Source organism: Holophagaceae bacterium (assembly GCA_016720465.1).
Taxonomy (GTDB): domain Bacteria; phylum Acidobacteriota; class Holophagae; order Holophagales; family Holophagaceae; genus JANXPB01.
On the sequence record JADKKO010000004.1, the window covers coordinates 1,145,744 to 1,201,477 of the forward strand.

Annotated in this window: 55 protein-coding genes and 2 tRNA genes (2 of these 57 only partly in view); 37 read left to right on the forward strand and 20 right to left on the reverse strand. The window is 64.4% G+C overall.

Annotated elements, in window-relative coordinates; translation table 11 throughout:
- The 9 genes from IPQ13_12435 to IPQ13_12475 form a co-directional block, all read left to right on the forward strand.
- Positions 1-511, forward strand: partial view of a response regulator gene (locus tag IPQ13_12435; GenBank protein ID MBL0211698.1) — the 3' portion only. It extends 239 nt beyond the left edge of the window; the window shows 511 of its 750 coding nt (coding positions 240-750); the start codon falls outside the window, past its left edge; its stop codon occupies positions 509-511.
- Positions 512-698: 187 nt separating this feature from the next.
- Positions 699-1,937 carry a DUF1015 domain-containing protein gene (locus IPQ13_12440; protein ID MBL0211699.1) on the forward strand — a complete coding sequence of 413 codons (1,239 nt, stop codon included), beginning with the start codon at positions 699-701 and terminating at the stop codon, positions 1,935-1,937.
- Between the two features lie 79 nt (positions 1,938-2,016).
- Positions 2,017-2,895, forward strand: a complete 879-nt coding sequence (locus IPQ13_12445) for a hydroxyacid dehydrogenase (GenBank protein ID MBL0211700.1) — start codon at positions 2,017-2,019, stop codon at positions 2,893-2,895.
- Positions 2,896-2,904: 9 nt separating this feature from the next.
- Positions 2,905-4,002, forward strand: a complete 1,098-nt coding sequence (gene serC / locus IPQ13_12450; GenBank protein ID MBL0211701.1) for a 3-phosphoserine/phosphohydroxythreonine transaminase — start codon at positions 2,905-2,907, stop codon at positions 4,000-4,002.
- 62 nt (positions 4,003-4,064) lie between these two features.
- On the forward strand, positions 4,065-4,745 hold the full coding sequence (locus IPQ13_12455) for a class I SAM-dependent methyltransferase (GenBank protein ID MBL0211702.1): 681 nt from the start codon (positions 4,065-4,067) through the stop codon (positions 4,743-4,745).
- A gap of 232 nt (positions 4,746-4,977) precedes the next feature.
- On the forward strand, positions 4,978-5,376 hold the full coding sequence (locus tag IPQ13_12460) for a helix-hairpin-helix domain-containing protein (GenBank protein MBL0211703.1): 399 nt from the start codon (positions 4,978-4,980) through the stop codon (positions 5,374-5,376).
- A gap of 8 nt (positions 5,377-5,384) precedes the next feature.
- On the forward strand, positions 5,385-5,924 hold the full coding sequence (locus tag IPQ13_12465) for a hypothetical protein (protein MBL0211704.1): 540 nt from the start codon (positions 5,385-5,387) through the stop codon (positions 5,922-5,924).
- Positions 5,924-6,601 carry a DNA repair protein RadC gene (gene radC / locus IPQ13_12470; GenBank protein ID MBL0211705.1) on the forward strand — a complete coding sequence of 226 codons (678 nt, stop codon included), beginning with the start codon at positions 5,924-5,926 and terminating at the stop codon, positions 6,599-6,601. The genes IPQ13_12465 and radC overlap by 1 nt, the downstream gene beginning before the upstream one ends.
- A 2-nt stretch (positions 6,602-6,603) precedes the next feature.
- On the forward strand, positions 6,604-7,005 hold the full coding sequence (locus IPQ13_12475; GenBank protein ID MBL0211706.1) for a four helix bundle protein: 402 nt from the start codon (positions 6,604-6,606) through the stop codon (positions 7,003-7,005).
- Between the two features lie 633 nt (positions 7,006-7,638).
- Here the strand turns inward: IPQ13_12475 and IPQ13_12480 are convergent.
- Positions 7,639-7,731 (reverse strand) — tRNA-Ser (locus tag IPQ13_12480).
- A gap of 83 nt (positions 7,732-7,814) precedes the next feature.
- Here IPQ13_12480 and IPQ13_12485 point away from each other — a divergent pair.
- From IPQ13_12485 to IPQ13_12505, 5 genes are all read left to right on the forward strand, one after another.
- Positions 7,815-7,902, forward strand: a tRNA-Ser gene (locus IPQ13_12485).
- 454 nt (positions 7,903-8,356) lie between these two features.
- Positions 8,357-10,630 carry a bifunctional (p)ppGpp synthetase/guanosine-3',5'-bis(diphosphate) 3'-pyrophosphohydrolase gene (locus tag IPQ13_12490; protein MBL0211707.1) on the forward strand — a complete coding sequence of 758 codons (2,274 nt, stop codon included), beginning with the start codon at positions 8,357-8,359 and terminating at the stop codon, positions 10,628-10,630.
- Complete coding sequence (locus tag IPQ13_12495) at positions 10,614-11,273, forward strand: NUDIX domain-containing protein (GenBank protein MBL0211708.1); 660 nt, start codon at positions 10,614-10,616, stop codon at positions 11,271-11,273. Before IPQ13_12490 ends, IPQ13_12495 begins: the two co-directional genes overlap by 17 nt.
- A gap of 72 nt (positions 11,274-11,345) precedes the next feature.
- Positions 11,346-14,471 carry a protein kinase gene (locus IPQ13_12500; GenBank protein ID MBL0211709.1) on the forward strand — a complete coding sequence of 1,042 codons (3,126 nt, stop codon included), beginning with the start codon at positions 11,346-11,348 and terminating at the stop codon, positions 14,469-14,471.
- A 19-nt stretch (positions 14,472-14,490) separates the two neighbouring features.
- Positions 14,491-14,904, forward strand: coding sequence for a hypothetical protein (locus IPQ13_12505; GenBank protein MBL0211710.1), 414 nt, complete (start codon positions 14,491-14,493; stop codon positions 14,902-14,904).
- 616 nt (positions 14,905-15,520) lie between these two features.
- On the opposite strand, the gene IPQ13_12510 is transcribed toward IPQ13_12505, so the two are convergent.
- The 3 genes from IPQ13_12510 to IPQ13_12520 are packed head-to-tail and all read right to left on the reverse strand — an operon-like array spanning position 15,521 to position 17,671.
- Positions 15,521-16,126 (reverse strand): DUF1211 domain-containing protein, encoded by a 606-nt coding sequence (locus tag IPQ13_12510; protein ID MBL0211711.1) that lies wholly within the window; start codon positions 16,124-16,126, stop codon positions 15,521-15,523.
- Positions 16,123-16,911, reverse strand: coding sequence for an enoyl-CoA hydratase/isomerase family protein (locus IPQ13_12515; protein ID MBL0211712.1), 789 nt, complete (start codon positions 16,909-16,911; stop codon positions 16,123-16,125). Before IPQ13_12515 ends, IPQ13_12510 begins: the two co-directional genes overlap by 4 nt.
- A gap of 19 nt (positions 16,912-16,930) precedes the next feature.
- Positions 16,931-17,671 carry a gamma-glutamyl-gamma-aminobutyrate hydrolase family protein gene (locus IPQ13_12520; GenBank protein ID MBL0211713.1) on the reverse strand — a complete coding sequence of 247 codons (741 nt, stop codon included), beginning with the start codon at positions 17,669-17,671 and terminating at the stop codon, positions 16,931-16,933.
- Between the two features lie 93 nt (positions 17,672-17,764).
- On the opposite strand from IPQ13_12520, the gene IPQ13_12525 reads away from it, so the two are divergent.
- The gene (locus IPQ13_12525) at positions 17,765-18,244 is read left to right on the forward strand and encodes a single-stranded DNA-binding protein (GenBank protein ID MBL0211714.1); all 480 of its coding nucleotides are present in this window, start codon (positions 17,765-17,767) and stop codon (positions 18,242-18,244) included.
- A gap of 105 nt (positions 18,245-18,349) precedes the next feature.
- Here the strand turns inward: IPQ13_12525 and IPQ13_12530 are convergent, their stop codons facing one another.
- From IPQ13_12530 to IPQ13_12565, 8 genes are read right to left on the reverse strand one after another with little or no spacing between them, the layout of a single operon-like run.
- On the reverse strand, positions 18,350-18,958 hold the full coding sequence (locus IPQ13_12530; protein ID MBL0211715.1) for a hypothetical protein: 609 nt from the start codon (positions 18,956-18,958) through the stop codon (positions 18,350-18,352).
- Positions 18,921-19,736: a ParA family protein gene (locus IPQ13_12535; GenBank protein MBL0211716.1), complete on the reverse strand. Its 816-nt coding sequence runs from the start codon at positions 19,734-19,736 to the stop codon at positions 18,921-18,923. Before IPQ13_12535 ends, IPQ13_12530 begins: the two co-directional genes overlap by 38 nt.
- A gap of 6 nt (positions 19,737-19,742) precedes the next feature.
- Entirely contained in the window at positions 19,743-20,678 is a 936-nt protein-coding gene (locus IPQ13_12540) for a response regulator (protein ID MBL0211717.1), read from the reverse strand.
- Positions 20,678-21,439 carry an FprA family A-type flavoprotein gene (locus tag IPQ13_12545; GenBank protein ID MBL0211718.1) on the reverse strand — a complete coding sequence of 254 codons (762 nt, stop codon included), beginning with the start codon at positions 21,437-21,439 and terminating at the stop codon, positions 20,678-20,680. Before IPQ13_12545 ends, IPQ13_12540 begins: the two co-directional genes overlap by 1 nt.
- Positions 21,440-21,476: 37 nt before the next feature.
- Positions 21,477-21,842, reverse strand: coding sequence for a roadblock/LC7 domain-containing protein (locus IPQ13_12550; GenBank protein MBL0211719.1), 366 nt, complete (start codon positions 21,840-21,842; stop codon positions 21,477-21,479).
- A 29-nt stretch (positions 21,843-21,871) separates the two neighbouring features.
- The gene (locus IPQ13_12555) at positions 21,872-22,633 is read right to left on the reverse strand and encodes an FprA family A-type flavoprotein (protein MBL0211720.1); all 762 of its coding nucleotides are present in this window, start codon (positions 22,631-22,633) and stop codon (positions 21,872-21,874) included.
- 40 nt (positions 22,634-22,673) lie between these two features.
- Positions 22,674-23,039, reverse strand: a complete 366-nt coding sequence (locus tag IPQ13_12560; GenBank protein MBL0211721.1) for a roadblock/LC7 domain-containing protein — start codon at positions 23,037-23,039, stop codon at positions 22,674-22,676.
- A 16-nt stretch (positions 23,040-23,055) separates the two neighbouring features.
- Positions 23,056-24,195: a PAS domain-containing protein gene (locus IPQ13_12565; GenBank protein MBL0211722.1), complete on the reverse strand. Its 1,140-nt coding sequence runs from the start codon at positions 24,193-24,195 to the stop codon at positions 23,056-23,058.
- Between the two features lie 280 nt (positions 24,196-24,475).
- Between IPQ13_12565 and IPQ13_12570 the strand changes: the two genes are divergently transcribed.
- Both IPQ13_12570 and asnS read left to right on the forward strand, forming a co-directional pair.
- Positions 24,476-27,256 (forward strand): PAS domain S-box protein, encoded by a 2,781-nt coding sequence (locus tag IPQ13_12570; GenBank protein MBL0211723.1) that lies wholly within the window; start codon positions 24,476-24,478, stop codon positions 27,254-27,256.
- Between the two features lie 46 nt (positions 27,257-27,302).
- Complete coding sequence (gene asnS / locus IPQ13_12575; protein ID MBL0211724.1) at positions 27,303-28,601, forward strand: asparagine--tRNA ligase; 1,299 nt, start codon at positions 27,303-27,305, stop codon at positions 28,599-28,601.
- A gap of 24 nt (positions 28,602-28,625) precedes the next feature.
- Here asnS and IPQ13_12580 read toward each other — a convergent pair whose 3' ends face one another.
- Positions 28,626-28,880 carry a DUF493 family protein gene (locus IPQ13_12580; protein ID MBL0211725.1) on the reverse strand — a complete coding sequence of 85 codons (255 nt, stop codon included), beginning with the start codon at positions 28,878-28,880 and terminating at the stop codon, positions 28,626-28,628.
- 26 nt (positions 28,881-28,906) lie between these two features.
- Positions 28,907-29,326, reverse strand: a complete 420-nt coding sequence (locus IPQ13_12585; protein ID MBL0211726.1) for a hypothetical protein — start codon at positions 29,324-29,326, stop codon at positions 28,907-28,909.
- 309 nt (positions 29,327-29,635) lie between these two features.
- Between IPQ13_12585 and IPQ13_12590 the strand changes: the two genes are divergently transcribed.
- The 14 genes from IPQ13_12590 to speB all read left to right on the forward strand — a co-directional run bounded on the left by IPQ13_12590 (position 29,636) and on the right by speB (position 43,903).
- On the forward strand, positions 29,636-31,453 hold the full coding sequence (locus tag IPQ13_12590; protein MBL0211727.1) for a hypothetical protein: 1,818 nt from the start codon (positions 29,636-29,638) through the stop codon (positions 31,451-31,453).
- Positions 31,419-32,180, forward strand: a complete 762-nt coding sequence (locus IPQ13_12595) for a YwiC-like family protein (protein ID MBL0211728.1) — start codon at positions 31,419-31,421, stop codon at positions 32,178-32,180. The genes IPQ13_12590 and IPQ13_12595 overlap by 35 nt, the downstream gene beginning before the upstream one ends.
- A 76-nt stretch (positions 32,181-32,256) precedes the next feature.
- Complete coding sequence (locus tag IPQ13_12600; GenBank protein MBL0211729.1) at positions 32,257-32,706, forward strand: Rrf2 family transcriptional regulator; 450 nt, start codon at positions 32,257-32,259, stop codon at positions 32,704-32,706.
- Between the two features lie 71 nt (positions 32,707-32,777).
- Positions 32,778-33,896, forward strand: a complete 1,119-nt coding sequence (locus IPQ13_12605) for an MFS transporter (GenBank protein MBL0211730.1) — start codon at positions 32,778-32,780, stop codon at positions 33,894-33,896.
- A complete protein-coding gene (locus IPQ13_12610; protein MBL0211731.1) occupies positions 33,893-36,154 on the forward strand; it encodes a molybdopterin oxidoreductase family protein in 2,262 nt (753 codons plus the stop codon). Before IPQ13_12605 ends, IPQ13_12610 begins: the two co-directional genes overlap by 4 nt.
- Positions 36,154-36,735 carry a 4Fe-4S binding protein gene (locus tag IPQ13_12615; GenBank protein ID MBL0211732.1) on the forward strand — a complete coding sequence of 194 codons (582 nt, stop codon included), beginning with the start codon at positions 36,154-36,156 and terminating at the stop codon, positions 36,733-36,735. Before IPQ13_12610 ends, IPQ13_12615 begins: the two co-directional genes overlap by 1 nt.
- On the forward strand, positions 36,735-37,289 hold the full coding sequence (locus tag IPQ13_12620; protein MBL0211733.1) for a Rieske (2Fe-2S) protein: 555 nt from the start codon (positions 36,735-36,737) through the stop codon (positions 37,287-37,289). Before IPQ13_12615 ends, IPQ13_12620 begins: the two co-directional genes overlap by 1 nt.
- Positions 37,286-37,495 carry a hypothetical protein gene (locus tag IPQ13_12625; protein MBL0211734.1) on the forward strand — a complete coding sequence of 70 codons (210 nt, stop codon included), beginning with the start codon at positions 37,286-37,288 and terminating at the stop codon, positions 37,493-37,495. The genes IPQ13_12620 and IPQ13_12625 overlap by 4 nt, the downstream gene beginning before the upstream one ends.
- Before the next feature lie 184 nt (positions 37,496-37,679).
- Positions 37,680-39,170, forward strand: a complete 1,491-nt coding sequence (locus IPQ13_12630) for an MFS transporter (protein ID MBL0211735.1) — start codon at positions 37,680-37,682, stop codon at positions 39,168-39,170.
- A gap of 15 nt (positions 39,171-39,185) precedes the next feature.
- Entirely contained in the window at positions 39,186-40,718 is a 1,533-nt protein-coding gene (locus IPQ13_12635) for a NarK/NasA family nitrate transporter (GenBank protein ID MBL0211736.1), read from the forward strand.
- Positions 40,719-40,818: 100 nt separating this feature from the next.
- Complete coding sequence (locus IPQ13_12640) at positions 40,819-42,039, forward strand: alginate export family protein (GenBank protein MBL0211737.1); 1,221 nt, start codon at positions 40,819-40,821, stop codon at positions 42,037-42,039.
- A gap of 40 nt (positions 42,040-42,079) precedes the next feature.
- A complete protein-coding gene (locus IPQ13_12645) occupies positions 42,080-42,424 on the forward strand; it encodes a carboxymuconolactone decarboxylase family protein (GenBank protein ID MBL0211738.1) in 345 nt (114 codons plus the stop codon).
- Entirely contained in the window at positions 42,414-43,007 is a 594-nt protein-coding gene (locus IPQ13_12650) for a nucleotidyltransferase family protein (GenBank protein ID MBL0211739.1), read from the forward strand. Before IPQ13_12645 ends, IPQ13_12650 begins: the two co-directional genes overlap by 11 nt.
- Positions 42,989-43,903: an agmatinase gene (gene speB, locus IPQ13_12655; protein MBL0211740.1), complete on the forward strand. Its 915-nt coding sequence runs from the start codon at positions 42,989-42,991 to the stop codon at positions 43,901-43,903. Before IPQ13_12650 ends, speB begins: the two co-directional genes overlap by 19 nt.
- Before the next feature lie 9 nt (positions 43,904-43,912).
- Here speB and IPQ13_12660 read toward each other — a convergent pair whose 3' ends face one another.
- Complete coding sequence (locus IPQ13_12660; GenBank protein ID MBL0211741.1) at positions 43,913-44,188, reverse strand: integration host factor subunit beta; 276 nt, start codon at positions 44,186-44,188, stop codon at positions 43,913-43,915.
- A gap of 111 nt (positions 44,189-44,299) precedes the next feature.
- On the reverse strand, positions 44,300-45,550 hold the full coding sequence (locus tag IPQ13_12665) for a type IV pilus twitching motility protein PilT (protein MBL0211742.1): 1,251 nt from the start codon (positions 45,548-45,550) through the stop codon (positions 44,300-44,302).
- Positions 45,551-45,815: 265 nt separating this feature from the next.
- On the opposite strand from IPQ13_12665, the gene typA reads away from it, so the two are divergent.
- The 6 genes from typA (at position 45,816) to mtnA (ending at position 51,939) form a co-directional block, all read left to right on the forward strand.
- Entirely contained in the window at positions 45,816-47,639 is a 1,824-nt protein-coding gene (typA, locus tag IPQ13_12670) for a translational GTPase TypA (protein ID MBL0211743.1), read from the forward strand.
- Between the two features lie 303 nt (positions 47,640-47,942).
- Entirely contained in the window at positions 47,943-48,653 is a 711-nt protein-coding gene (locus IPQ13_12675) for a YdcF family protein (protein ID MBL0211744.1), read from the forward strand.
- Positions 48,654-48,689: 36 nt separating this feature from the next.
- Entirely contained in the window at positions 48,690-49,541 is an 852-nt protein-coding gene (gene rsmI, locus IPQ13_12680) for a 16S rRNA (cytidine(1402)-2'-O)-methyltransferase (GenBank protein ID MBL0211745.1), read from the forward strand.
- A 127-nt stretch (positions 49,542-49,668) separates the two neighbouring features.
- Positions 49,669-50,271, forward strand: coding sequence for a hypothetical protein (locus IPQ13_12685; GenBank protein MBL0211746.1), 603 nt, complete (start codon positions 49,669-49,671; stop codon positions 50,269-50,271).
- Between the two features lie 4 nt (positions 50,272-50,275).
- A complete protein-coding gene (locus tag IPQ13_12690) occupies positions 50,276-50,926 on the forward strand; it encodes a class II aldolase/adducin family protein (protein MBL0211747.1) in 651 nt (216 codons plus the stop codon).
- Positions 50,923-51,939, forward strand: a complete 1,017-nt coding sequence (mtnA, locus tag IPQ13_12695) for an S-methyl-5-thioribose-1-phosphate isomerase (GenBank protein MBL0211748.1) — start codon at positions 50,923-50,925, stop codon at positions 51,937-51,939. The genes IPQ13_12690 and mtnA overlap by 4 nt, the downstream gene beginning before the upstream one ends.
- Here mtnA and IPQ13_12700 read toward each other — a convergent pair.
- The 4 genes in view from IPQ13_12700 to IPQ13_12715 are tightly spaced (at most 23 nt apart) and all read right to left on the reverse strand, a layout consistent with a single transcriptional unit that may run on beyond the window.
- On the reverse strand, positions 51,936-53,057 hold the full coding sequence (locus IPQ13_12700) for a molybdopterin molybdotransferase MoeA (GenBank protein ID MBL0211749.1): 1,122 nt from the start codon (positions 53,055-53,057) through the stop codon (positions 51,936-51,938). The two genes, mtnA and IPQ13_12700, sit on opposite strands and share 4 nt — an antisense overlap.
- Positions 53,058-53,066: 9 nt before the next feature.
- A complete protein-coding gene (locus IPQ13_12705) occupies positions 53,067-53,882 on the reverse strand; it encodes a cupin domain-containing protein (protein MBL0211750.1) in 816 nt (271 codons plus the stop codon).
- Complete coding sequence (locus tag IPQ13_12710) at positions 53,879-54,535, reverse strand: RNA polymerase sigma factor (protein MBL0211751.1); 657 nt, start codon at positions 54,533-54,535, stop codon at positions 53,879-53,881. Before IPQ13_12710 ends, IPQ13_12705 begins: the two co-directional genes overlap by 4 nt.
- A gap of 23 nt (positions 54,536-54,558) precedes the next feature.
- Positions 54,559-55,734 carry the 3' portion of a HAMP domain-containing histidine kinase gene (locus tag IPQ13_12715; protein MBL0211752.1) on the reverse strand. Its footprint extends 66 nt past the window's final position, so 1,176 of the gene's 1,242 nt are visible here — the last part of the coding sequence; its start codon lies beyond the right edge, outside the window — the gene reads right to left on this strand; the stop codon is at positions 54,559-54,561.

A 55,734-nucleotide genomic window follows, 5' to 3' on the forward strand; every position in this document is an offset into this window, starting at 1 on the left:
CACGCGCCTGACGGCCAAGTACCCCTCCATCCCGGTGCTGGTGGTATCGGGGCTGCCGGAACCCAAGGCGGGCCAGGAGGCCTTGAATCTGGGCGCCATCCGCATCCTGTCCAAACCCCCGCGCCTTTCGGTGTTGATGGAAGAGATCCGGGCCGCGGCGCAGCGCAAGGCCGAGGGCCTGGTCAAGGGCATCAGCCTCGGCAGCCTCCTGCAATTGCTCAACTGGGAACAGAAGACCTGCACCCTCACGGTCCGCAGCAATGGGCGGGTCGGTATGGTGTACCTGCGCCAGGGCGAGGTGGTGAGCGCCGCCTACCGCGAACACGAGGGCATCGTCGCCGCCTACGAAATCCTCTCCTGGGACCGCCCGGAAATCGAATTCGTCGAGGCCTGCCGCATGGACCGGATCATCGACCTGCCGGTGGCGGAACTGCTCATGAACGTGGCGATGATCACCGACCAGGCCGCCCGCACGCAGACCGGCGCGGAGCACGAGGAAGGCCGCCCATGAAGGCCTAGGACCGGATCCAGGTCCGGCCCATCCGCCCAGTCCGGCCGGAAGCAATCCGCTCCATCGTGATTGCCCGGGGAAAAGACTTTCGTCACAGAAGGTATTTCAGGGAGCCGGAAGGGCGGCCCCCAGGGAATAATGACGGATGTGCGGCCCTGTCCCGGGCCCCCTCCCCAGGCAGGTGTCCATGTCGCAGTTGAAGCCCTTTCGAGCCCACCGCCCCCGGCCCGACCTCGCCGCCCAGGTGGCGGCGGTGCCTTACGATGTGGTGAACACCCAGGAGGCGCGCGCGCTGGCGGAGGGCAATCCCCACTCCTTCCTCCATGTGGGCCGCCCGGAGATCGACCTGCCGGACCAGACGGACATCCACGCGGACGAGGTCTATGCCAAGGGCGTGTCCAATCTGAAGCAGCTCATCGAGAATGGCACCCTCGTCCAGGAGGACGCGCCTTGCCTTTACGTCTACCAGCAGCGCATGGGCGGCCACGTCCAGGCCGGGCTCGTGGGATTGTGCTCGGTATCCGAGTACGAGACGGGCGCCATCAAGCGCCATGAGTTCACGCGCCAGGACAAGGAGGACGACCGCACCCGCCACGTCACCGAACAGGCCGCCAATGCCGAGCCCGTGTTCCTGGCCTACCGCGCCGTTCCCTACATCGACCATATCGTGGACGATGTGCGGAAGGGCCCGCCGGTCTATGACGTGGTCACGCCCGACGGCATCGGCCATACCGTGTGGGTCATCCACGATGAAACCGTGGTCCGGGAACTGGTGAACCTGTTCAATGGCGTTCCCGCGCTCTACATCGCCGACGGCCACCACCGCACCGCGGCCGCCATCCGCTACGGCCAGGCCCGCCGAAAGGCTGCGGCTGGCGCCTCCGGCGACGAACCCTTCGAGAGCTTCATGGCCGTGGTCTTCCCCCACGACCAGCTCAAGATCATGGACTACAACCGCGTGGTGAAGGATCTGAACGGACTCGACCCGGACGCCTTCATCGCCAAAGTGAAGGAGAAGTTCGAGGTGGCCATCTCCGCCCACCGCAGCCCCCAAGAACCCAACACCTTCGGCATGTACCTGGGCGGCACCTGGTACGGATTGAGGGCCAAGCCGGGCAGCTTTCCCGCGTCCGACCCGGTGCGCGGCCTCGACGTCAGCATCCTGCAGGAGAACCTGCTGGCGCCGATCCTCGGCATCCAGGATCCCCGGACCGACACCCGCATCGATTTCGTGGGGGGCATCCGCGGCATGGATGAATTGGAGCGCCGGGTGAAGGAAGGCTATGCCGTCGCCTTCTCGCTCTATCCAACGTCGCTCACCCAGCTCATGTCCGTGGCCGACGCCGGTGAAGTCATGCCGCCGAAATCCACCTGGTTCGAACCCAAGCTGCGCTCGGGCCTGCTGGTGCGGATGTACGAAGGCTGAGAAGTCAAAAAGTCGAAAAGTTAAAAAGTTGAAAAGTCGAAAAGTTGAATGGATTGACAAAGACAACACAGGAGTCCCCATGCTGATCCTCATCGCAGATGCCTTCGATCCCAGCCTTCCGGGACGGTTGGCCCAGTTCGGAGAAGTCACCCAGGACATGGCCCGCCTCAAGGAGGCCAACGTGCTGCTCATCCGCTCCAAGACCAAGGTCACCAAAGAGGTGGTGGACCAGGCCCCGGCCCTCAAGCTCGTGATCCGGGGCGGGGTGGGCCTGGACAACGTGGACCGGGAAGCCTGCAAGGCCCGCGACATCGTGGTGAAGAACACCCCCCAGGCTTCCAGTGTGTCCGTGGCCGAGCTCACCATGGCGCTGATGCTGGCGGTGCCGAACTGCCTCGTCGAAGCCCACAACAGCATGAAGGACGGCAAGTGGCTTAAAAAGGAGCTGAAGCGCACGGAACTGAAGGACAAGACCCTCGTGATCGTCGGCATGGGACTCATCGGGCAGGAAGTGGCCAAGCGGGCCCACGCCTTCAGCATGAACGTCATCGGCGTGGATCCCTTCATCCTGGGCTCCGCCCTGGCCAGCGAGGTGGCCGCGCGGCTCGATGAGGTGCTCGAAAGGGCCGACTACATCTCCTTGCACACGCCGTTGACCGATGTGACCAAGGGTCTGATCAACAAGCAGCACCTCGACCTGATGAAGGACGGCGTCGTCATCATCAACACCTGCCGGGGCAAGGTGGTGGTGGAGGAGGATCTCGCGAACGCCCTGAAATCCGGAAAGGTGGGGGCCTACGCCACCGACGTGTACTACAACGATCCGCCCGATGCCGCCTCGCCTCTGCTGAGCGCCCCGAACGTGCTGATGACGCCCCACATCGGCGGCAGCACCAAGGAGAACCTGCTCCGCATCGGCAACATCGTCGTGGACATCCTCACCAGGTTTGGAAAATAGGAGCGAGCCATGACCCATCGCGTGATCAACTTCTACGCCGGCCCCGCCGGGTTGCCCCTGCCCGCCCTGGAGCGCGCCCAGGAGGAACTGCTCGACTTCGCCGGAACGGGCATGTCCGTCATGGAAGTCAGCCACCGTTCCAAGGAGTACGAGGCGGTGCACAACGAGGCCATCGCCCTCACCAAAGAACTGATGAACATCCCCAGAAACTACAAGGTGCTGCTGCTCCAGGGCGGAGCGCATCTCTCCTTCGGCATGATCCCGCTGAACCTCCTGCGGGGCGGCCGCAAGGCCGACTACATCGTCACGGGCAACTGGGCGGAGAAGGCCTACAAGGAAGCCAAGCTCGTGGGCGGGGAAAATGTTCGATTGGCGGGTTCAAGCAAGGATTTGAAATTCGCCCGCCTGCCCAAGGCCGAGGAGCTGAACATAGGCCAGGACAGCGGTTTCGTGCACTTCACGTCCAACAACACCGTGGAAGGCACGCAGTGGAAGGAGTTCCCGAAGACCGACAAGCCTTATGTCTGCGACATGAGCTCGGACATCATGTGGCGGCCCTTTGATGTGTCGAACTTCGGCCTGATCTACGCCGGGGCCCAGAAGAACCTCGGTCCTTCTGGCGTCACCGTGACGATCATCCGTGAGGATTTCCTGGAGCTGTGCGAGGCCCAGGACCTGCCCAGCTACCTGCGCTACAAGATCCACGCGGAGAAGGACAGCCTCTACAACACGCCCCCGACCTTCGGCATCTACCTTCTGCGGAACGTGCTGGCCTACAACAAGTCCATCGGCGGACTTTCGGCCATCGAGGCCAACAACCAGCAGAAGGCCAGCCTGCTCTACGGCTGCATCGACAAGCACCCGGGCTTCTACAAGGGCTTCGTCACCGAAAAGGCCGACCGCTCCGTCATGAACGTGGACTTCTTCATGCCCACCGAAGACCTCACCGCCACCTTCGTCAGCGAAACCAAGAAGGCCGGCATGGTGGGCCTCAAGGGCTACCGCGACATCGGTGGCATCCGCGTAAGCACCTACAACGCCGTGAGCGTGAAGGACGTGGAAACCCTCGTGGACTTCATGGAAGAGTTCGTGAGGAAGAACGGATAGGCAGTAGAATCCTGGGGGTGCCTACATCCGCGCCCCGGAACCGAATCCAGTCTGAAACGGACATGCTCCCTCCTTCGCTGTCCATCCCAGAGGCCATCGCCTCCGCCCAGGCGCGTGTCATGCGGACTTCCCACCGGGGAGCGCGCTGGATGGGCGGCTACGCCAGGATGAAGGTCGAGCGGGACTGGATCTACGCCCAATTGTGCGAGCGGATCCCCCCTGGGGCACGGGTGCTGGATCTGGGTGCTGGAATGGGCCTGTTGGGGCTGGTGCTCGAGGAGCGCAAGCAAGGCCACGCGGTGCACGGCATCGAATGGGATGGCCGGAAAGTGGCCTTCGCGCGACGGTTGGCCCTGTCCGGATCAGCCTGCCTGGTTCACCAGGGCGACATTCTCAAGGATCCATGGCCACCGTCGGATATCGTGGTGCTCGTCGATGTGTTGCATTATTTTCCAGAACAGATCCAGAAGGAGCTGCTCCATCGGATCGCGCATCACCTGGAATCCGGCGGAATGCTGCTCATGAGGGTCATGGACCGCGAAGCCAAGGGCAGGGCATGGCTCACCCGCCTGATGGAACGGCTCGCTGTGTCGCTGAAATGGAACCGTGCGCCGGACCTGCATTGGCGTGGCATCCGCGAGATCCTGGCGGATCTTTCGGCTGCAGGTTTACAACCCGCCCTCGGTGCATCGGATTCCCGGCTGCTGGACGGCAATTGCCTGGTCATCGCTTCGAAGCCTTGAGCCGGGATTTTCAAGAAGGTTGAACTTAAGAAATTGTAATAATTTAATATATATTAAAATTATTAATACACTATTTAAATATTATAATTATTAATCATGGCGAATAATATCATTATAGTGTAATTAATAAATTACAAAATATTAATATTATTAATTTTTAAATATTGTATTTATTATATTTATAAAATGGCACAAATCTCGATGTTACTTGTTTGCCTGAAAGGAGGCATTCATGAACATCACACTCTCCACCCTCACCCGCGCCCTCGTCGTTGCGATGGCCCTTCCCTTGGCGGCTGCCGGGGTCCGAACGGCCAAGGCCAAGACGTCGGCTCCTCAGCACCCCATCAACCTCAACAGCGCGACGGTCACGGAGCTGATGCAGCTGCCCAAGGTCGGCGCGAAGACCGCCGAACTCATCGTCAAATTCCGCAAAGAGCACGGCGGGTTCCGCCGCTCCGAGGAACTGATGAATGTGAAGGGCATCGGCGAGAAGTCCTTCGTCAAGCTCAAGCCCTACCTCAACGTGGGCGCCGGCGGTGCCAATGCGCTGGAAGCGGCTCCAACCCCGGCCAAGGCGGCTGCCCCCGCCAAGGCTTCCCGCCCCAACTCCGCCTCGGCGCAGAAGTAGGTGCGGCCATGACCAAGAGCATCGGCGAGGTTCCGTGTCCCGTTCTTCCGGCTCCGGCTTCCCGCCGCTGCTCAAGGGGTTTCTCTCTCACTGAAGTCTGCATGTGCTTCGGCATCGTCGGCATCCTGGGCGGCTTCGGCGCATCGGCGCTGTCCCTGTCGAGCGCCGGTCTGGCCTCGGTCCAGCAGGATCTGGACGGGGCCTTGTACCAGGCTTTCCACCAGGCCAGGGCTCAAGGGCGGAATGTGCAGGTGGCCCTGGGCGCCAAGTCCGCTTCATCGGATGTGCTGCCCGTGGCCCTGCCCAGGAACGTGCGCTGGGGCAAGCCCGCGAGCGTGCCGCTGCCCCCGGGCATGGCCAAGCCGGTGCTGGCCGATAAGTCCGGCGAAGCCCATGGGCGGATCACCGTGACGCCGCGCCACACGGCCACGGCCACGGTCTGGTTCCTCACCGATGGCAAGGACGTGCTCTGCCTGCGCATGGCCGGCCATGGGGAGCGCCAACTGCTCCGCTGGCGCGCTGCCAAACGGACCTGGGGGCGGGCCTGATGCGCATCGTGGATCTTTCCGCCGATCAAAGACCCCGTGAACGCCTCCTGGCAGGCCACGGCGAAGGCCTGAGCGAGGCCGAAGTCCTGGCTCTTTTGTGGGGCACGGGCCAGAAGGGAAAAAATGCGGTGGAGCTGGCCCAGGAACTGCTCACCCGCACGGGCGGACTCTCGGGCTTGCTCCAGCAAGGGCTCCAGGATTGGATTTCCCAGCAAGGAGTCGGTCCGGCCAAAGCCTGCCAGCTCTGGGCCGCCCAGGAACTCTGCCGCCGCTCACAACGCGCCACGGTGCGCCCCCGGATCAATTCGCCCAAGGCCGCCGGGGCCTATTTGATGCCCCGCTGCCAGGGCTACGCGGAAGAACGGTTCGGCCTGCTGGCCTTGAACGCGAAAGGCGACCTGCTCGCCGAGCGCATCCTCAGCCAGGGCACCAGCACCGCGACCCTCATCAGTCCCCGGGAGTTCTTCCGCGAAGCTCTGCGTTTCGGCGCCACCTCCGCGCTTGCATTCCACAACCATCCCAGCGGCGATCCCTCACCCAGCCGCGAGGACATCCAATTGACGCGCCGGTTGAGGACCGCGGGCGAAAGCCTGGGCGTGGCGCTGGCAGACCATCTGATCCTCGGGTGCGAGAGCTTCCACAGCTTCCGCGCCGCCGAGGGCTGGGACCGGGAGTAGACATGATCCGTGAACCTGAAAGCCTTAAAGTCCATGCCCTGGCGGATGCGCTGGCTCTGGACATCCACCGCGCCACCACTTCCCTTCCTGAACTGGAGCGGCTGATCTTCGGCGCCCAGTTGCGGGGAGCCTCCCTCGCCGCGCTCCTGCATATCCGCGCCGGGTGCGCCAAGCCAGCCGCGGAAGCCTTCCTGTCGGAGCTGGAGGAGTCCGCCTCGGCCGCCGCCCAATGCCACTACCTGCTCACCCTGGCGCGCCGGGTCGGGATGCTGCCCGAAGCGGAGTGCGGGAAGCTGGAAGAACAGGCTCTCCACCTGGTGCGTTCCCTTCTGATGCTCATGAAGGCTGAACGCAGCCGGCAAAGGAACCGGGCCCTGAAGGCGGAACCAGTGGTGGTGGCCTGATCAGGACGGTCCTGCGCTGCGCAAAAAAAGCCGCGGTGGACACGAGGATGATGTCGGCCCGCCCGATCCGTGGGGATTCACTCCGCGCTTGCGCGCTCCGTTCCGCGGCACTGGCTGCGGGCGGGCATCCGCCTGCGGCGGACCGGTCTCGACGCTCTCGCGTCTCGACCTTGCCCTACCCCCGCGCCATTGCCGTTCGAATCCCCCACTCTCCGCCAAAAAAGCCGCGGTGGACACGAGGGCGATGTCGACCCACCCGATCGGTGGGGATTCACTCCGCGCTACGCGCTCCGTTCCGCGGCACTGGCTGCGGGCGGGCATCCGCCTTCGGCGGACCGGCTGCGAACGCTCTCGCGTCCTCCGCCTTGCCCTATTCCCCGCGCCATTGCCGTTCGAATCCCCCACTCTCCGCCAAAAAAGCCGCGGTGGACACGAGGGCGATGTCGACCCACCCGATCGGTGGGGATTCACTCCGCGCTACGCGCTCCGTTCCGCGGCACTGGCTGCGGGCGGGCATCCGCCTGCGGCGGACCGGTCTCGACGCTCTCGCGTCTCGACCTTGCCCTACCCCCGCGCCATTGCCGTTCGAATCCCCCACTCTCCGCCAAAAAAGCCGCCTTTCGGCGGCTTTTTTGGCGGAGAGTGGGGGATTCGAACCCCCGGTCCCGGTTTACCCGAGACTTTCGCTTAGCAGGCGAACCCATTCGGCCACTCTGGCAACTCTCCTGGACCTTCAACCTTACCTTTGGAGGCTTGGCTCGGCAAGGATTCTTGCGTGGTGGGGGGGCGGGCCTGCATGATGGAGGAAGGGTGGGATGGCCGAGCGGTTTAAGGCACCGGTCTTGAAAACCGACGACGGGCAACCGTCCGCGAGTTCGAATCTCGCTCCCACCGCCAAATTTAATCGGGCGGAGCCCGCTCCAAATCGGTGGGAGCGGGATTCGAATCGGCAATGGCGGGGCGGTAGCGATAGGTTTTGACAGGACTAGATGTCCTGTCAAAAACGTGATCGCGGCCCCAGCCATGCCGCGTCGGGTACCGGAATCTCGCTCCCACCGCCAAAATTAATCGGGCGGAGCCCGCTCCAAATCGGTGGGAGCGGGATTCGAATCGGCAATGGCGGGGCGGTAGGCCCCCCGGAACGCGCATGCGCGTGCAGGGAAAAGGGCCGGCCCCAGCCATGCCGCGTCAGGCACCGGAATCTCGCTCCCACCGCCAAATGAAACCGGGCGGAGCCCGCGCCAGATCAGTGGCAGCGGGATCCGGATCGGCGATGGTCTATTCCCTGCAAGATCTGGAGATCTACGCCCTAGCCGCTGGCGTTTCGGGACGGACTAACTGAAACTGGGGCATGGCCGACGGCGCGGTTCCTCAGGATCTTGCCCTCCGGGAGGGGGAGGGAACGGCTGCGGATGAGCTCAACGACACGAATGAGCTGAACAACCTGAGCATCGCCTGCGGACCCGATTCCTGCCTGACACTGGAAGGGGCCTACGCAAAGGTGAAGGAGGCCTTCCGGACGCACCACCCGGATGGCGACATGGCCCTGCTGGACAAGGCCTTCAAGGTGGGGCGGGAGAGCCATCGGACCCAGGTGCGCAAGAGCGGCGAGCCTTACTTCTTCCATCCGCTGGCGGTCTCCCTGAGCCTGGCGGAATGGCGCCTGGACGCCGTGAGCGTGGCCTGCGGAATGCTCCACGACACCGTGGAAGACACGCTGATGACCCTGAACCAGGTCAAGGCGCAGTTCGGGGAGGAAGTCGCCGAAATCGTCGATGGCCTCACCAAGATGAGCAAGCTGGACTTCACGGACCGGCACCTGCTGAACGCCGAGAACGTCCGCAAATTGCTCGTGGCCATGGGCAAGGACGTCCGCGTCCTGCTGGTCAAGCTGGCGGACCGCCTGCATAATATGCAGACCCTGGGTGTGATGAGGGAGGAGAAGCGCCGCCGCATCGCCCGGGAGACCCTGGAACTCTATGCGCCGCTGGCGAACCGGCTCGGCATGTGGAACGTGCGCAGCCAGCTGGAGGATCTCGCTTTCGCCAACCTGGAGCCCGAGCGCCACGCGGAATTGAACGCGGCGATCGAATCCAAGCGGCTCAAGAGCGCCGCGCTCACCACGGAAATCCAGAACACCCTCGAATCCGCGCTGAAGGAACAGGGCATCGCGGCCACGGTCTACGGCCGGTCCAAACATCTCTTCGGGGTCTGGAAGAAGATGGGCGCCCAGGAGAAGGGCCTGGAGGAGATCCACGATTGGCTGGCCTACCGCATCATTTGCCCTGACCGCGCCTCCTGCTACACCGCCATGGGGCTCGTCCACGCGCTGTACAAGCCGATCCCCGGGCGCTTCAAGGACTACATCAGCCTGCCGAAGGACAACGGGTACCAGAGCATCCACACCTCGGTGGTGATGCCCTCGGGCGATGCCTTCGAGGTGCAGATCCGCACGCCGGAAATGCATGTCCACGCCGAATCGGGCATCGCCTCCCATTGGACCTACAAGGAAGGCCGCATCGCCAACCGCATGGAGATCAACCAGGTCGCCTTCCTGCGCCGCATGGTGCAGTTGCACCAGGACTCCAGCGACAGCCGGGAGCTGGTGGCCAGCCTGAAGGGCGAGCTGAGCTTCCGGCGCATCCAGGTGTTCACCCCGAAAGGGGACGTGAAGAGCCTGCCGGAGGGCGTGACTCCCATCGATTTCGCGTATGCCATCCACACCCAGGTCGGCCACCATTGCGTCGGCGCCAAGGTGAACGGGCGGATGGTGCCGCTGAAGCACATCCTGTTGAACGGCGACCGGGTGGAGATCCTGACCCGCCCGGACCACAGGCCCTCGAGGGACTGGCTCGCCATCGTCAAAAGCCCCAGCGCCAAGAGCCGCATCCAGGGCTTCATCCGCGAAGAGGAACGGAACCACGCGGTCCAGATGGGGAAGGACCGGCTGGAGCGCGATGCCCATGCGGCGGGCATCCATCTGGACCACCCCGATGTGAAGGCCGTTCTGGAAAAGCGGCTGGAGGAACTGAAACAGCCGAATTGGGATGCATTTTATGCGCTGGTGGGTTTCGGCCGGCTCACGTCCCATCGCCTGTTGGAGCCGCTCCTGCCCGCGCCGCAGCGGGTGCGCGCGCCCAAGCCGCCCAAAGCGGGGGTGGAAGAAATCTTGGTGGACGACACCGCGGGCGTGCTCTACCACCTGGCCCAATGCTGCAAGCCCATCTGGGGCGATGAGGTACTGGGCTACGTGACCCGGGGGCGGGGCGTGGCCATCCACCATGTCAATTGCCCGCAGTTCAACGCCTCGACCCTGCACACCGCGCGCCGGGTGAACGTGGGCTGGGGCAAGCAGGGGAATTCGGAATTCGATACGGAAATCGCGCTCACCACCGAGGACCGGCCGGGCATGGTGCTCGCCATCAGCGAGGCCATCCAGCGCTTGAACATCAACATCCAGAAGTTCCAGGGCAACACCACGGAGCTGGGCGGCGGCCTGTTCCATATCGCGCTGCGGGTGAAGGACCGGGTGCATCTGGTGGAGCTCCTATCCGTGCTGCGCCGGGTCCGGGGCGTCTATACCGCCGAGCGCGTGCGAGGGAGCGTGTTTGGAAAGGTCGTCTGAAGCCGGGGTTCCGAGCCGGGTGTGGACGCCGCCGCAGGACGCGCCGGCGATACCCTGGCGGACCATCGAGCGGAGCCTGGTGCTGCCGCAATCCTGGCCGGATCCGCACAAGATCAGTTTCCGGATTCCCGAAGGCCCCCGTCGGGCGGCGGTGGCGGTGGTGCTCTGGGGGGATGAGGCTGGCGCCCGGAAGATCCTGCTGGTCCAGAGAGGGTTCAGCGCGCCGCAACATCCCGGCGAGATCGCTTTTCCCGGGGGCATGGCGGAGTCCGAGGACAGGGATTTGAGGTGGACGGCACGCCGGGAGCTGGCCGAGGAACTGGGCGTGCAGGAAGACCTTTGGGAGCTGGGCTGCTTCCCGGATGGCGTGGCCAAGGCGCACACCCGCTTCACGCCGGTCCTCTTCCGTTGGGAAGCGCCCAGGCCATCCTGGCAGCTGGGCAGCGAGATTTTCGACGCGCTGCTGCTGCCATTGCGCTCCTTGCTGGATGCGCCCTGGTCCACGGAGATACTGGACCGCCAAGGCCTCGCCCTGGAAATTCCCCGGCTGGAATTGCCCCAGGCTCCCCTTTGGGGGGCCACGGCTTTCGTGCTCAGGACCTGGCTGGATGTTTTGAAGGAGGTTTCCGGGGAGGGGATCTAGCCCGAGCGCCTGGAGCTGGAAGCTCGAGCCTCATGTCCCCGGCCAATTCCGATAGGCTGGTTCTTCACCGACATGATCAGACATCTGCTCGAAGACCGCATACTCTACCTTGCCTTCCGGCGGGGCTGGCTGCGCCTGGGCGAGGGCGACGAGGTGCTCTGCCAGGAGCTGGAATGGAACCCGGATGAGGCCCTGGCACGGCTGGTGAACGAAAAGCGGCTGGATGCAGCGCAGATCAAGACCTTGGAGGAGGATGCCCGCCGGGAATTGCGCGTCTGGCAGGACATGACCCACGACGAGCTGCCGCGCCATGACTCCATCTCCCCCACCGCCACAGCCCTGGGAAATTCACCGAGCCAATCCGGGGAACACCGGCTTTGGGCCAAACTGTCGGGGATCCCCGAGGGGGAGCCTTGGGGCCCCTACCGCCTGCTGAACGTCCTCGGCGAGGGCGGCATGGGGAGGGTCTACAAGGCCATGGATCCCGTGCTCTCGCGGCCGGTGGCGCTGAAGATCCTCCAGCGCACCGGGGGGCATAACCTCGAACGTTTTTTCAACGAGGCCAGGGCCCAGGCCCGGGTGGAGCACCCCTACGTGGCCAAGGTCTTCGCCATGGGCGAGGCGGAAGGCTTGCCTTTCATCGCCATGCAGTACGTCAACGGCACCACGCTCAAGGAAGCCACCGGCAAGCTTCGGCTGGAGGAGAAGGTGCGGCTCATGGCGCAGGTCTGCGAGGGCGTCCACGCGGCCCATCGGCTCGGCATCATCCACCGGGACCTGAAGCCCGGCAATGTGATGGTTGAAAAAACGCCCGACGGGGAGTGGCAGCCGCTGGTGCTGGATTTCGGCCTGGCCTGGATGCCCGAGGGCACCGCCCTGACCCAGGCGGGACAGACCGTCGGAACCCCGCAATACATGAGTCCGGAACAGGCGCGCGGACAACCCTTGGACCGCCGCTCGGATGTCTACGCCCTGGGCGTGACCTGCTTCGAATTCATCTGCGGCCGGGCGCCCTTCGAAGGCGACCAGCCCTTGGACATCCTGCGCAAGGCCACGGAGACCGAGCCGCCAAGGCCCCGCACGCTGGTTCCGGACCTGCCGCTGGATCTGGAAATCATCATCCTCAAGGCGCTGGAGAAGAATCCGGCGGACCGCTATGACTCCGCGAAGGCCATGGGCGACGATCTGTACCATTACTTGAACGGCGAGCCCATCTTCGCCCGGCCGCTCTCGCGCACGGGACGGATGAAGAAGTGGGTGAAGCGCCATCGCCTTCTTTCCAGCGTGGTGGGGACTTCCGCCGCGACGCTCATCCTCGTGGGAGGATTCAGCATTGCGGCAGTGGTGCGGAGCAAGGCCCAGGCCCGGGCCGCGGCCCGTTTTTCCCAGGAATCCGAGCGTCTGGAATCGTTGCTTTCCAAGGTGTATGCCTTGCCGGCGCACAACGTGCAGGCCGTGGAAGATGAAGTGCGCCGTGAGTTGGACCGCCTGGAAGTGGAGATCAATGGCCAGGGCCGGGACGCCGAAGGTCCGGGCCGGTTGGCCCTGGGCCGGGCGCATCTGGCCCTGGGCGACCTGGAAGACGCCCACAGCGAACTGAGCCGCGCCTGGGATTCCGGCTACCGGACGCTGGAGGTGGCTGAATCCCTGGGTCTCGCCAAGACAGGGCTCTACCAGGCCTCTCTGGCCTCCGTCACCGGCCCTGACCGGGAGGACCGGCGCAGGGAACTGGAAGACAGCCTGCGGCTGCCGGCCCTCGATCTGCTCCGGCGCGCCAACACGGGCGAGCGGGGCCTTCCGGCCCTGGCCGCCGCTGAACTGGCGCTCACCGAAGGGCGCTATCTCGAGGCGCTCGATCTTTCCAAAAAGGCCAGGGAAGCCTATCCATGGCTCTACCAGTCCCATCTTTTCGACGCAGAGGTCCGGTTCACCCAGGCCGCGGCGCCCATCGCCGCGCGGAATTTCCAGGAAGCGATGCGGCTGATGGCCATGGCCGAAACCGACATCGCCAAGGCCAAGGAGATCGGCCGCAGCGCTCCCGCCGTCTACGAGATGGAGGCCCGGCGCCGGGCGGAGGCCATCCACCTGCTCATGAGCTCCTCCAGCGCGAAGCCCGGCGACCTGGAATGGGCCAAGGCAGGCTGCGACGAGGCTTTGCGCATCCGTCCCCGAAGCTGGAAGGCGCTTGGAAGCCAGGCTTCCATCTACCTGTTCTGGGCCGGCCAGATGGAAGGCTGGAAACAGGATTCTCTCCCCTTTTCCGGGTCTGGAATCCGGGCCGCCAACCAGGCCCTGGCTTTGAATCCGAAGTCCAACGAGGTGCTCAGCACCCTGGCCTACCTCTGGTGGCGCCAGGCGCAACTGCTGGAACTCGCGGGCCAGGATCCCCGTCCATCGCTGAGCAAGGCGGTGGAGGCCCTCCAGCGCGCCCTGCAGCATCCGGAGCAGGCGGCGACGCTCCATCAGCGCATGGGCAACTGCTACACCACCCAAGCCTTTTTCGAGCTGCGCAACGGGGAATCCCCGGATGCCGCGGTGGACGCGGCGGAACGGCAATTCGAGGAAAGCGTCCGCCTGAAACCTTCAGGGCAGGCCTTCTCGGACCATATCTGGGCCCTGGGCGTGAGGGCCCAGGCCCAGGTGCTGCGGGGGGAGGACCCCGGTTCCACCCTGCAGGCGGCTTCGGGCCTCTTCGAGAAATCGCAGCGCCTGACGCCGGACTATTTCTTCGCGCAGACGAATCTCGCCGACATCGTGGTCCTCCACGCGGAATACATGGTGGACCAGGGCCGGGATCCCAGCCTCGAATTGGACCGGGCGGAGGAACTGGCCCGCGCCGCCCAGAAGAATAAATCGGCTCTCGTCTATGCGCTGCCGAATCTCGGGCAGGCCTCGCTGCTCCGGGCCCGCTGGAAGCTCAAGCAAAAGCTCGACCCTTCTCCGGATTTGGCCTCCGCGCGGCGCTATTTCGAGCAGGGGCACCGCGAAAAACCGGATCAGTTTTGGCCTCGGAAGGGGCTTCTGGCCTGCCGGCTGGAACAATTGAAGGCCCGCAGGGGGTGGGACGGAACCGCCTTCGAGCGGCTGCGCGCGGACGCGAAAAAAATGTCGCTGGTCCAGGCGAAGGATCCGGGTATCCGCGCCCTGCAGGCGCGCATCGAGGAATTCGGCAAAGGCCGATCCACCCCCACGGTTTGAATTCAAAAGGAGGCACACCATGGCAGTCGAAGCTTTCAAAGCCAGCCGTTTCACGAAAGGGAATTTCCTGTTCCCCACCGTCATCGAGATCACGGATACCGCGGTGGTCAGGCGATTGCGCCGCTGGTTCACCGTGAACGAGATGAGCATCCACCTTCAGAGGGTGGCCTCGGTGCGCATCGAAACAGGATTGATGTGGAGCGACATCCTGATCGAAAGCACCGGCGGCAGCGATCCCATCGCGAGCCATGGACACTACAAATCCGACGCCAAGCGCATCAAGGAGCTGATCGAAGCCGCCCAGAGCAGCCAGCCATCCGGAGGTCCGGACAGCGGCACTGACGATGGCCCCACCAAGGCCTGCCCCTTTTGCGCGGAGACGATCAAAGCAGCGGCGAAGGTCTGCAGATACTGCGGCAAGGATCTGGGGTGAAAGGAGCCTGGGGGGGTTTGGGGGGGCCCCCCGGGGGGGGGGAATTTTTCGGGGCTCGGGGGGGCCCCCCTTCTTCGGCGGGGGGGGGGTTCCGGGGGGGGGGGGGGGGGGGGGGGGGGGGGGCGCCGGGGGGGGGGGGGGGGGGGGGAGGGGTGGGGGGGGGGGGGGGGGGGGGGGGGGGGGGGGGGGGGGGGGGGGGGGGGGGGGGGGGGGTCGCCCTCGCCAGGGCCAGAGGGTGGGCGGGCCGTCGGGGGGGGGGGGGGGGGGTGTGGGGGGGGGGGGGGGGGGGGGGGGGGGGTTTTTGGGGGGGGGGGGGGGGGGGGAGGTTGGGGGGGGGGGGGGGGGCGGGGGGGGGGGGGGGGGGGGGGGGGGGGGGGGGGGGGGGGGGGGGGGGGGGGGGGGGGGGGGGGGGGGGGGGGGGGGGGGGGGGGGGGGGGGGGGGGGGGGGGGGGGGGGGGGGGGGGGGGGGGGGGGGGGGGGGGGGGGGGGGGGGGGGGGGGGGGGGGGGGGGGGGGGGGGGGGGGGGGGGGGGGGGGGGGGGGGGGGGGGGGGGGGGGGGGGGGGGGGGGGGGGGGGGGTTGGGCCTCCGCCGCCGGGCGGGTGCCATCTTGGCGCCTCAGGCCCGTTTGAACAGCGTAAAGACAATCGCGGCGATAGCGGCCACCACGATGGTTGAAACCAGGCCGAAGGGCAGGGCGGCCGGGATGGCGCCTACGATGAAGATGGCAAGCCCCAGCAGATTACGTTTGTGGGCCATGCGGATTTCTTTGGGGTCCCAATCTTCTCGGATCAGACCACTTTTTCGGGCAATGACGAGGAACATCACCTGGCAAACAAGGATGAGCCCCACCACGGGCATGTAGACCACCAACGTGCCGAAATTGCCCAGATAGCGGCCGAAGAGGGCCGCGGCGAAGGGGAACGAACTCACCAGCGCCAGGAAGGCGAAGGTGATCACGAGCAAGGGCAGATTGAAGGCTGTGACTTTTTCCGCCAACCGGTGATGCCAGACCCAGAACAGCCCGAGCATGAAGAAGCTGAGGAAGTAGGCGATGGCCGTAGGCAGCGCGTGGTGCAGGGATCCCAGCAACTCCGCCGCAGACTTCGGATTCGCGAGCTCCGGGACCTTCACTTCCAGGATGAGCAGCGTCATGGCGATGGCGAAAACGCCATCCACCAGGGTTTCCACCCGCGCCTTGGACATGCGGAAGGGGCTGCTCATGCGAACTTCGGCATCCGCTTTTCCACGAAAGCCGTCAAGCCTTCCCGGGCGTCCGGGCTCTGCATGGTGGCGGCCATCTGGCGGCCTTCTTCCTCCAGCAGCGCCAGAAGGCTTTCAGGGGTGTGGCCTGCATTGCGGAGCGAGCTCTGCTTGATGCGGGCGAACGCCTCGCTGGGGCCGTGGGCCAGGCGGACGCACATGAACCGGAGGACGTCTTCGAGGACTTCGGCATCCACGATCTGGTTCACCAGGCCAAGATCATAGGCCCGCTTCGCATCGATGCCTTCGCCCGTGAGCATCAATTCCAGGGCGATGGCGGGGTTCACCAGCATGTTGAGCATGACGCTCCCGCCCCAATCGGGATGCAGGCCGATCTTCACGAAAGCCATGCTGAAGGCCGCGTCCGGCGTGGCGATGCGGATGTCGGCGCCGAGCGCCAGGCTCATGCCCGCGCCGGCGGCCGGGCCCTGGACCACCGCGACCACGGGCTTGGGCAAGGTCTTGAGGCCGTGGGAGACTTTCGCCCCCAGGGTGAGCAGGGCCTTCATCTCTTCGATGCGGCCCTCCTGCAGGCCCTTCAACATCCAGCCGATGTCGCCGCCCGCGCAGAAACCCCGGCCGTTCCCCCGCAGCAGAAGCGCCTTCACGCCGGGCTCCGCGGACCTCGCCAATCCCTCCATGAAGCCTTCGGCCATCTCGGGAATGAGCGCGTTCAGCCGGTCCGGGCGGTTGAGCGTGAGGATGCCGATGCGGTCTCGGATCTCGAACAGGACGGTATCGTTCATGGCTGCTCCGGAAGGCCGATCACTTGCTCGCCATCATGTAGGAGTAGTCCTGCACCGCGGCCACGAAGCCATGGAAGAGCCCCCGGGCGGAGGAACCAGCCTTGCTGCCCAATTCCATCAGGTTCTCGGGATGCCATTGGACCCCGACCACCCAGCGGTCCATGTCCTTGGCCTCGATGCCCTCCACCAGCGGCTTGCCGTCCTTCAAGGTTTCCGGATGGAAAGCCACGGCCCGGAGATCCGGTGCCAGGTCCTTGACCGCCTGATGGTGCCGGCTGTTCACGGGCACCGACGCGGCTCCGAGCAGCTGGAACAGCCTTGAATTGTGGGTGACGGACACGGTATGGCGCACCTCGGGGACATCCGCGGAACCATGCTGGTGCAGGGACGGCTCGCAGCCGAAGTGGTCCGGGATGTCCTGGATCATGGAGCCCCCCAGCGCCACATTGAGGATCTGCTCGCCCCGGCAGATGCCAAGGATGGGGATGCCCTTTTCCCAGGCGGCCTTGATGAGCGCGAGTTCCATTTCATCGCGCTCATCATCCAATTGGGCCTTGGGGTGCAGGTCCTCGCCCCAATATTTCGGATTCACGTCGCCGCCGCCCGAAAGCAGCAGGCCGGCCACGCCGTCGAGGCTGGGGGCCGGGTCGGTGGGCGAAACCAGGTGGATGGGCTTATGCCATCCGGCCACGTGGATGGCCGGGACATAATTCCGCGTTCCCAGCTGCTTGTTTCGGCAGGTTATGAGGATGCTTGACACATTTACTCCTAAGAGGATCATTAGCACCCTACACCCCCTCAGATTTCCTGAGAATCGGGTTTGCACGGCGGAGAGCTCTGCCGAGGAGGACGCATGTCTGGATCTTTGAACAAAGTGATGTTGATCGGGAACCTCGGGAAGGACCCCGAACTCAAGGTGACACCTTCAGGGCAGCCGGTGGCCAGGTTTTCCGTGGCCACCACGGAGACCTGGAAGAACCCCCAGGGTGAAAAACAGAGCAAGACCGAATGGCACAATATCGTGGTCTGGGGCAAGCAGGCCGAGGTCGCCGAGAAATTCCTGCGCAAGGGCAAGCAGATCCTGGTGGAGGGCCGCATCCAGTACCGCGAGTACACGGACCAGGCCGGTGTGAAGAAGTACATGACCGAAATCCGGTGCGACCATTTCGTGATGCTGGGCCGCATGGATGAAGGCGGCGGCCAGCGCGAAGGCGGCTACAGCCGGGCCGGCTCCGGCGCCTCGAATGCAGGCGCCCATCCGGGCGGCGGCCAGGACTTCGACGACATGGCGCCGGCGCCTTCAAACGGCTACGACGACGACATTCCGTTCTGATCCGGCCGGCTCGTGTGGCTCCAGGAGGGGGGACGGCCTGCCATCCCCCCTCCTGGAACATTTGCCGTCAGGGTTTAGGTGGCCGCAGCAAGGTGTGAGGTAATTTCACTGCTCTGTAGGCATCCCCACGGACCCTGATGCGCAGAACCGCTCCAGGACCAAGCTCAATTTGCGCTGGGTGTCCTGGACGGGCGGCCCGGAGACGAAAATCCCCAGGGTGAAACGGCCGCCGTCGCTCGCCGCCAGGCGGAAGCCGTACATCACGCCCCCGGACAGATCCAACGCCAACGCCGGGCTGGATCCCTTGTCGTCCATAGAGTCGGCCTGTTCGAAGGCCATCATGAGCCTTGCGCCCACGCCCTGCATTTCGTCCTGCGGCAGCGCGCCGCGCCCCCCCACGATCAGGCCGCTCGGGTCCATCAGAAGGGCCATCTCCGCGTGGGACTCCCGCGCGCATTCCGCCAGGAAGTCGTTCCAGGCCACGGCGCCGAAGCCGGCAACCGGCATGGGATTGATCCTCCTCGATGGCTCCGGCGGGCTGGGCGGTGCCGCGGCAACCGGCGTGGAAGGCTGTGGGAGGCGCGTGTACCGGTAAGGTTCCACCGGCTGCGGACTGCCCGAGGGCCGCTTCCCGCCCGTGAGCCTGAAGCTCAGGCCGCAGGCCTCGGCGAGGTCATCAGAGCAATTGGCGGTCGGCTTGCTGGGATTGCCCATCGGAACCTCCCTTGAGTTGGGCGATGAGGCTCAGCACCTCGATCGCGAGCATGTCGAAGCGGCGCGCTTCGGGCGATTGCGGGCCGCCCAGGAACGACAATGGCAATCCCCGCTGGCTGGCGGTCTGGATGATGTCCGTGCGCGGAATCATCGATTCGAGGACGCCGGAGAAGCCGCCCCACAGCTCTTCGGCCACGCTGCGCGAGGAATCCTTCCGCAGGTCCAGCTGCGAGATGACGATGCCCATGAATTTCAGGCGCGGATTCTCATGCGCGCCCACATGCTCGATGACGCGGAGCACCTGGTTGATCGAACGGAGCGCGAGGGGCTCGGCCTGGGCCGGAACCAAGGCGAAATCCGAGACCGACAGGGCCGCGCGCGCAGGCAGGCCAAGGCCTGATGGGGTGTCGATGACCACCACTTCGTAGTGCTCGGCGAGCGGCCGGAGGATGGACTCCAGCCACCCCGGGCGGTGGATGGACTCCTCGAAATAGGCTGCGTCCACCGGGTCGAGCCTGCCCCTGGGGAGCAGCGACAGGCACTCCAGCTTTGTGCGCATGACCGCTTCGGTGGGCTGGAGCTTCCCGCTTAGCACCTCGGTGAGGCCTTCGAACGCGGTCTCCCCCCTCGCCAGGGAGAGGCCGATGCCGCCCTGGGGATCCAGGTCCACCAGCAGGACGGATTTATGCTGTTCCGCGAGCGCCGTGGCGAGGTTGAGGGCCAGGGTCGTCTTGCCCGCGCCACCCTTCTGGCTGACGATTGAGATGATGTTTCCCATAAGGCCTCACATGCTCCCGGTTTTGAGCCGGGCGCGGATCTGTTCGAGCAGCTTGAGATTGGCGTTCACCGATTTGTCGTCCGGTCGCAGCTCGCGGCAAGCGGTGAACTTGTTCCAGGCGCCATCGTAATCCTTCGCGAGCAGTGCGCGGACGCCGTCGTCCCACAATGTGGAGAATTCGTCTTCGGCGGGAGCTGCGGGCGGGGGTTCCGGACCGGGCGCGCTGCCGGGAAGGCGGGGAGGCTCGGAGACCGCATCCAGGCCGTTATCCATGTCGAGGGCCGTCTCGAGCAGCAGTTGCTCCAGGTTGCCATCGATATCCCTCGGTATCTCCTCGTCCACCACGGACGTGCAGGTGATGATGGCATCCGGCACGCGCAGCAGCCTGCGGAAGGCCGCGAGTCCTTTGCCCTCCTCGTCCGCCGCGCTCCATGGACTCCCATTCTTGACCAGGAGCCGGCCCGTGGCGCTGACGGACCGCAGCTCAAGCGTCAGCGAATGCCGTCCCATGCAGGCGAGCTGGAGGTAGTCCGCAAGGGAGAAGGGGCCGCCCACGGGGTGCTTGGCCGTGATCCGCTGGCGAACTAGATTGCGTAGATCCTCGATGCCGACCGGTTTCTCCAGCACGTCGATATCAGAACGCTGCGGGATCTGGGACCGGTAGGCGCGGACGTAGCCGGAAACGAAGGCGATGGGAATCCGTTGGGAGCGCAATCCCAATTCGCCCACCAACTCCAGGCCCGAACGGTCGGGCAGGTCGATGTCCGAGAGAATGAAGTCCGGCAGCGTCCGGTCGATTTCATCCAGTGCCTCCCGCAAGGTGCCGGCGCCGGCCACCTCGACTCCCGTCAGTTTGGAGATGCCCCGGATGACCGAAGCGCGCAGCGGCTCCTCGTCTTCGATGACGAGCACCCGGAACACGGCTCCAAGATTCTGAGTCATCAGGCGGTCGGCAGCTGGTAGACGTCGTCGAGGAGGTCCACGCCCGCTTCGAGCTGGTCGCACCAGTCGATGAAGCGCGCGACCATCTCCCGGCCGCGGAAAAAAGCGCCGTGCTGCGGGGCGATGATGTCGATGTCGAGCTGCCGGACCATCCTCGCCCAATTCCTCGCCGCCCGTCCGGCCGACATGTAGCGCGTGTGGAAGCCCTTCATGTGCTTGATGTGCGCGTCGAAATCAGGCACCTCGATATAGCTGTGTCCGACCGAGGCGCCCAGGTCGCCCGAGTAAAGGATCCGGGACTCTGGATCGTAGATCTGGTGGTTGCCGGACGAGTGGAGGAAATGGGCCGGCAGCACCATCAGCTTCAATCCGTCCAGGTCCAGGAACATGCCTCGGTCCGGAATGCCTTTCAGCCGGTCGACCACCAGCCGGTCGAGACCGAAGTGAGGGATGAAGCGCAGCCACAGATCCGATGAATAGGCCACCGCGTCGGTGGTCATCAGCCACCCGTTCACCGCCGCGACGATGTCGGGATCCTCGTGGGAGAGGAACAGGTGGGTGAGCTTGGCGCCGCCGATCTCGGCCATCGTCGCTGCCAAAGCCTTGCTGTAGACTTTGTGCCCGCCAGGATCGAGGATCATGGCGCCCTTGCCATGGATAATCAGGTGCTGGTTGGCCTGCACCGCGGCCTCGCCTTGCAGGAAGTCTTCCAGCAGCACGTTCTTGTGGGAGCCGCTCTCGAAAAGGATGGTGGATGCCATGACCTTCCTCCTTGCCCTTGCACAGGCTCCTGCGTGGTTAGAGGGTCTTCTTGATGTTTTTCACCGCGTTCGACATGTCGAGGAAGATGAGGCCCAGCTTCGCCTCGCGGGTCGTGAGCACGATCAGCATGGTGCCCTGCGCCGCGGCCACCATGATCGCGTAGCCATTTTCGCCGCGGATCAGGACCTGCTCCAGGCCGCCGCGGGCCAATTCGGCGGATACGCGGGTGCCGAGCGAGAGAAGGGTCGAACTCATGCCTGCCACCCGCATCTCGTCGACATGCTGGGGCAGGACGCTGGCAATCATCAATCCGTCTTCCGAGACGAGCGCGCTGGCTTCGATATCGGGCGTCTCCGCCTGGAGCGTCCGGAGGATCTGGTTCAAGTCGTCGGTTCTTGACATGTTGGCTCCTATCGGGCTGATTTGCGGCGTTAGGCGGTCGGCACCCGGTAGATGCCATCGAGGAGGTCCATGCCCGCGTCGAGCTGGCTGCACCAGTCGATGAACCGGGTGGCCATTTCCTTGCCGCGGAAAATAGCGCCGTGTTGCGGGGCGATGATGTCGATGTCGAGCTGCCGGACCATGTTCGCCCAGTTTTTAAGCGCGCGGCCGCCGGACATGTAGCGCTTGTGGAACCCCTCCATGTATTTCAGGTGCGCATCGAAGTCCGGGACTTCGATATAGCCCTGCCCGACGGAGGCCCCCAGGTCGCCTGAGTACAGCACCCGCGATACCGGATCGTAGACCTGGAAGTTGCCGGGCGAATGGAGGAAATGGGCGGGCAGCACCGGGAGCTTGAGCCCGTCGAGGTCCAGGATCATTCCCTGGTCGGGAATGCCGAGCAGCCGATGGGCCACCAGCTGATCGAGCCCGAAATGCGGAATGAACCGAAGCCAGAGGTTGGAGGCGTAGGCGATGGCGTCGGTGGTCATCAGCCAGCCGTTCACCGCCGCGACGATGTCGGGATCCTGGTGCGACAGGAAGACCGTCGTGAGCTTGGCGCTTCCCAGCTCGGACATCATGGCCGTCAACGCTTTGCTGAAGACCTTGTGGCCGCCCGGGTCGAGGATCATCGCGCCCCTGCCATGGATGATCACGTGCTGGTTGGCCTGCACAGCCAGATCGCCAGTGGAGAAATCCTCCAGCAACACATTTTTATGGGAGTCGTTCTTGAAAAGGATGGTTGATGGCATTTTTCCTCCTTGCGCCTGAGGTGCGTAGCCTGGGGCCGGGTCAAAGGGCCTTTTTGATGTTTTTCACGGCATTCGACATATCGAGGAAGATCAGCCCCAGCTTCGCCTCGCGGGTCGTGAGCACGATCAGCATGGTGCCCTGCGCCGCGGCCACCATGATCGCGTAGCCATTTTCGCCGCGGATCAGCACCTGCTCCAGGCTCCCGCGCGCCAATTCAGCCGACACCCGCGTGCCGAGCGAAAGCAGGGTGGAACTCATGCCCGCCACCCGCATCTCATCAATGTGCTGGGGCAGGGCGCTGGCGATCATCAGTCCATCTTCAGAGACGAGCGCGCTCGCTTCGATGTCGGGCGTCTCCGCCTGGAGCGTCCGGAGGATCTGGTTCAGGGTGTCGGTGCGCGACATGGTGCCTCCTGCTGCGCTAAGTGTTTTTCTTCAGTTCTCGAATCGGGATCTCGATCTGAACACTGGTTCCCCGCCCTTTCATGGAAGTTATTTCGAGTTTTCCTCCGGTTGATTCCACGAGCCTGTTGCAGAGCGCCAGCCCTATGCCCGAGCCCTGGGGTTTGGTGGAGAAGAAGAGCTCGCGGCACCGGGATAGTACCTCCTCCGACATGCCCGTGCCCGTATCAAAGACTGTGAGCTGGAGCACATTTGATCCGGGCGGAAGCGAGAGGGTCAGGGTGATGACTCCGTGGGGGCCGCAGGCATGGATCGAATTCATGACGAGGTTGAACACGATCGCCCGGATGGCGGAGGTTGAGATCGGCAACAGCGGCAGCACCGCCGCCTCGCAGCGGAGCTCGACGCCTTTTTTTCGCGCCTGGGGCTCCAGGATCGAACACGCGTCCTGCACGGCATGATCAATGGCGCTTGGCCGCCCCGCCCACAGGTCAGCCTGGAAGCGCCCCACGCCATCCAGGGTGAGTCCCAGGCGCCGGACTTCCATGAGCACTGCGTGCAACTGCTCCTGGAGCGGCCCGCTGCTCTCCTCCGCCAGCAGCTCGATCATCATGTTGATGGACGCCAGAGGGTTCTTGAGCTCGTGGAGCATGGTCGGAAGGATGTCTCCCACCGCCGCCAGTTGCAGCAGCCGGTCCCGCTCCTGACGCATTACCTCGATCGTGGTGATATCCCGGAAAATGACACAGAAGATGTCCTCACTCACCTTCGCCAGGTTGAATCCGATGTGCTTCACTTCGCCCGACGGATTCCGCACCATCAAGACCTGTTTCCCCTCCTTGTCCCCCTCGGGCGGCCATCCGCCGGGGAAGGGGGGGAACAGCAGGGTGAGCGGCATCCCGATGACTTCGATCTTGTCGCGTTCCAGGACCTTGGCAGCCCGCTGGTTGCAATAGGCGATGGAGGCATCCCGGGTCACCACCAGGACCGCGCTGGGCAGGGCCTCCAGGATCAGGCATTGGCTGTCGAAGGAGAGGCCCCGCACCTGGGACAGGAGCTGGCGCTGGCTTTCCAGGTCCTTTCCGGCGCTGGCCGCTGTGGCCTCTGCGTCTACCTGGGATGGAGCTGGTTGTCCGCTCCCTGCGCCACCAACTTCCATTGGTGGCGTTCCCCGCGGATCGCTTTCGGGGGGTTGGTGCATGGGCAACCGGGTGGCGCGGAACAAGAATGCTTTTATGGCTGGACAACCATACAAGGAAATAGATCATCTGTCCTATTCCTTATATTTTCAATCATTAGGCATCCAGGTGCTTTCCATGGATATTGAACGAATGGATGTTTGATCCGAACGCTACACTTGATGGCTCTTTCGCCGGAAGAGGATGCCCATGCCCCCTGTGGATGCGATCCCGCCCCCCGATCCCTCCGAGGCTGGAGAAATGGATCCTGGCTTGGCCCGGGCCGCGCAGGCGCTCGTGGATAAATACGAGACCGTTTTCAGGCTGGCGCCCCATGCGGTGAACCTGACCCGCCTGGAGGACATGAAAATCCTGGATGTCAACGATGGATTCCTCCAGATCACGGGCTTTTCCCTGGATGAAACCCTAGGCAAAACCGTGTTGGAGCTCGGCCTTTGGGCGGATCCCGAGGCCCACGACGCCCTCGGCGGACTCCTGATGGAAAAGGGCGGGTTCACGGATTTCGAGGCCCGGCTGCGCATGAAGGATGGCCGGGTGATCGTCGGCCTGATGTCCGGCCGGATCGTCGATGTGGGCGGCACCCCATGCGCCATCACGGTCACCCGGGATATCACCGAGCAGAAAAACGCGGAAGAGGAGCTCCGCCGGCTCAACCGCGCCCTGCGGGAAAGCGAAACCACCTACCGTGGCATTTTCAATGCCGTGGCCGAGGCCATCTACGTCCAGGACCGGAGCGGAAAGATTTTGGATGTGAATGAGGGCGCCGCCGCCATGTACGGCCTGCCCCGGGACCGGCTCATCGGCCTGACGCCGGACCTGCTCGCAGCTCCGGGCATGAACGACCTTCCGCGGGTGATGGGACAACTCCAGCGGGCCTTCGAGGGCGAGCCGCAGCAGTTCGAATTCTGGGGCCGCCGCGCCAATGGCGGGGTCTTTCCGAAGGATGTGAAACTCTATCCGGGCGTCTACTTCGGGCAGGACGTGGTCATCGCGTTCGCCATGGACATCACCGAACGCAAGCTGGCGGACCAGACCCTGCGCCAGGTCACGGAGCGGCACCGGGGCACGGCCAATCTGCTGCGGATGATGTGCGACAACGTTCCGGACCTGATCTGGGCCAAGGACAACGAAGGACGCATCCTGTTCGTGAACAAGGCCACCTGCGACATCCTGCTGGGCGCGCGCGACACGAGCGAGCCCCTGGGCAAGCCGGACCAGTTTTTCGCCAAGCGGGAATGCGACGCGCATCCCGACCGCGAGGACTGGTTCACCTTCGGAAAGCTGTGCCAGGACTCCGATGCGGCCGTGCTCGCGTCTATGAAGCCCCAGCGCTCGGATGAATATGGCAATGTGCGGGGCGAGTTCCTCTACCTCGATGTCTACAAGGCCCCCTTCCTGAACGAGCAGGGCCAACTGCTCGGCACCGTCGGCAGCGCCCGGGTGGTGACGCGGGAAAAGCAGATCGAAGCGGAACTCCAGCGGGAACGGGACCTGTTCCTGGCCGGACCCGTGGTGGTCTTCCAGTGGCAGTCCAGCGACGGTTGGCCCGTGTCCTATGTGAGCCAGAACGTGGCCGAACTGCTCGGCTACACGGCCGGTGAAATGACCGCGCCCGATTTCCGCTATGCCGCCCTGGTCCACCCGGATGACCTGGCGAGGGTGGGGCAGGAGGTGGCGCAGTACCTGCAAGATGGCGCGCCCCACTGGCAGCATTCCTACCGCGTGGTCACGAAGCAGGGCGACGTGCGCTGGCTTTCGGACCACAGCGTTCCCGAGCGGGACGCGGACGGCCGCCTCGTGGCGATCCATGGCTACGTGGTGGACCGGACGGACCTCCATCAAGCGGAGGTGGCGCGGATCGCCCTGGACCGCCAGCTGCTCCATGCGCAGAAGCTGGAAAGCCTGGGCATCCTGGCCGGCGGCATCGCCCACGACTTCAACAATCTGCTCACCGCCATGCTGGGAAACCTGAATCTGGCGGAGATGAACCTCGCGGAGGATTCCCCGGCGCTGCCCTATCTGGCCACCATCGAAAAGACGGTGATGAAGGCCTCGGATCTCACGAAACAGATGCTCGCCTACTCCGGCAAGGGGCGATTCGTGGTGATGCCCCATGACCTGAACACCGTGGTGCAGGAAATGCTGCACCTCCTCCAGGTGTCCATCACCAAGAAGGTCAGCCTCCAACTGGACCTGGCTCCGGAACTTCCGGCCTTCCAGGCGGATGTGTCGCAGATCCAGCAGGTGGTGATGAACCTGGTGACCAATGCCTCGGACGCCATGGGGGATGCCGAGGGGACCATCAGCATCAGCACGCGGCGGATGGACCTCGATGCCCATGCCATCGCCACGGAGCTGCCCAACCAGAACCTCGCGCCCGGAGCCTATGTGGTCCTCGAGGTAGCCGACAACGGATGCGGCATGGACCTGGAAATCCAGGCCAAGATCTTCGACCCCTTCTTCACGACGAAAGTCGCCGGCCGCGGGTTGGGCCTCTCGGCGATGCTGGGGATCATCCGAGGCCACCAGGGCGGCATCTTGATCCGCAGCGAACGCGGCAAGGGCTCCAGCTTCCAGCTCTTCTTCCCGGCGTGCACCGGCGCCGCGGCTCCGAGGACGAAACTCGACTCGGACTACCAGGGCCAGTTCACGGGCACCGTGCTGCTGGTGGACGACGAGGAGGCCGTCCTGAACGCCATGGGCTCCGCCCTGAAATTGTTCGGGTTCCAGGTGCTCACCGCCGCGGACGGAATCGAAGCCCTGGAAATATTCAACGCCGAAGCTGGAAGGCTCAAAGTTGTGCTCATGGACCTGACGATGCCGCGCCTGGACGGCGCGACGACCTTCCTGGCGATGCAGGAGTCCCACCCGGAGATTCCCGTGATCCTGAGCAGCGGGTACGACGAGCATGATTTTTCAGAGGCCTTCCAGTTCAAAGGCCTCGCTGCCTTCCTCCAGAAGCCCTATCAGCTCAAGGAGCTCCGCAAGGTGCTCTACCACGTTCTGGGGACGAACGTTTGAACAAGCCAGGCCTGGCAAAGTAGTCTGAAGGTCTGGAGTTCATTCAATGCCATCCCAATTCTCAGAAGTGCGCCACCTGAAATCCCTGGCCGGGGAAACCGTCTCATTGCGGGGCTGGGTGCGCAACGCCCGCACCTCCAAGACCCGCTTCATCGAGTTGAGGGACGGCTCGGGTTTCGTGCAGTGCGTGGTGGGCGCCAACGATGCGGATCCGGAGAGCTACGAGGCCGCCGGCAAGCTCACCCAGGAATCGGCCATTTCCATCACCGGGATCGTCCAGCAGCACCCCAAGACGGGGGAGCCGGAAATCCTGGTGAAGTCGCTGCAGCTCATCGCGCCTTCCGTGGACTACCCCATCACGCCCAAAGACCACGGCATCGAATTCCTGATGGACCACCGCACACTTTGGCTGCGGTCGAAACGCCAGTGGGCCATCATCCGGGTGCGGCACACCATCGTGAAAGCCATCCGCGACTTTTTCGACGAGGACGGATTCACGCTGCTCGACGCGCCCATCCTCACCCCCAGTTCCTGCGAGGGCACCAGCTCGCTCTTCGAGACGGACTACTTCCACGAGGGCATGGCCTTCCTCAGCCAGAGCGGCCAGCTCTACCAGGAGCCGGGCGTGCCTGCCTTCGGCAAGGTCTACTGCTTCGGGCCCACCTTCCGCGCCGAAAAGAGCAAAACCCGCCGCCACCTCACGGAATTCTGGATGGTGGAGCCGGAGATGGCTTTCGCTGGGCTTGAAGACGTCATGCAGCTCGGCGAACGCATGACGAAGTTCATCCTCCAGCGCGTGCTGGAAGGACGGCAGGAAGAGCTGAAGGTCCTGGAGCGCGACACCGCGCCCCTGGAGAATGCGCTGCATGGGACCTTTGGCCGCATGAGCTACACGGACAGCGTTGCCAGGCTCAAAGAGCTGGGAAGCGACATCAACTGGGGCGAGGATTTCGGCAATGACGATGAAACCATCCTCATGAACTCCATGGAACTCCCGCTGTGGGTGCACCGGTTTCCGAAGAGCTTCAAGGCCTTCTACATGGCCTTCGACCCCGCCCAGCCGGATCTGGCGCTGGGGGCCGACCTGCTGGCCCCGGAGGGCTACGGCGAGGTCATCGGCGGCGGGGAGCGGTCCTCCGACATCGACTACCTGCTGGCCCAGATCGAGCACCACGGCCTGAACCGCGCGGACTACGAATGGTACCTGGATGTCCGCCGTTTCGGCGGGGTGCAGCACGGAGGCTTCGGCATGGGCCTGGAACGCGCCGTGGCCTGGATCTGCAAGCTGCCACATGTAAGAGAAACCATCCCCTATCCCCGCATGATGGGCACCCTCAGGCCCTGAGGGAGCCCTCCACCAGGTGTTTCCTCACAACTGCATCACGTATCCCGGCAATTTCGCGATGGCCTCCCGGAGGGGCCTTTCGGCCTCAGCGTGGGGCAGGGCGACCCAAAACGTGAAGCTGATGTATGCCCCCTTGCAGTTGGCCTGATGCTTTTCGTCGCCATCCCGCTGCGGCCCCAGGTGGGCCAGGATCAGTTCCGCCACCATCCCGGCCATCAGTTCGTCCTTCCGGCCGATGACCTTGATGGGGACGCGCTGGGGGAAATCGGACTCGGCCATGAATTCTGTTTTTCCGGAACGCGCGCTCAACCTGCGGTTGGAAAGTTGCTTCGGCGCAACAGGGCCAGGAAGGTCTGCTCATCCTCGGCCTCGAAGTGCAGCTTGAACTTCAGGAGGATTTCCCGCAGGTGTTCACGGTGGCTGAGGCCTCCGAGGGAGGAATCAGCGATCGCCTCCAGGCCCTCGATGAAGTGGCTGTGCGCCTTCTCGTGGTCCTTGCCTGGCTCGTAGCGGTGCCAGGCCATGAGCTCGTCTTCGGTGCGGACGTGGGTCCGCGTCATCTCCAGGAAGGCGCCGAACACGGAGCTGAGCTCCAGCTCAGACCCGGGGAGCTGCCGGTCGAGGCACTCATGGATCCGGTTCGCCAGGCGGAACAGGGTCCTGTGCTGGGCGTCATAACCCAGCAGGCCTGTTTCGTATTGCTCATTCCATTCGATGAAGGCCACGCTCATTCCTGAATTGCGACATTTCTTCGGTGCCTGACTCGATCAAGACAGAGATGGAGTCTAGCAATCAGGAGCTAAGCATACCGTTTTTCCGCGTCCTTCCAGCATCCAATATCCGGATCGGGAATGCCAGGGCTGTGAGGTTCGTCACCTTAACGCCAGACGGTATTGACTTAGCACCTGGACCACCGCACAAGTAAGAAGCGAGTGCTAGAGATGATTGGAAATATTAGGATCCTGCACCATGAATCCCCCGCCTTTGTCTGCCAAAAGCGAGGGCCGACGATTGAATAACCGTGCGAGCTAGCCATGCGTGTTGATCCCCATGCCTTGTTCCTAGGCCCCCAGGGCCAGAACGCCGAATTCCTGGAGCGGCTGCTGCTGGACGCCGTGCGGGACCATGTCCATTGGAGGCGGGGATTCTTCCCGGACGATCCTGACGCGGTGGATCCGTTCCGCCAGCTCAAGCCGGATTTCGTGGTCACCCAGGCGGGTGTGGAAGCTTCCCTGCGGCGCCTGCTCGGCCGTCTGAAGGGCTCGGTGCCCAGCCATTCGCCGAGATACCTGGGCCACATGATGGCGGACACTCTGATTCCGGCCCAGGTGGGCTATCTCGCCGCCATGCTCTACAACCCGAACAATGTGGCCAGCGAGGGCAGTCCCGTCACCAGCGCCTTGGAGCGGGAGGTGGCCCGGGACCTGGCGGAGTTGATGGGGTTCGATCCAGACCGCGCCTGGGGGCATCTCTGCTCCGGCGGCACGGTTGCGAACATTGAAGCCCTCTGGATTTTGCGGAACCTCGCCCTGGCCCCCCTGCGGCTGCCCCGCGGAAAGCCGGCCGGTGATTGGAAGGACGCGGCCGGCCGCTCGCTCAGCGTGAGGATGCCGGACCAGCTCCTCGGCCGCCTGCGCACCGAGACCCTGATGGCGCTCCATCGCACCCTTCCGCCCAATCCCTGCACCGTGAGGCGGGGCGGGGCGTTCCGTGTGCTCGTGCCCGCCACGGCGCACTACTCCTGGAACAAGGCCGCCAACCTGCTGGGCCTGGGCGAGGATCAGTTGCTGCCGGTGCCGGTGGATTCATCCTTGCGCCTGGATCTGGCAGCCCTCGAACAAATGCTGGAAAAGCTCGCCAGGGACAACCATCCGGTCCTGGCGGTCGTGGGGATCGTGGGCACTACGGAAGGCGGCGGCGTGGATCCTGTGGACGGCCTTCTCGAACTCCGGGAGCGCTTCGCGAAAACGCATGGACGCTGGTTCTTCGTCCATCTGGACGCGGCCTACGGTGGCTACGCCCGGGCCATGTTCCGCCGCGGGGACGGTTCCTTCCGCGAGGTCGGCGACAAGAATCTTGTGTGCCCGGTGCGCAAGGAGGTCCATGCCGCCTTCCAGGCCATGTCCCGCGCCGAATCCATCACCATCGATCCCCACAAACTGGGGTTCATCCCCTATCCCGCCGGAGCCCTGGTGCTGCGCGAAGGGGATATGCGCACCCTCACCACCCAGCACGCGGCTTACATCAATCCCGGCGAAGAAGACCATCTGGGAAGCTACATCCTGGAGGGCAGCAAGCCTGGGGCCGCCGCGAGCGCCGTTTGGCTGGCCCACCGCACCGTGCCGCTGAACGAGAAGGGCTACGGGGCGATTCTGAGCGAATCCTTCCGCTCCGCCCGGGGGTTGGCGGAACTGCTCGACGGAAGGCTGTTCGGTGACTATGCCTGCCATGTGTTCGACTCGCCGGATCTCGACGTGCTGCTCTATGCCTTCGCCCCGCGGAGGGCCAACACGCTGCACCGGGTGAACGCGCTGAATGAAGAAGTGCTCGCCCGGTTCCGGACCGACCGGGCTGGAGATTTTTCCCTGGCCTCCACGCAGCTCAGCCACCGGATCCACGGCCATGCGCCGCTGCCTTTCCTGGCCCGGCTGGGGATTCCCGCCAAGGAATGGCGCAGCCAGTCGCACCTGCTGGTGCTGCGCAGCGTGATGATGACGCCGTTTGTGGCTGACGCCCGCACCAAAGCCTTCTATCGTCAGGAACTGCTACGGGCTTTGGAATCCCTCCTCGGGCCCAGCGAGATGCCTCAACCCGCCTATGAAGACCACCAGACCGCGCCTGCTGCCATCTGAACACGGCTCTTGGGCATTCCTGTTCCTGCCCACAGTTTCGGCCCTGGCGCTGCGGCCGAGCCTGCCTGGGCTGGGGCTGTTCCTGGTGGGTCTGGCCGGATTCCTGGGCCGAGTCCCCTTGCGGCGGATGGTTCGCGGCCGGATGGCCTCAGCCTTCGATCGGAATTGGATGGGGATCTACACCCTCCTGGCCGCGGCCGGGCTTGGCCTGGCCATCCGCGGGCCGTGGCCTGGAGGCCTTGCGGTGCTTCTGCCGGCCCTGCCGCTGGGAGCCTGGCTGCTTTGGGTGGATCTGAACGGCGGCGCGCGGAGCCTGGCGGCGGAATGGGTTTCCATCGCGCTGCCCGCCCTGCTGGGCGCCGCAATGATCCGCGTGGGGGGCGGGCCTTGGTCGTTGGCGGGCGCCTTGGGGGTGGGGAGTTTCCTGAGCCTTGCCGCGCCCGTCGCCTATCTCCGGGCCCGCCTCGCCCTGCGGCGTGGGGGAAAATCCTCCCTGGGCGCAGCGCTCCTGGTCCACACGGCCGCAGGCCTTGTGGCGCTGGCCATGCAGCTGGCCTTGGATCTGCGCTGGCTTTGGCCCCTGTGGATGGGGATGCTCCTGTTGAGGGTCCTGCTGGAACCGAAGCTAGAGCTGGCCGTGCAGGATGCGAAAGCGCTCGGGCTGCGCGAGTCGCTGGTCTGCACCATCAGCGCCTTCGCCCTGGTGCTTTCTCTGAAAGGGCTGTGAAGCCTCCTGGGCTCCAGTATTCTGGGAAAAATTTAAATAAAGTTGTGTATATTTATTACGGATGACAAGGACTGAAATGCTTTTCAACGTCGCCAGCGGATACGCCCTGCAAGCCCTCGCGCACATGCCCGAGGATGGTTCCTACATGATGGCGAAGGATCTCTCTGAGCAATTGAAACTCCCGCCGCCCTACCTCGCGAAGATTCTCCAACGGCTCGCCCGCGCCGAAATCCTGGAATCCGTGAGGGGCCCGAAAGGTGGTTTCCGGCTCGCGCGGGCTTCCCACCACATCACGGTGGGGGAGGTGCTTGTGGCCATGGAAGGACCGGGCTCCCTGGATGCCTGCATCATGGGCTTCCCGGCCTGCGACTGCGACAATCCATGCCCCATGCACGATGCCTGGTCCGCGGTGAAAGCCCAGGTGGAATCCTCCATGACCTCGAACACCCTGAGGGACCTGCAGCTCACCAAGATGCGGCGGACCCACCTGCAATCACCCCAGGCCCTGCGCCGCGGACGGGGCTGATGCGATTCCGGTGCATTTAGGAATGCGGGTTCTGTTGGATTAAACTCTTCCTGGGATTTCGGAGACCGCTGATGCCTTTCTTCTCCTCCCTTGATCTGGAACCCCGGCCGCTCCTCCGCGCTGCGTTGACCACTCTGCTTTTGTGCGGGGGTATCGCCCTGGGGAGCCGTGGCGGAAGGTGGCTGGATCCAGCTTTGCTGGGCTACTTGCTGGCTTCGGTGTTCGCGTGCTTCGGCGTCGCCTACCGCTACTGGACCTGGGTGGAGCGGCCCGCCACCTGGATGTATTTCCGGGACCTGCTGAAGATGCTGGCCAGCCCGAAGGCGCTCGTCCTGATGCCAAAAATGGGCCTGCTGGCCCTCGACCAGATCTTTCTCCAGCGCTTCATCGGGCAGCGGTCCATCAAGCGCTGGGGAGCGCACGCGCTGATCGCCTGGGGCTGCCTGCTCGCCTTTGCGGTGACCTTTCCGCTGGTCTTCGGATGGATCAGGTTCACCTCCGAAGGGTTCAACCAGGATCGCTATCAGGCCTGGCTCTTCGGCTTTGCCACCGGCAGTTTTCCGGTCCACAGTTTTGCCGGCTTCTTGGCCTTCCATGTGCTGGATCTCGCGGCGCTGATGGTGATCGCCGGATGCGTGCTGGCCTTCATCCGCCGAGGCCAGGACGAGGGCGACATCGCCACCCAGCGTTTTGATCTGGACATCCTGCCCCTCCTGGTCCTCCTTTCCGTATCGATCACCGGAATCCTGCTCACCGTGTCCGAAAAGGCGCTGCAGGGACGCAATTTCGGAACGCTCGCCTACCTGCATGAATTGACGGTCATCCTCATGCTGCTGAGCCTTCCCTTCGGCAAGCTCTTCCACATCGTGCAGCGGCCCGCCCAGCTGGGCGTGACCTTCTACAAGGCTTCAGGCGAAGCTGAAGGACGGCTGGCCTGCAAGGCCTGCGGAATTCCTTTCATCCGGGCCAACCAGCGCAGGGATCTCGAAGTTCTTTTCAGCAAGCTGGGCCTCGAATCGGCCAGGCATTCGGAGAGCGTGCACCACCTTGATCTTTGTCCGAAGTGCAAGCGCCGGCTTCTGGCGAAAGCCCAGGGCGCGAGGCTCGGCGGGGCTTTCGACCCCTTCTCCGAGATACCTCTGTCCGTGGAACCGATTCCCGACCTGCAGACCTTCCGGAGCCAGCCATGAGCACAACGCCCAAATCCCTGGCGGAACTTCGGGACGTCTATGGCCCCCACCTAAACCTGGCGCCCCCGGGAGGCTGGGACGCGGATCTCGAGCCGGACAAGCTCGTGAAGACCCATTGCTGCTTCTGCGGCCAGCAGTGCGGTATCCAGCTCAAGGTGAAGGACAACCGCGTGGTCGGATTCGAGCCTTGGACGGAGTTCCCCTTCAACGAAGGCAAGCTCTGCCCGAAGGGCGTCAAGCGCTACCTCCAAGGCAACCACCCGGACCGCCTGACCTCGGCGCTTGTGCGCACAGAGCATGGCTTCGCCGAAGTGGATTGGGAAGCGGCCATGGCGCACACGGTCAACGAGATCGAACGCATCCAAACCCAGTACGGCAAGGACGCCTTCGCGGTGCTCTCGGGCGTCTCCCTCACCAACGAGAAGAGCTACCTGGCCGGGAAGTTCGCGCGGCTGGGCCTCGGGACGAAAAATCTCGACTACAACGGCCGCCTTTGCATGGTGAGCGCCGGGGTGGGCAACAAGAAGGCCTTTGGCGTGGATCGCGCCGCCAACTCCTGGGCTGACATTGTGGGAGCGGATGTCATCTGGGTGACCGGCGCCAACGTAGCTGAATGCGCCCCCATCACCACGGACTACATCTGGCGGGCTCGGGACCGCGGGGCGAAGCTGATCGTTGTGGATCCGCGCATCACCCCGCTGGCCCGCACCGCGGATCTCGTGTTGCCCCTGAAACCCGGCAGCGACTGCGCGCTGACCAATGGCGTGCTGCACCTGTTGCACAAATGGGATCTCATCGACTGGGACTTCGTGAAGGCCCACACCACTGGCTTCGAGCAGGCTTTGGAGGAAGTGAAGGACTGCACGCCGGAATGGACCTCCGGGCTGACGGGCCTGCCCGTGGCGGCGATCGAGAAGGCCGCGCGGATGTGGGGCGAGGCCGAGACGAGCTTCCTGCTGCACGCCCGCGGCATCGAGCACCAGAGCAAGGGGGTGGAGAATGTGCTCGGTTGCATCAACATGGTCCTGGCCACCGGCCGCATCGGGAAGCCCAACTGCGGCTACGCGACCATCACGGGCCAGGGCAACGGGCAGGGCGGGCGCGAGCACGGCCACAAGTGCGACCAGCTGCCCGGCAATCGCGATATCGAAAACCCCGAGCACCGGAAATACATCTGCGAGGTCTGGAACTGCACCGACGAGGAACTGCCCGGAAAAGGCCTCACCGCCCAGGAGATCATGAACGCCATCCATACAGGCGAGATCAAGGGCCTGCTCAGCCTTTGTTTCAATCCGCTGGTGAGCCTTCCAGACACTGAGTTCACCCGAGCTGCGCTTAGCAGGCTCGAGTTCTACGTGAACCTGGATTTCTTTCTGAGCGAAACGGCGCAGCATGCCGACGTGGTGCTGCCTGCGGCATTGCACGAGGAAGACGAGGGCACCACCACATCGGCGGAAGGCCGCGTGATCCGGATCAACAAGGCTGTGGAGCCGCCGGGAGATGCCCGTGCCGACTGGAAGATCCTTGTCGAGATCGCTCAGCGCTTGGGTAAAGAAAAGTGGTTCGGCCACTTCACAAGCCCGGAAGCCATCTTCAACGAATTGAGAGTGGCATCCAAAGGCGGCACCGCGGATTATTTCGGCATCACCTACGAGAAGATCGAGAAGAACCTGGGCGTGTTCTGGCCCTGTCCAGAACTCGATCATCCGGGCACGCCGCGCCTTTTTGAAGGCGGGAAATTCTTCCACCCGGATGGCAAGGCCAAGTTCATTCCGACCCGCTGGCGGCCGCCCATGGAGGTGGTGGATGCCGAGTATCCCATTTGGCTGACCACAGGCCGGGTGGTTTTCCACTACCTCAGCGGAACCCAGACCCGGCGCATCGGCTTCCTGGTGGAACAGTGCCCGCATCCATACTTGGAAATCCACCCGCGGCTCGCAGCGCTGCATGGCATCGAAGAGGGTGACGCCGTGGAGATCACCTCCCGGCGCGGCGCCCTGGTACTTCCGGCCAAAGTGGTGAAATCCATCCGCCCCGACACGGTCTTCATCCCATACCACTGGCCCGGCGAACTCAGCGCCAACCGCCTCACCGCCAGGCACCTGGATCCCTTGAGCAAGATCCCCGAGTACAAGGTGAGTTCAGTCCGCATCGCCAAGACCACCAAGGACCGCTTCCCCGCCGAGCTGGCGGAGCTTCAGCGCATGGCCTTTGAGGCCCGGACCGATCAGGCGAACCTTCCTGAGCAGGTGTTTTGATGGTTTCGGACGAATACGGCTTTTTCATCGATCCCCAGCGCTGCATCGGCTGCCGGGCCTGCGTGGGCGCCTGCGCGGAGTGCGGCACCCACAAGGGGCGGCCGATGATCCACCTGGATGAGATGGACCGCATGGAATCGCCGCAGACGGTGCCTACGGTATGCATGCACTGCGAAGATCCCATCTGCGCCCAGGTCTGTCCGGCGGACGCCATCAAGCGGACCGATGACGGCGTGGTGCACAGTTCCCAGAAGCCCCGCTGCATCGGGTGCGAGAATTGCGAGCTGAGCTGTCCTTTCGGTGTGCCGATCGTCTTCAGCGGCATGGAGCAGATGCTCAAGTGCGACCTCTGCTACGACCGCACCAGCGAAGGCCTGAAACCCATGTGCGCCACCGTGTGCCCCAGCCAGGCCCTGCTCTACGTGCCCAAGCACCAGGTTGCCGAGATGCGCCGGTCCAAGCCTGTGCGCGAGTTCCTCGTCGGTACGCTGAAGGTGAAGACACGAACCGCGGTGATGGTGCCTGATTCCGAGATCCCCCTCCACTTGGACGCCGCGTTGCTGATTGAAGGAGGCTTCTGATGGCCCATTGGAAGGATGCTTTTCCTGTGGATATCGCTGGAGAATCCCGGCACTCCAGGCGGGAGTTCGCCCGGTTCCTGGCCCTGGTCTCCACCGGCTTCACCGCTGGAATCGGCTACCTGTGGGCCCGCCGGAAGCCCCTGGAGGGAGCGCCCAGCGGGGAGGGCGGCACCGCCGTGGCCGTCTGCCTGGATGCGGAGCTGCAACCAGGGCAGAGCAGGCTCTTTGCCTTTCGGGATGACCAGGACAAGTGCATCCTCGTGCGGACTTTGAAGGGCGAATTGAAATCCTACCGTCAGGTGTGTACCCACCTCGGATGCGCGGTGCGCTGGGATGGCGCGCGCCTGGAATGCCCCTGCCACCTAGGGTTCTTCGAAGTGGAGCAGGGTTTTCCGGTGCAGGGGCCTCCGACCCGGCCGCTCGGCGGGATCGCCCTCGAGATCCGCAAGGACGGGATGATCTGGGCCGTGGGCGATGTCTCGAAACCCAACGCCCCTGGGCACATGGCAGCAAAATGTCCTGGAGAAGCACGCAACCGGGAGGTGATCGCATGAAAAAGGCCAATCGCTCCCAAATGACCGGCGCGGCGCTGGGATTCGGCCTCCTGACGCTCGTGATCCAGCTCTACCTGTTCGAAACGGTGCTGGGTTCGGTGCTGGACGGGGAGCGCTCGCTGCTGGCGGGAGCCTTCTTCGTCTCCTTGGTCCTCAGCGCAGTGGCGTTGTTCCTGGCCTTCAAGGCGCCGCGCCTGGATCGTTGATGATCTTTCGTGAATTCCGTCACACCTTCTTCAAAATTCCTTGCGGAGGCTCTGTCTATGGCACTAGGGTTATTTAGGATCATATGATCCTTTAATTAATCAACGCTCCGAACCGAGGGTTTTCCGGAAGCCACCGATGCCCGGAAGCCCAGTGGAGCTAGCCAGATCCCGCGGAGGCACAACCATGGACCAGAAGGCCAAGTCCCTCTCGGCGCTCACCATGAGCACCCTCGCTTTCACGCTCTGCTTCGCGGTCTGGACGCTGAACGGCGTGTTGGTGACCTTCCTGGTGGAGAACGGCGTCTTCCGCTGGGATCAGGCCCAGATCGGCTGGCTCATCGGCATCCCGGTCCTGACCGGGTCCCTGATGCGCCTGCCCGTGGGGTTGCTCACGGATAAATTCGGCGGCCGGAAGGTCTACACCATTCTGCTGCTCCTATCCGCGATCCCCATGTACCTGCTGGGCAGCGTGAATTCCTATGCAGGGTTTGTCTGGGCCTCGCTCGGCTTTGGGCTCAGCGGCGCGGCCTTCGCCGTGGGCATCGCCTTCACATCGGTCTGGTTCAGCAAGGAACGGCAGGGCACGGCGCTCGGGATCTTCGGCGCGGGCAACGCCGGCAGCGCCATTACGAGCATGGGCGCGCCTTGGCTTCTGAAAAAACTCACCCTGGCGGGCATCAACATCGAAGGATGGCGCACCGCACCGAAAATATACGCCGCGGCCTTGGTGGTGATGGCGGTCCTCTTTTTCATCTTCACCTCCGAGAAAAAGACCGAGCATGCCGCGGACAGGAGCCTGGCCCAGATGCTCGCTCCCCTGAAGTACGTGCGGGTTTGGCGATTCGGGCTCTACTATTTTCTGGTCTTCGGCTGCTTCGTGGCCCTGGCCCAGTGGTTGATCCCCTATTACGTGAGCGTCTACGGCATGAGCCTGGCCATGGCCGGTCTGTTGGCCGCCTGCTTCAGCCTCCCCTCGGGCCTCATCCGCGCGTTCGGGGGCTGGCTCTCCGATAGGTTCGGCGCCCGGACGGTGATGTACTGGACCTTCGGCGTCAGCCTTTTCACCTGCGCGGCGCTGATGGTGCCCCGCATGAGCATCGACTCCCCGGGCCCCGCGGTGCTGGCTGTGGCCGGCGGGGAAGTGAAATCGGTCGAGAAGGGGATGATCCAGGTTGGAGATTTGAACTACGCCTACAAGGTGAAAGCCCAAGGCACCGGCTCCACCGATGACCGCGTGATGGTGTTTCCCAGATCGGAATTCTGGCAGGAACCTGTCGTGGCGGCGGGCGAGAAGGTGAAAAAGAAGCAGGTCCTCGCCAAGGGTTCCACGCATGTGTTCTTCCAGGCCAATGTCTGGATCTTCACCTTCCTCGTGTTCATGGTCGGCATCACCTGGGGCGTGGGGAAAGCGGCGGTCTACAAGTACATTCCTGACTATTTCCCCACCGAGGTCGGCGTGGTGGGCGGCATCGTGGGCGTCATCGGCGGGCTGGGCGGCTTCGCCGGGCCGATCCTGTTCGGATACATGCTGAAAGCCACGGGCCTTTGGACCACCATGTGGATGGTGCTGTCGCTGCTGTCGCTCGTCTGCCTCGCATGGCTCCATTTCGTCGTCCGCCGCATCAACCACGAAGAAGCGCCTGGACTCGTCCACCTCATCGACCACGCCAACTGAAGGGGCGCATACACCATGGCCAAGCTGACCAATTGGAACCCTGAAGATCCCAAGGCCTGGGAGCAAGGCACCTCGAAGACGGCTTGGCGCAACTTGGCCATCAGCGTGCCCAGCCTGCTCTGCGCCTTCGCGGTGTGGATGTTCTGGAGCGTATTGACCGTGCGAATGAAGGAGGCCGGCTTTCCTTTCACGCCCGCCCAGCTCTTCACCCTGATCTCCATTGCCGGGCTGAGCGGGGCGACCCTGCGCATCCCCAGCTCTTTCCTGGTGTCCTTGGCCGGGGGCCGGAATACCATCGCGCTCACCACGGCGCTGCTGATCATCCCGGCCCTGGGCGCAGGCATCGCGCTTCAGGACAAGACCACCAGCTTCTCGACCTTCGCGGTGATGGCGGCTCTCTCGGGCATCGGCGGCGGCAACTTCGCCTCGTCCATGTCCAACATCAACGGGTTCTTCCCCAAGCGGCTGGCGGGTCTTGCCCTGGGCCTGAACGCGGGAGTGGGCAACCTCGGCGTGAGCATCATGCAATTCCTGGTGCCCGCTGTCATGGGCGCGGCCATGTTCGGCTCGCTTGCGGGCGCGCCGCACCTCGTGGCCGCCACGGGCAAGCAGATGTGGGTGCAGAACGGCGCCTTTGTGTGGGTGCCCGTCCTGGCGGTATTGGCGGTGTCGGCTTGGTTCCTCATGGACAACCGGGAAGGCCAGGACAGCGAGCCGCTGGGCCTTGCCCTGCTGAAGATCCTGGGTCTGCACCTCATCGGCTTCGCGGCCACGGCCGTGGGTGTGCTGCTGCTCCTCAACTTCAAGATGGGCCTCCTCTCGCAGATGGGCGTGCTGGTGCTCACCATCGTGGTATGCCTGGGGCTCATGAAGCTGTTGCCTGGAAAGATCAAGACCGGGCTCGACGCCCAATTCCTGATCTTCCCGAACAAACACACCTGGGTCATGACCGTGCTCTATCTGATGACCTTCGGCAGCTTCATCGGGTTCAGTTCAGCCTTGCCCCTGCTCATCAAAGAGGTCTTCGGGAAGTTTCCCATCGGCACCATCAATCCCAATTCGCCGAATCCGCTGGCCTACGCCTTCCTCGGACCGTTGGTGGGCAGCCTCGTGCGGCCCATCGGCGGCATGCTTTCGGACAAGTTCAAAGGCAGCCGTGTGACCCAGTGGTCCACGGTGTTGATGATCATCGGCGCGCTGGGCGTGGCGCACTACGTGAAGCTGGCCCAGGGCTCCATGACGCCTGAGGCCCATTTCGCGCCCTTTCTCGGGCTCTTCCTCTTGCTCTTCGTGGCCACGGGGCTGGGCAACGGCTCTACGTTCCAGATGGTCCCCTTCATCTTCGAACCCAAGCTCGCGGGGCCTGTCCTGGGATGGACTTCCGCAGCCGCGGCCTACGGTTCCTTCATCATTCCCGCGGTGTTCAAGACCCAGGTCGCCGCCGGGAAGGTGGAATACGCGCTCTACGGTTTCGCCGCTTTCTATGCGGTCTGTCTGGTCCTGAACTGGTGGTACTACTCCCGGAAAAACGCCGAAGTAAAGTGCTGATATCAGTCCCAAGTCTCAAGTCCCAAGTCCCAAGTTCCAAGTCCCAAGTCCCAGGTCCCAAGTCCCAAGTCTGGAGGTCCGGAGGGACCGAGGAGAATCCATGCCCCGAACCACGAATCACGTCATCCTGGGCCTCGCCCTGACGGCTACGGCATCAAGCCTGCTGGCCGCGGACGAGTCCAGCCCCATCAAGGCCCTCGCCAGCGGCAAAGCCAGCCTTGAGCTGCGGACCCGCTACGAGCATGTGGACGACGCGGCCGCGCTCAAGACCGCCGACACCCTCACCAACCGGCTGGCGCTGGCCTGGCGGTCCGGCAGCTGGCGGGGCATCTCCGCGTTCGCCCAGTTCGAGAACATTTCCACCCTCGCGGAACCGCGCTACTTCGTGCCCCAGACCGGGTATGGGCGCAGCGTGCGCGCGGTGGTGGCGGATCCGCCTTTGAGCCAGCTCAACCAGTTCTATGTGGAATGGAAGGGGCTGCGCGTGGGACGCCAGGCCATCAACCTGGACAACCAGCGGTTCGTGGGATCCGTGGCCTGGCGGCAGAACGACCAGACCTTCACCGGCGCCACGTTCACCAACAAGTCCTGGATCCCCCGCACCGAATTCACGATCGGCCATCTCACCCAAGTGCAGAACATCTTCGGCCAGACCAAGCCCATCACCGCTGCGTTGGTCAACCTGCATGTCGCCTTCGTTCCCCAGGGGCATTTCCGGGCCTTCCACTATGCTTTCGATGAAGGAGACCAATCGCTCCGGAATTTGGCGGGCTTGGTCACCAAGGACACCTCCTTCGCGCACACGGGTGCAAGGCTGGATGGGGAGGCTTGGAACGTGCTCTACGATGCCTCCTTCTCCACCCAGAAGAAATACAGGGACGCCACAGACAGCGGCACCCTGGATGCGAAATACCGTTTCCTCGGCCTGGGCTACCGGATCGCGAAGGAACATACGGTCATGCTCGTGGAAGAGCGCCTGGACGCTGCCTTCAAGACCCCCTACGCGACCCTCCATGCCTGGAACGGATGGGCGGACCGCTTCCTGGCGACGCCCGCCGCGGGGCTGGTGGACCGCTATGGGCAATACCGGGGAAAGGCCGGCGCCTGGTCTTTCGAGGCTTCGCACCACGCCTTTTCGGCAGAGCAGGGTGGCGCGGCCTACGGCCGGGAAACGGATGTGCTGGTCGGGTATAAACCCAAGCCGTGGCTGACCCTGCTTCTCAAAGCAGCGGATTACCGGGCGGATGCCGGGACGCCAACCCTGGGCGCCGCAAACAAGAATTTGAAGAAGCTTTGGTTCCAGACCCTGCTGACCTTCTGATCCTGCGAGAATGTTCCCGGATTCCATCCCGAGGTCCGCCATGCCTAAGCAGAGCCAGCTTCCCAAACCCCCCTCGGCTTACTCCGAGTTCATCGCCCGCTTCCCCAAGCTGGGCCAGGCTTGGGATCTCCTGGCGGAAGGCGGGAAGGAAGGCCCGCTGGACGAGCGGACCGCGCGGCTGGTGAAACTGGCCATCGCCATCGGCGCGCAGAAAGAGGGCGCGGTCCATGCCTCCGTGCGCAAGGCCCTGGCCATCGGCATCACCCGGGAAGAGCTGGACCAGGTGGTGGCGCTATCGGCCGGCACGTTGGGCTTGCCTTCGGCCGTGGCGGCCCACACTTGGGTCAAGGAGACCAAGGCGGGAGGGAAGGGCCATGGCGATTGAAGAACCCCTTGGCATGCTGCTGCTGACCGGCGGCCAAGGGCGGCGTCTGGGCGGACCCAAGCATGGGCGGCCCCATCCCTCCGGCGGCACCTGGGGCGGCCATCTGGTCCGGGTGTTCCGCGAAGTGGCCCCGCGGGGCCCGGTGCAGATCCTGGGCGATCCCTTGCCGGATATCGGCGACCTAGCTGGCACGGGAATCGCTGTGGTGCCGGATCCCCGCCAGGGTCCGGCGGTCGCGCTTTCCGCCTGGGCCCGCTCGGAACCGCCTCCGACCATCCGCTGGTGGGTGGTGCCCTGCGATCAGGTGGCCTGGACAGCGGTGGATCTTCTGGCCTGGTACTCGCTGGCCGGAGATGCGGATCCCAAGGGCCGGGGCTGGGTGATGGTCCGGGAAGGCGAGCGGGAGCAGCCCCTCGGAGGCTTCATGGGCTCCATGCTGATCCCCTCGGTGGCTTCCTTCGAGGAAAGCCGTGTGCGGGATCTGGTGGCGCGGCTGCCCCGTTGCATCGTCAACAGCGCAGCGTACCGAGGGCTGGATGTGGACTTGCCTGCTGACCTGGAAGCGTGGACGAAGCTACGCTGAATGATCCGAGGCCAGCCATGCACAGCAGTGAATCCCCCCGCCATGAATTCGTGTCGCCCTATTTCCTGGGCTCCTGCGACCCGGCCGAGGCGGACATCGTGTTGTTCGGCGTGTGCTGGGATGGCACGTCTTCCTTCAAAGCGGGCAGCCGGTTCGCGGGTTTCGCGGTGCGGGAGGCCTCCTTCGGCATGGAGGAGTTCAGCTTCTACCAGGACGCGTCGCTCCTCGACATCAAGTACGCCGATTACGGCGATCTGTTCCTGCCGCCGGGCCAGAAGGCCAGGGTCCTGGAGGACATCGGCACCGCTGTGCGGGAGATCCGCGCCAAAGGGCAGTTCCCCATCGCCTTCGGAGGCGAGCATCTGCTGGCGTATCCGCTCATCATGGCGGCCTTCGGGGATCACCCGGATCTTGCTGTGGTCCATTTCGACGCCCATGCGGACCTGCGGCCGGACCTGTGGGGGGATGAGTTCACCCATGCCACGATCCTGGGGCGCGTGGCCGAGAAGATCGGCTTCCAGAATCTCTTCCAGTTCGGCATCCGCAGCGGCTCCCGGGAGGAGTGGGAACTCGCGCAAAAGCACGGCACCCTGCATCCTTTCACGAAAGAGGAGATCGCCAAGGTGCTGGATTCCCTGGGCGACCGCCCCATCTACCTGACCTGCGACATGGACGTGCTCGACCCGAGCATCTATCCAGGCACCGGCACGCCGGAACCCGGCGGCATCGACTACGCCACCTTCATCGGCGGCTTGAAGCAGATCAAAGGACGGCGCCTGGTGGGCATGGACTGTCTGGAACTGGCGCCCCACTACGACCCCAGCGGTGTCAGCGCCATCACCATGGCCAAGACCCTCAGGGAAATGATCATCCTGGCGAGTTGGCGGAAGCGCTGAGGGGAGTCCCTACTCGACTTCGATGGCCCTCAAGTCCTTGCCCGGCTTGAAGCGGATGCTCTTGCCCTTGGGAATGGCGACGCTGTCCCCGGTCTTGATGTTGCGGCCCATGCCGCGTTTGCGGGGCCGGGGCTCGAACACGCCGAAGCCGCGGATCTCGATGCGGTCGCCGTCCAGCAGGGCCTGCTTCATGCGCTCAGTCAGCAGATCCACGGCCTGGAGTGCGGTGGCCCGGGAGCAGGGATGCGCCTGCATCAGCGCGTTGGCAATGTCGAGCTTGATCATTGAAACCTCGGTGCGGGACCCCCGGAACTGCCGAGGGCGCGCGTGGAATGAAGGGAAGTCACTACTCTAGATCAAGAAGCGATAAAAAGCGGGAAATGTTGCAGTTCGAGTTTAGCGGCCGAGTCCGATCTTAAGATCGGATTGCGGCGGGGGCAAAGGCGTCGTGGAGCTTTTCGGCGCCAAGATGGGCTCTGGCAGGACCGGAGAAGCCTTGCTGCCGGATTCGCGCCCCGCGCCCTGGCTGATGGTCATCTGGTTTTCCATGTTGCCCCGGGCGGCGTCCGAAGCCGAGGAGACGCCCTCGAGCTTCAGCTTGAACTCGCCCACGTTGGTGGCGCGCTTGAGGGCTTCCTCCTCGGTGATGAGGTCCTGCTTCAGGAGGAAGTAGAGGCTCTGGTCGAAGGTCTGCATCCCGTACTGGGAGGTGCCCGAGGCGATGACATCGCGCAGGTTCTTGGTCTTGTCCTTGTCTTCGATGCAGGTGCGGACGGTCTCGGTGGTGATGAGCACCTCGATGGCGGGCACGCGGCCCTGGCCGTCGGAGCGGGGCACCAGGCGCTGGCTGATGACCGCCTTCAGCACCGCCGCCATCTGCAGGCGCACCTGCTTCTGGTGGTGCGGCGGGAAGACGGAAATGATGCGGTTGATGGTTTCCGTGGCATCCAGCGTATGGAGCGTCGAGAAGACCAGATGCCCCGTCTCGGCCGCGTGGAGGGCGGTCTCGATGGTTTCCAGGTCGCGCATCTCGCCCACGAGGATGACGTCCGGGTCCTGGCGCAGCGCGGAACGGAGCGCCGCCGAAAAGCTCGTGCAGTCGGCCCCCACCTCGCGCTGGTTGACGATGCTCTGGTTGTCCCGGTGGAGGTACTCGATGGGATCCTCGATGGTGAGCACATGCTCGATGCGCGTGGCGTTGATGAGGTCGATCATGGCGGCGAGCGTGGTGGATTTTCCTGAGCCCGTGGTGCCGGTGACCAGCACCATGCCGCGCTGCTCTTCGCAGATCTTGGCCAGCACCTTGGGCAGCATCAGGTCCTCGATGGAGTAGATGCGCCGGGGGATCACGCGCAGCACCAGCCCCACGGTGCCGCGCTGGTTGAAGACGTTGCAGCGGAACCGGCCCAGGGCCGGCACCGAGTAGGCCAGATCGATATCCAGGTATTCTTTGAATTTCGATTTCTGCTTGTCGCTCGCCATGATGCTGTAGGCCATCGCGATGGTGTCCTCCTGCACCAGCCGCTTGAACTGCGTCATGGGGACCAGGCGGCCCTTGATGCGGGCCACCGGATGGTTGCCCACCTTCAAATGCAAGTCGGAGGCACCGAGCTCGCACACGGCCGTGAGGAGTTCATTGATTTGCATGGGAGCTCTCCCAGGAACAGGGGGGGTGGAGTGGAACCATCCTACTCCACCCCCGGAGGAAGCCGCTGCGACAAAATTGCCGGGCGGTGCCGGTGGCGGCACCCCAGGCAGGCGTTCCGAAATCTTCACTAAGGGAATCCCGGTAAGGCTGGTAAAATCGAAGGTTCGGCCCTCTTGATGCCCTCCCCGCGGGCTTGAAGGGTGGGTCGAATCTGCACCCTACCCTCGATGCCCCACGAAGGGCACGCCGTTCATTTGGATGCCCATGACTCCTCTCGAAAAAATCCGCAACATCGCCATCATTGCCCACGTCGACCACGGCAAGACCACCCTGGTGGACGCCATGTTCAAGGGCGCCCACATGTTCCGGGACAACCAGAAGGTCCAGGAACGGGCCATGGACAGCAACGACCAGGAGCGGGAGCGCGGCATCACCATCCTGGCCAAGACCACGTCCATCCATTGGGCGGGCCATCGCTTCAACATCGTGGATACGCCCGGCCACGCGGATTTCGGCGGCGAGGTCGAGCGCGTGCTCTCCATGGTGGATTCAGTGCTGCTGGTGGTGGATGCCTTCGACGGCCCCATGCCCCAGACCAAGTTCGTGACCCGCAAAGCCCTGGCCCTCGGCCTGAAGCCCATCGTGGTCATCAACAAGGTGGACCGCCCCGGCGCCCGGCCCCACTTCGCCCAGGACGCGGTTTTCGAGCTGTTCATGGAGCTCGGCGCCACGGATGCGCAGTTGGATTTCCCCACGGTCTTCGCCTCCGCCAAGCAGGGCTACGCGATGATGGACGTCAACGACAACAGCGAGACCCTGGACCCGCTCTTCGATACCATCGCCAACTACTGCCCGCCTCCCAGCGGCGATCCCGCGGCTCCGCTGCAGATGCTCGTCACCCTCATGGACTACAACGATTTCGTGGGCCAGATCGGCATCGGGCGCATCTTCAACGGCACTATTCGAGTGGGCGAGAATGTGGCGCTGGTGAAGCGCGACGGCTCCATCCAGAACCAGAAAGTCACCCAGCTCTACGGCTTCGAGGGCCTCACCCGCGTGCCCCAGACCGAAGCCGGCACCGGCGAGATCGTGGCCATCGCGGGCATCCCCGACATCCGCGTGGGCGAGACCATCGCGTCGGCGGAATCCCCCATGGCTCTGGAATACGTGGACATCGACGAGCCCACCATTTCGATGATGTTCATGGTGAACAACGGCCCCTTCGCAGGGCAGGACGGGAAGCATGTGCAGTCGCGGCGCATCCGCGAACGGCTCACGAAGGAGCTGCAGCACAACGTCGCCCTCCGCGTCGAGGACACCGAGACGCCAGACTCCTTCAAGGTCAGCGGCCGCGGCGAACTGCATTTGAGCGTGCTCATCGAGTCCATGCGCCGCGAAGGCTTCGAGCTGTGCGTGAGCCGCCCGGAGGTCATCCTGCACACCACCGAGCAGGGCGAAAAGCAGGAGCCCTACGAAGACCTCACCGTGGACGTGCCGGAGTCCTACATGGGCGTGGTCATGGAAAAGCTCGGCATGCGCAAGGCGGAAATGCAGGACATGGGCCAGGAGCTGGGCCGCGTCCGCCTGCACTTCAAGATCCCCTCCCGCGGCCTCATCGGCTACCGCTCCGAGTTCATGACCGACACCCGCGGCGAAGGCATCATCAACAGCATCTTCAGCCACTACGGCCCCTACAAGGGCGAGCTGCCGGGCCGCAAGAACGGCGTGCTGATCAGCATGGAAACCTGCGAAACCGTCGGCTTCGCGCTGATGAACCTGGAGGACCGGGGCATCATCTTCCTTCACCCCGGCACCAAGTGCTACGAAGGCATGATCGTGGGCGAGCACGCCCGGGAGAACGACCTGGTGGTGAACGTGGCCAAGGGCAAGAAGCTGTCGAACATGCGCTCCTCCGGCGCCGACGAAGCCACCCGCCTGACCCCGCCCCGGGAGCACACCCTGGAGCAGGCGCTGGAGTACATCCAGAACGATGAACTGGTCGAAGTGACCCCGAACTTCATCCGCATGCGCAAGCGCGTCCTGGACGAAGCCGACCGGAAAAAGGCCGAGAAGCGCGCGCTGGTTTAGCAGCGAACAGCCGCGGACGGCGGGGATGAAAAAGGATGAAATAGGGAGAGGGGGCTGATCCAGTCCCCCTTTTTTTCTCCCCGCGAATCCCCGTTTGTCCCCGGCTTAAAATCTTTTTTGGCCGGGGACAAACGAGGATTCGCGGGGACAATACAAGGTCGTAATTCGGTTTTTATCCTCGGCTACCCATGCGACTCGGCGAGGAACCTTTTTTGTGGGGAATCAGTTCGCCTTCAAGAAGACCTTGGTTCCTTTTCTCAAGGCGCTGGTGCAACATCGTGTTGATGCTTTGACCGAGGTGCCATGACCGATGGGGGACCGACACCGATCTACGCCGCGCCGCCTCGCGCCACCTTCTGGCAGATGCTCGGACCGGGGGGGCTCGTGTCCTTCGGGTTGGCACTACTCGGCGGCGGCCTGCTGCTGGGCGTGCCGGTGTTCTGGCGGCTCCGCCAGGTGCTCAAGGCCGCGAATGGGGCTGCTTTCGAGCCGTCGGATGTGATACTGGTGCTCGGCAGGCGCTTGCAGAACGACCGTCCCACACCGGTCTTCGAGGCCCGGCTGGATCACGCGGCGGGGCTCCTGCGCGAGGGCCTGGCGCCGCGGATCGTGATCGCGGGAGGGCTCACCGGAAAGGCGAGCCTCAGCGAAGCGGAGGTTGGCCGGGAGCGCTTGGTCGGTCAGGGCATCGCGCCCGAAAAAATCCTGGTGGAGGACTGCAGCCAGCACACCCTGGAGAATCTTTTCAATCTGCGCGAAACGCTGCGGGGCGAGAATTGGAAGTCCTTGATCCTGGTGTCCGATCCTCTGCACCTGGCCCGTGCCGGTGCCCTGGCGCGCGGCCTGGGCCTGGAGTTCCGATGCTCGCCCGCCACCGCCTGCCCGCCGCTCCGTGGAAGCTCGGGGTGGTGGGCCCGCGCCTGCTACGAAGCCTTTCTGCTGCACTGGTACCACACCGGCGTCGCCTATAGCCGGGTCATCAAGTCCGAAAGGCAGCTCTCCCGGCTGACCTGAGCCGCTGCTTCGGCGCCGAACTGCCAGAATGGTTCCATGCCCGGCCACCTCATCCTCGTCCCCACGCCCTTGGGCAATCTCGGCGATCTCACGCATCGGGCGGTGCAGGCGCTGGAGGGCTGCGACCTGGTAGCCTGCGAGGACACCCGGCGCACGGGGGGGCTGCTGGCCCACCTCGGCATCGACAAGCCACTGCAGCGCTTCGACGACCACGCGTCCCAGGAGGCCTTTGATCGCGTGACGTCGGCGTTGATCAACAGCCAGACCGTGGCCTACTGCTCAGACGCGGGCATGCCGGGCATCAACGATCCGGGCTTCGAGATCGCGCGGATCGCGAGGGAGAACGGCATCAAGGTGACGGTGCTGCCGGGGGCTTCGGCGGTGACGCTTGCCGTGGTCGCCAGCGGCCTTCCCAGCCACGCCTTCAGCTTTTGGGGCTACCTGCCCAGCCGCAGCGAACCGCGCAAAACCATGCTGAAAAAACTCGGCAGCCAGGAGGAAACCGTCGTCGTGTTCGAAACGCCCCACCGCATCCACGAAACCCTTTCGGAATTGGTGGAGCTGCTGCCGGAGCGGGAGATCGCCCTGGGCCGCGAACTCACCAAATTGCACGAGAGCTGGTACCGGGGCACGCCCGCACAGGTGATCGAACAACTGGGCAATGAGAGCCGCGGCGAGATGGTGCTGGTCATGGCCGGCGCCGACGCCAAACGCACGGTGACGGAAGCGCAGAGCGATTTCGACGGCGCCGCGTTGCCCGAATGGGCCGTGCGCTACCTCGACGCCGCCCGGGAAGGCGGCATGACCCTGCGCGAAGCGGTGAAACCCCTGGCCAGGCATATGAAGGTGAGCGCGTCGGACTTGTACAAGCTGGCGGTGGAGCTTTGAGTCGAGAGATCAGAGTCAAGAGTCGAGGGTCAAGAGTTGAGAGTCGAGAGTAAAAAAAATCTGGAGTAGAGGGTCGAGCGTCACCCGCCCACGCCATATGGATCCTGAATTTCCAAAGCAGCCACGCATGATGCCTTCTACATTCAGCTTGGACGACGCGCTGCACCTGCGTCACAGCCGTGTGTACGCGCTGGTGGTGCTGCTGGCCATGATCGCCCACACCATCATCAAATGGCGGCTCGGCACATTGCCCGAGCTGCTCTGGGGCTGCAATGTAGCCAGCTTCTGCATCATCGCGGGGCTCTGGTTCCGGTCCCCCCAAGCCGTGGCTGTGGGGTTCCTGTGGCACGTGTGCATCGGCGATCCCGCGTATGTGGTGGAGGTGGTCCGAAGCGGCCACACCGGCTGGACCTCTGTATTGGTCCACAGCCTGCCTCCCTTGGCCGCCTATTTCTACCTGCGCCGCACCGGTCTGCCCCGCAGCGCGCCGTTCCTCGCGCTGATCCTGTTCATCGCCCTGGTGCCCATCAGCCATTACCTGACTCCAGAGCGCCTCAACATCAACCTGGCCCATGACCGGCTGTGGTTCCTGAAGGCGCAGTTCCCCGGCAACTGGAGCTACCGGCTGGCGTTCTCCACCGGGATGCTGGGGATCCTGCTCATCGGCGACGCGCTGCTGGCCTTGGTTTTGAAGCGGCCTCCCAAGTCGGCCATGAATCCGTCATCCTGATGGCATGGATGAACCCGGAATCCTGAATGCCATGGTGGAGGCCTGCCGCCGCCTCCACGCCCGGAACCTGCTGGCGGCGGCGGATGGCAACATTTCCTGCCGCCTTCCCTTCAACCGCATCGCCATCACGCCCGCGGGGGTCAACAAAGCGCAGCTGCGGGCCCAGGACATGGCCTTCATGCAGTTGAACGGCCTCGTGATCAAGGGCAAACCCAGCAGCGAACGGCTCATGCACCAGGCCGTGTACCGTGCCTGTCCCGAGGCCTTTTGCGTGGTCCATGCGCATCCGCCCACGGCCATCGCCTGGAGCCTGGCCCGGCCGGACCTCGAATTCCTGCCGGATGAAGCCCTGCCCGAAGTCATCCTCGCGGCGGGACGGATTCCCATCGTGCCCTACGCGAGGCCGGGCACCGCGGCCATGGGGGAGGCGCTGGCGGAGTATCTGCCCCAGCATCGCCTGATGATCCTGGCCCGGCATGGGGCGCTGTGCTGGGGTGAGACAATCGAGGATGCCTACAATGGCATCGAGCGGTTGGAACATGTGTGCCAGATCCTGAAATCCGCAACGGAACTCGGCGGGCTCCACTCGCTGCCCCCAGGTGAACTGGCCGCGCTCCGGGAACTCCGGGCCCGGCAGGGGCCGAAGATCCTATGAGAGCCCTCCAATCCCTCGCCCTGCGCTTCGATGGCAAGCGGCTTTCCATCCTGGACCAGAGCCTCCTGCCGGGGGCCGAGGTCTGGGTGGATGTCACCGACCCCCGGGCCATGATCGAGGCCATCCAGAAATTGCAAGTGCGCGGCGCTCCACTGCTGGGTGTGGCGGCGGCGCTCTGCCTGGCCTGCGTCGCCGAGAGCGGCGCATCCCACGCGCAGCTGGAGAGCGACGCGCTGTGGCTGCGCCGGGCGCGGCCCACGGCTGTGAACCTGATGTGGGCCCTGGACCGGCTACGGCACGTGCTGGAGCGGGGCGGCTCCAAGGATGACCTGATCCTCGAAGCGGAACACATCTTCCTGGAGGACGTGCTGCTTTGCGAGCACATGGCGGAGCATGGCGCGGCGCTGATCAGGGGCGGCGAATCCCTGCTCACCCATTGCAACACCGGGGGCCTCGCGACGGTGGGCGTGGGCACGGCCCTCGGCGTGATCCATAAGGCCCACCTGCAGAACAAGCGCATCCATGTGTTCGTGGACGAGACCCGCCCGCTGCTGCAGGGCGCGCGGCTCACCGCCTGGGAACTGGAAAAGCTGGACATCCCCCACACCCTCATCACCGACAGCATGGCCGCCATCCTCATGCGGGATGGCCGGGTGGACCGGGTGCTGGTGGGCGCCGACCGCATCGCCGTGAACGGGGATTTCGCCAACAAGGTGGGCACCTACGGGCTCGCCGTGCAGGCGCATTTCCATGGCGTCCCCTTCCATCCCGTGGCGCCCTATTCGACCGTGGACACCCATTGCGCGCGCGGCAGCGACATCCCCATCGAAGAGCGGGCCGTCTCGGAAGTGCTGGGCTTCCGGGAACTGCAATGGGCGCCGGAGGGGACGGACGTTTTCAATCCCTCCTTCGATGTGACACCGGTGGACCTGGTGACCAGCCTGGTGCTGGACCGCGGCGTCATCAGCCAAGCGGATTTGAAGGCGGGAAAGCTCGCTGGCGGCGCGCTCTAAACCACCTGGAGGTACTTCGTCTCCCCGGCTTCCATTCCGCCCTCGGGGATCCATGCGCATGCATCGGCCTGGGCGAGCGTGATGAGGTCGCCGCTGCCCTTGGATCGAAGGGGCGTCAGGCGGCCGTCCTGGAGCCTGCAGGGCAGCAGCAGGGGGCGGTCGCCGGGATTTTTCACGGCTTCCCCGAGGTGGCCGCGTTTCCATGGATCAGGTTCGATGCTGCCTTCCAGTCCGCTGAGGACCACCGGCAGAAACAGCAGGGCATTGAGGTAGGCGCTTTGGGGATTGCCGGGCAGCCCGAGGACCACACGGTCGCCGAGAAGGGCCACCAGCATGGGCTTCCCGGGCTTCAGGCGGATTTTATGGAAGAGGATGTTGGCGCCCAGTGCCTTCAGCACCGATGGCAGATGGTCTTTATCGCCCATGCTCACGCCGCCGCTGGTTAGCAGCACCTGCACATTGCCGAGGTCCGACAGGCGCCGCTGGAGGGCCTCCGGATCATCCGGCAGGCTGGGCAGTCTCCGGGCATCCGCGCCCAGGCGGTGGGCCAGGGCGGCGAGCATGGGGCCGTTGGAGTCGCGGATCTGGTGGGGCAGGGGCACGCCGGCCAGCTCATCTCCGGTGCTGGCGATGCCCGCCTGGATGCGGCGGGGCGGTTCAGGTTCCATCCCGATCTGGGCCGCCAGGCCCGCACGCGCGGCGGTGGAAGGGCCGCCGCCGGGCAGCAGGAGTTCCCCGGCCCGGGCCTGGGAACCGCGCGTGCGGATGGCTTCACCGGGCTTGGGGGGCCTGGCGGGAAAGATGCGATCCCCTTCGATCCGCAGCTCCTCGACGGGGACCACCGCATCCGCGCCCGCGGGCAAAGCGGCGCCGGTCATGATGCGCACGGCTTCATGGGGGCCGATGTGGAACCGGGAAGGATCATCTCCGGCGTACAAGGTGCCGAGGAGGATCCGTGGAGCGTCCCCCTCCGCATGGCGCATGGCCGCGCCATCCATGGCGCTGCGGTCCAGCGCGGGATCATCGCGGTCGGCGGTGAGCCGGGGCGAACCTTTCCGCGGGAGGGCCGCGCGGACCAAGGCCAAGGCTTCATCCAGAGGCAGAAGGGTCTCGCGCATCCACCGATCTTACGACATCCGCTCCGCGAAGGACTGGACGGCGCCGCGCCAGCCGCTCAAGCGAACGCCAGGGCTCTCCAGCCGCGTGAGGGTCCAGCAGACATCCGTTCCGCGCCCCTGCAATTCCCGATGGTCCGAACCGGACGCCTGGTGGAACCAGTCTCCGGCGATGCCGTAGCACAGGGTGTCCTCGGCCTGGCCGGACAGCAGGAGCACATGCTCTTCGCCTTGGTGCCGGTGGTCCGGGAACCGTTGCCCCGGGGGCAGGAGGATCATGTGCAGCGTCGCGCCTGTCCGGGGATCCTTGCTGAGAAAGGCGCTGCTGCACCCATTGAGCAGGGTTTTGGTCCATTTCCACTTTTCCAAGGGCGGCAGCTCCTCCAGGACGGACTCCGGCAGGAATGGCTCGGCCACCGGCCTGCCCTCTTGGGCCTGGATGGCGCCGTAGGCCATGGCCATCAGGCGCATGGGCCCGTCCGCCGAACCATCGGCAATGGCCTTTTCCACGAAGGCCGGCATGGGATGCGATGAGCATCGATGGATCTGGGAATTCCGATCCTTCGCGGTCAGGCGGCCCCCGGCCTGGAGCCTTGCCAGGACGGCCTCCAAGGCGCCCCTGGCTTCGGAGGATGGCGCAGGGGCCTCGTCGGAAACAGCCCGCTGGAAAATGTTGGGAATGGCCTGGAGCGACTCCAGCATCGCGCGGCAGGGCTTGCACATCCTCAGGTGGAGGCTGAACCTCAAGCGGAGGCTGGGAGCCAGAAGATGCTCCTGATACTCGGGGATGATCCGCAGGACCTCCTCGCAGGTGAGCAGTGGATTCATGGGCGGCCTCCGTCCGTCCGTTTGGGGGCGCTGACATTACCCTGCGCGGCTCCGCGCACCTGGGCGGCGAAGGCCACCAGATGCCCCCGCATGCCAAGGTGGGCCCGGTGCAGGCGCTGGCGGACCAGATCGCGGGAAATCCCCAGGTGCATGGCGATGTCCTCGGTGTCCCAGCCCTCCAGGTCCTTCAGCACGAAGACCGCCCGCTGATCGTCCGAGAGCCTGTCCAGGCCTTCCACGACCTTGGCCCGCAGTTGAAGACGTTCAGCCATTTCGAGTGCCTCCGCATCCTGGCGCCATGCCAGGACTGAATCCGTGTCCTTGAGATGCCCGTCGTCGCTGAAACGTGGCTGAAAATTTTCAACGGAATCTTCCCTGCGCCTCATCCGGGAGCGCCGGAGCATGAGGGCTTCGTTCACGCAGATGCGGTAGGCCCAGGTGCTGAATTTGCTTTTGCCCTCGAATTTACCCAATTCCAGGTGGATGCTCAGCAGAGCCTCCTGCAGGGCGTCCTGGGCATCGGTGGGATCCCCGAGGATGCGCTGGATCACCGTGAACAACATGCCCAGGGAAGGCTCCACCAGCGCGGCGAAAGCCTGGCCATCCCCTTCCCGCGCCGCCGCGATCAGCTCCTGCTCTTGGGTGGAATCCATGGAAGGATCTTAACGCGGTTGGCTCAGCGGATGAGCCTGGGAAGGCGGATGGTGAAACTGGAGCCGAGGCCCTTGCCTCGGCTGGCCACCCGGATATCGCCGTGGTGCCGCAGGATGATCTCCTTGCTCAGGAACAGGCCGAGGCCCGACCCCGCCGCCTGCCGGGTGAGCTCGTCGCCGACGCGGTAGAAGGGCTGGAAGATCCGCGACATCTCCTTGCCCGCGATCCCGTTGCCACGGTCCGAGACGACGATGAAGACGTCGTCCCGGTCTCCATCCAGGGTCACGGTGGTCTCCCGGGGCACATCGGCATATTTGAACGCGTTGGAAAGCAGATTTTCCACCACCGTTCCAAGGCCTTTGGGGTCCGCCATGGCCCAGATGTCCCTGCCGAGCTCTGTGGTCAGGTTCAATGCGCCGGGGCCGAGGCGGTTCGCCATGGTGTCGCAGACGTTTTTCAGCCACGGTTCCAGATCCAGGGGCTCCAGCTTGAGTTCCAGGCTCCCGGCTTCCGCCCGGGCCGCCTCCAGCAGGTTGCTGACCAGTTCCGTGAGGCGCTCCAGGTCCTTGCCCATCAGCTCGTGGATCCTGGCCTTGCGCTCTTCGTTGAGTTCCCTCGTGAACAGGGTTTCGGTCCAGACCTGGAGCGCCGCGATGGGAGTCTTCAATTCATGGGTGACGGTGGCGATGAAGTTCCGCTGGCGCAGCACGAGCTCCATCTCGGTGTTGAGCTTCCTGTAGATGTAGATGAGCCCCAGCAGGACACCCAGGGCCATGAATCCCCCCTGCGCGGCAACGGTCCACAAGGCCTGGCGGCGTTGCCGGGCCAGGGTGTCCAGGGGGTCCTTGCGGAGGGTGATGTAGGCGGAGTAGTCGAAGAGCGGAGGGTCGTCCTCGGCCACGGGATCGGCGACCACGGCCACGTAGGGAAAGCGCGTCTCGATGGCCTTCCGCCTGATTTCCAGCGGAGGGAGATTGACTTCCTGGGCCTCCACCACGACGCGGCCCTGGATGGTGGGCCCTTGTCCCACAGCGGGAAAGGCGCGCAGCCGGGCCAGGATGTCCTTGGTGTCCATCTGCCAGGCTTCGGCGCGGCCCGCCCGCAACTGGCTGATCCGCGCATCCTGGAAGGCCTGCGTCTCGTGGATCTGCAGGCTGATCCACCAGCCGAGCTGCGAGCAGAGCAGCAGCGACACGCT

What these genes read in the sequence shown, in the direction of transcription:
- IPQ13_12440 (MBL0211699.1), top strand. Translation starts at nt 699, where the DNA reads ATGTCGCAGTTGAAGCCCTTTCGAGCCCACCGCCCCCGGCCCGACCTC.
- IPQ13_12445 (MBL0211700.1), top strand. Translation starts at nt 2,017, where the DNA reads ATGCTGATCCTCATCGCAGATGCCTTCGATCCCAGCCTTCCGGGACGG.
- serC (MBL0211701.1), top strand. Translation starts at nt 2,905, where the DNA reads ATGACCCATCGCGTGATCAACTTCTACGCCGGCCCCGCCGGGTTGCCC.
- IPQ13_12455 (MBL0211702.1), top strand. Translation starts at nt 4,065, where the DNA reads ATGCTCCCTCCTTCGCTGTCCATCCCAGAGGCCATCGCCTCCGCCCAG.
- IPQ13_12460 (MBL0211703.1), top strand. Translation starts at nt 4,978, where the DNA reads ATGAACATCACACTCTCCACCCTCACCCGCGCCCTCGTCGTTGCGATG.
- IPQ13_12465 (MBL0211704.1), top strand. Translation starts at nt 5,385, where the DNA reads ATGACCAAGAGCATCGGCGAGGTTCCGTGTCCCGTTCTTCCGGCTCCG.
- radC (MBL0211705.1), top strand. Translation starts at nt 5,924, where the DNA reads ATGCGCATCGTGGATCTTTCCGCCGATCAAAGACCCCGTGAACGCCTC.
- IPQ13_12475 (MBL0211706.1), top strand. Translation starts at nt 6,604, where the DNA reads ATGATCCGTGAACCTGAAAGCCTTAAAGTCCATGCCCTGGCGGATGCG.
- IPQ13_12490 (MBL0211707.1), top strand. Translation starts at nt 8,357, where the DNA reads ATGGCCGACGGCGCGGTTCCTCAGGATCTTGCCCTCCGGGAGGGGGAG.
- IPQ13_12500 (MBL0211709.1), top strand. Translation starts at nt 11,346, where the DNA reads ATGATCAGACATCTGCTCGAAGACCGCATACTCTACCTTGCCTTCCGG.
- IPQ13_12505 (MBL0211710.1), top strand. Translation starts at nt 14,491, where the DNA reads ATGGCAGTCGAAGCTTTCAAAGCCAGCCGTTTCACGAAAGGGAATTTC.
- IPQ13_12510 (MBL0211711.1), bottom strand. Translation starts at nt 16,126, where the DNA reads ATGAGCAGCCCCTTCCGCATGTCCAAGGCGCGGGTGGAAACCCTGGTG.
- IPQ13_12515 (MBL0211712.1), bottom strand. Translation starts at nt 16,911, where the DNA reads ATGAACGATACCGTCCTGTTCGAGATCCGAGACCGCATCGGCATCCTC.
- IPQ13_12525 (MBL0211714.1), top strand. Translation starts at nt 17,765, where the DNA reads ATGTCTGGATCTTTGAACAAAGTGATGTTGATCGGGAACCTCGGGAAG.
- IPQ13_12530 (MBL0211715.1), bottom strand. Translation starts at nt 18,958, where the DNA reads ATGGGCAATCCCAGCAAGCCGACCGCCAATTGCTCTGATGACCTCGCC.
- IPQ13_12535 (MBL0211716.1), bottom strand. Translation starts at nt 19,736, where the DNA reads ATGGGAAACATCATCTCAATCGTCAGCCAGAAGGGTGGCGCGGGCAAG.
- IPQ13_12540 (MBL0211717.1), bottom strand. Translation starts at nt 20,678, where the DNA reads ATGACTCAGAATCTTGGAGCCGTGTTCCGGGTGCTCGTCATCGAAGAC.
- IPQ13_12545 (MBL0211718.1), bottom strand. Translation starts at nt 21,439, where the DNA reads ATGGCATCCACCATCCTTTTCGAGAGCGGCTCCCACAAGAACGTGCTG.
- IPQ13_12550 (MBL0211719.1), bottom strand. Translation starts at nt 21,842, where the DNA reads ATGTCAAGAACCGACGACTTGAACCAGATCCTCCGGACGCTCCAGGCG.
- IPQ13_12555 (MBL0211720.1), bottom strand. Translation starts at nt 22,633, where the DNA reads ATGCCATCAACCATCCTTTTCAAGAACGACTCCCATAAAAATGTGTTG.
- IPQ13_12560 (MBL0211721.1), bottom strand. Translation starts at nt 23,039, where the DNA reads ATGTCGCGCACCGACACCCTGAACCAGATCCTCCGGACGCTCCAGGCG.
- IPQ13_12565 (MBL0211722.1), bottom strand. Translation starts at nt 24,195, where the DNA reads ATGGAAGTTGGTGGCGCAGGGAGCGGACAACCAGCTCCATCCCAGGTA.
- IPQ13_12570 (MBL0211723.1), top strand. Translation starts at nt 24,476, where the DNA reads ATGGATCCTGGCTTGGCCCGGGCCGCGCAGGCGCTCGTGGATAAATAC.
- asnS (MBL0211724.1), top strand. Translation starts at nt 27,303, where the DNA reads ATGCCATCCCAATTCTCAGAAGTGCGCCACCTGAAATCCCTGGCCGGG.
- IPQ13_12580 (MBL0211725.1), bottom strand. Translation starts at nt 28,880, where the DNA reads ATGGCCGAGTCCGATTTCCCCCAGCGCGTCCCCATCAAGGTCATCGGC.
- IPQ13_12590 (MBL0211727.1), top strand. Translation starts at nt 29,636, where the DNA reads ATGCGTGTTGATCCCCATGCCTTGTTCCTAGGCCCCCAGGGCCAGAAC.
- IPQ13_12595 (MBL0211728.1), top strand. Translation starts at nt 31,419, where the DNA reads ATGAAGACCACCAGACCGCGCCTGCTGCCATCTGAACACGGCTCTTGG.
- IPQ13_12600 (MBL0211729.1), top strand. Translation starts at nt 32,257, where the DNA reads ATGCTTTTCAACGTCGCCAGCGGATACGCCCTGCAAGCCCTCGCGCAC.
- IPQ13_12605 (MBL0211730.1), top strand. Translation starts at nt 32,778, where the DNA reads ATGCCTTTCTTCTCCTCCCTTGATCTGGAACCCCGGCCGCTCCTCCGC.
- IPQ13_12610 (MBL0211731.1), top strand. Translation starts at nt 33,893, where the DNA reads ATGAGCACAACGCCCAAATCCCTGGCGGAACTTCGGGACGTCTATGGC.
- IPQ13_12615 (MBL0211732.1), top strand. Translation starts at nt 36,154, where the DNA reads ATGGTTTCGGACGAATACGGCTTTTTCATCGATCCCCAGCGCTGCATC.
- IPQ13_12620 (MBL0211733.1), top strand. Translation starts at nt 36,735, where the DNA reads ATGGCCCATTGGAAGGATGCTTTTCCTGTGGATATCGCTGGAGAATCC.
- IPQ13_12625 (MBL0211734.1), top strand. Translation starts at nt 37,286, where the DNA reads ATGAAAAAGGCCAATCGCTCCCAAATGACCGGCGCGGCGCTGGGATTC.
- IPQ13_12630 (MBL0211735.1), top strand. Translation starts at nt 37,680, where the DNA reads ATGGACCAGAAGGCCAAGTCCCTCTCGGCGCTCACCATGAGCACCCTC.
- IPQ13_12635 (MBL0211736.1), top strand. Translation starts at nt 39,186, where the DNA reads ATGGCCAAGCTGACCAATTGGAACCCTGAAGATCCCAAGGCCTGGGAG.
- IPQ13_12640 (MBL0211737.1), top strand. Translation starts at nt 40,819, where the DNA reads ATGCCCCGAACCACGAATCACGTCATCCTGGGCCTCGCCCTGACGGCT.
- IPQ13_12645 (MBL0211738.1), top strand. Translation starts at nt 42,080, where the DNA reads ATGCCTAAGCAGAGCCAGCTTCCCAAACCCCCCTCGGCTTACTCCGAG.
- IPQ13_12650 (MBL0211739.1), top strand. Translation starts at nt 42,414, where the DNA reads ATGGCGATTGAAGAACCCCTTGGCATGCTGCTGCTGACCGGCGGCCAA.
- IPQ13_12660 (MBL0211741.1), bottom strand. Translation starts at nt 44,188, where the DNA reads ATGATCAAGCTCGACATTGCCAACGCGCTGATGCAGGCGCATCCCTGC.
- IPQ13_12665 (MBL0211742.1), bottom strand. Translation starts at nt 45,550, where the DNA reads ATGCAAATCAATGAACTCCTCACGGCCGTGTGCGAGCTCGGTGCCTCC.
- typA (MBL0211743.1), top strand. Translation starts at nt 45,816, where the DNA reads ATGACTCCTCTCGAAAAAATCCGCAACATCGCCATCATTGCCCACGTC.
- IPQ13_12675 (MBL0211744.1), top strand. Translation starts at nt 47,943, where the DNA reads ATGACCGATGGGGGACCGACACCGATCTACGCCGCGCCGCCTCGCGCC.
- rsmI (MBL0211745.1), top strand. Translation starts at nt 48,690, where the DNA reads ATGCCCGGCCACCTCATCCTCGTCCCCACGCCCTTGGGCAATCTCGGC.
- IPQ13_12685 (MBL0211746.1), top strand. Translation starts at nt 49,669, where the DNA reads ATGATGCCTTCTACATTCAGCTTGGACGACGCGCTGCACCTGCGTCAC.
- IPQ13_12690 (MBL0211747.1), top strand. Translation starts at nt 50,276, where the DNA reads ATGGATGAACCCGGAATCCTGAATGCCATGGTGGAGGCCTGCCGCCGC.
- mtnA (MBL0211748.1), top strand. Translation starts at nt 50,923, where the DNA reads ATGAGAGCCCTCCAATCCCTCGCCCTGCGCTTCGATGGCAAGCGGCTT.
- IPQ13_12700 (MBL0211749.1), bottom strand. Translation starts at nt 53,057, where the DNA reads ATGCGCGAGACCCTTCTGCCTCTGGATGAAGCCTTGGCCTTGGTCCGC.
- IPQ13_12705 (MBL0211750.1), bottom strand. Translation starts at nt 53,882, where the DNA reads ATGAATCCACTGCTCACCTGCGAGGAGGTCCTGCGGATCATCCCCGAG.
- IPQ13_12710 (MBL0211751.1), bottom strand. Translation starts at nt 54,535, where the DNA reads ATGGATTCCACCCAAGAGCAGGAGCTGATCGCGGCGGCGCGGGAAGGG.